Here is a 55,684-nt window from a genome sequence, read left to right as displayed (position 1 = left end):
CTTTAGAATAGAATTATATACTCTTCTCTACTCTACTGGTTTCCATTCGGTTTTCGCGCCCTGCCAGAAGGCGTTTCAGAGCTTTTAGTTTCGCAAATTAAGAGCTATTTTCCCCCTCTATTTTTCGCCTGTTTTTTTCATCGGATTCTACTCGGATTTATACTTCAAAACAAGGTTAGGATACACCACCCCATCCGCACAAGTGAACTGTGCAAAAAGAACGAAATTACGGAAAAAGTCGGAGTTGCGGAGAAAGAATTCCGGCACATAGCGAACCTGATATCCGGACTGGTCGAGCACATGGGCAAAGTCCGCCATCAACATGAAGTGGTACGAATCAGATAATCCGTCCGTGCCCGCCCGATAAGCCAATGCTCCATCGAGCACTTCACCGTTGTCCAACTGACGGATATATCTCAACAAACTATCCTCATCCGGAGCCAGCAGCAAACGCCCTCCATAGAATGTGGCATAAACATGCATAGACGGCTCTACGAAACTGGTTAGTTGCGTAAACAACGTTGTCTGAGGCAACCTATATACAGGATAGGCCTTAGCGGGAGTATAACAAAAAGTTATACGGGAATTCCGCCCCATTCCTTCCTCTGCCGGAGCCGTATTTACCAACGAGCGCAACATTCTTTCCGCTTCAGTCACATCCATCACAGAGATACTCAAAACAGCCGCAGGCCCCATCAGCGAATCTTCCCGCTGGAAAAGACACGCCACCAAGTCCTGCCCCGTATTTTCCGCCAGATAGCGCGACAGTTCCCGATCCCGGTTCAGGATCTCACCTGTCCTGCCCGCCGTCGCATATTCCTGCCGGTCACCATAGGAAAGCAAGGACGCCCAATCCGTAATTCCCTGTTTGCTGAAATAAAAAGCGGTAGAAGGCAGCGTTTCACCCGGAAATCCCTTGACGGATTCCTGTTGCCGGATTACATTTATAAAGGTGGAACAAGTATCTACATGGTGGCTGATGCCGGAGAAATAGATGAAATCATCTTTCAGTTTCATATCAAACTCCGTCCACCCCATCATTCCTGCCAGACGGGTATAAACAGTAGCGATAGCCGTACTTTTTTTCGGTGTACGCACTTCCTCAAAATCAGGGTCTCCGGACAATGACTTGCCTGTCTTACGAATATCGATCACCTCCTCTATCAGTTTCTTCTGGCAACTGAGCACCAAGAAATCTTCCGTCAGATAACAAGCGAGAAAATCGCCGTCAGCCATCGGATAAATGATAATATCCTCGCCCTTATAACCGAATGTTTTCGGAGGATAGCCCGACGAAACGTATTTCTGCACAAAACGGTCGATCAGCTCACGGTCACCATTCCCCAACCGGCAATAAAGCACCTGATTACGATCATTGTCCGGTTCGTGGAAACTAATCAGCATCTGATTCATCTGCCTGCTCAAACCGTGAGGCGCATCTTCCAGAAGAGAGTAAAGGTATTGTTTCAGATAAGAAAACAGTTTGGATACATAAAGATACTGATGGTCTCTGCTACAAGTCAGCTCATCTACTTCCATTACAAATTCCGCCACGTCTTCTGTCACAAACACTGCTGAAGCGGAGGAAGGAACCAAGGTGTAGAGATCGAAATCCTTCTGATCTTCGGCAGCCGATAACCTGAAAAAAGAGTACAACGCAAAACCTGAGCACAAAAGTACAACAGAAGAAGTGATCGCTATTTTCACTATCGTACGAAGTTTCATAATATTTGCTGTTTATCGGCTAGGGGCAAAAATAATAATTTCTACAAAGAAAACAAAACTTTTGCTAAAAAAAGTCACCGATAATCAGAAAATGATTTCCATTCCGTCGTATGTAAGGTGAACATTTTCAGGAAGTCCCTTCTCTACCTTCTCATGCAGCCCCATATCATGACTCATGTGGATGAAGTATGTCTCCTTTGCCCGAATACGTTCTGCCGCCTTCAATGCCTCCTCCAGACTCTGGTGGGTGGGATGAGGAGCGATGCGAAGCGCATTCATTATCAGAACATCTATCCCCTCCAATTGTTCATAAGATTCTTCGGGCATGGTGAGCATATCCGTGATATAGCCCAACCGACCGATACGATAGCCCAGAATCGGCAACCGCCCATGCATCACCCGCAAAGGAACCACCTCCGTACGATGAATGGAAAAGGCTTGCCCGGCAACCACTTCCTGCAAAGGAATATCAGGAACACCGGGATAACGATGATCGACAAAACAGTAGGGCATCCGCAGACGCAGTGCCTGTGCCACATATTCTTCAGCATAAATAGGAACCGCCCCGAAACGGCAGAACGGACGCAAATCATCCAGTCCACCCACATGATCATAATGCTCGTGCGTGATAAGTACCCCGTCTATCTTCTCAAAAGGAAGATGCAACACCTGCGCCCGAAAATCGGGTCCGCAATCGATCAGTATCCGGGCGTCTTCCGTTTCAACGATAGCAGACGCACGCAAACGGTTATCTTTGGGATCGGGAGAAGTGCAGACCGGACAACTACACCCTATCTGGGGAACTCCCGTCGATGTTCCGCTTCCAAGTATTCTTACTTTCATTTCTTTAATCAACAATTTCTCTAATGGATAACTCTTTAATGGATAATTGATCATTCTCCATTATCCATTAACCAAGTTTACTTCCGGATGGATGTCTATGCCGAATTTCTCACGAACAGAAGCCCGTACTGCATCCGAAAGTGCTATAATGTCACTCCCCTTTGCACCGCCCCGGTTCACCAGTACTAATGCCTGTTTGTCATGCACTGCTGCCGGTCCCAGGGATTTTCCTTTCCAGCCGCACTGGTCGATCATCCATCCTGCCGGAATTTTCACTCGTCCGTCATTCAGTTCGTAGAAAGGGATTCGGGGAAATTCCTGCTGCAAAGCTTCCAGCTTTTCGCGCGGAACGATAGGATTCATAAAAAAACTGCCGGCATTTCCCATCACTTTCGGGTCGGGCAGTTTACTTTCACGGATATCGATGATCACTTTCCGGAGCACCGGCAATGTCAGTGCAGGATACTTTTCGAGTTCCTGACGAATGGTGCCGTAATCCAACGTATAATGTTCTTCCTTACTGAGCCGGAAGCAAACATAGGTCACAAATACGGATTTATTCTCCGGACGTTTGAAAATGCTGTCGCGATAGGCATAGCCACATTCTTCTACAGCATAAACGCGCTCCTCACCGTGAATGTTCACCGTCTCTACGGAGATGATCAGGTCTTTCACCTCTACCCCGTAAGCACCGATATTCTGCACGGCACTTGCTCCCACTTCACCGGGAATCAGGGAAAGGTTTTCCGTTCCATACCAGCCGTGCTCTACACAATAACCTACGAAGTCATCCCAGACCACGCCTGCTCCTACCCGTACGGACACACTACGGTCGTCCTCCTCCATCACCTCGATTCCTTCGATACGGGAATGCAGAACCAGCCCGTCATAATCTTTGGCGAAAAGCAGATTGCTCCCACCGCCTATATGTAAAAAAGGTGTCGTAAGGGCACCTTGAGCTATCAATGTCTTCAGTTCTTCTACCGAAGCATATTCCTGAAACCGTTCGGCACTGACGTCAATGCCAAACGTATTGTGTGATAAAAGAGAATACATTTCTTCTGTTTTTTGGTTGCTAAATACTGGTATCTTCAAACTTATACAGCTGCCATTCGCCTGCCTTCCGTTTGAAATAGAGAATATTAGAGAAGCCGTTTCCAATTCCTTTCAATGCGAGAATCTTTGTCGGCGAGTTATCATCATTCCGCTGTCCGTAATTGATATTCGAGAGACGGTCTGCAGGCAATGCCGGTTTGAAGGCGAACCACTGGTTCAAATCCAGAGAGGTCTCCAGAATAGAGAAGTCATCATCCGGATCTGAGGTGACAAAAGCCAAAGGGTCCTGCACACGTTGGCTCTGAAAAAGGCTGTCGGCAGCAAAATGGCTGAAGAACTCCACAAAGTCCTCATTCTCATTCCGCTCAATAGGACGCAGATTGATAGCCTCTAAAATCCATGCCCCCTTGATACGCTCAAAATAATACTTTTTCACCATTCGGGTTTTCACGAATATCCATTCTACCTGAACGGAGGTCAGCGAGGTATCCCCCACCAGATCCATATCTTCTTCCTTATCAAACAGGAGCGTATAATAATGCTGTTTGGTAAATAAGTCATCATGCTTCCAGTTGCGCTCTTCGATATTGGTCTTCTCGTCTCCCTTGTAATAGGGCAACGGGAATTTCACACGCTGACGCTGCAAAGCATCATCGGAAGCAAAATTGTAGATGAAATCGTCGAAAGATTCGTCCGCTTCTGTCGGTTTAGGTTCTTCCGGCAACTCCTCCTGATGGATTGAATCGGCTTTATGCCGGATAGAATCCACCTCATGTGTGATAGATGCAAAGGGGTCGATGCTCGTTTTCTTGTTTCCACAGGAACCCAGAACACTGAGCACCAGTACCCCCGCAATAAGTTTTTTCATTTTTTCAGTTTCTCTCTTAGCTTTTCAAGCATATCCACCGTCATGCTCTCCAAATCGTAAGCCGGCTTCCATCCCCACTCCTCACGGGCGCAGGTATCGTCCAGACTATCGGGCCAGCTGTCGGCTATGCGCTGTTTCAAAGGATCTATGTCATAGACCATTTCGAACGCAGGCACATGCTTCTTGATGGCATGGTATATCGTCTCAGGGTCGAAACTCATAGAGGCGATATTGAAAGCGTTGCGGTGTATCAGCCTGGTCGGATCTGCTTCCATCAGCATGATTGCTGCGTTCAGCGCGTCCGGCATATACATCATATCCATTAAAGTGCCTTCTTTGATCGGGCACACAAATTTTTCTCCTTTCACTGCCGAATAATAAATATCTACGGCATAATCGGTAGTTCCTCCTCCCGGAGGGGTCACATTCGAAATGATGCCCGGGAAACGGACAGCACGGGTATCGACACCGTATTTGTTAAAATAGTAGTCACTCAGCAGCTCTGTCGTCACCTTGGTGACACCATACATGGTGCGAGGACGCTGAACGGTATCCTGTGGTGTCAGTGTATGAGGCGTGCTTGCACCGAACGATCCGATAGAACTGGGGGTAAATACCGCACATCCCTGCTCACGCGCCACTTCCAAAACATTCCACAATCCGTCAATACCAATCTTCCAGGCCAGCTTCGGCTTGGACTCGGCTACCACCGAAAGCAGTGCAGCCAAATTATATATTGTATCTATGTGGTGTTCTTTCACCACCGATTCAATCATTTCACCATTCGTTACATCGACAACAGCCGACGGTCCCGACTCCTTTAACTCGCCTTTGGGCTCTGCGCCCTGAATATAACCCGCTACTACGTTTGTGTTTCCATAACGCCTGCGCAACTCCATCGTCAACTCGGACCCTATTTGTCCGGTGGCTCCAATAATCAAAATGTGTTTCATTTTTCCTTTTAAATAAAAGTGTTAAGCTAAATAGTGCGCAAAGTAAGCACTTTTTTTTCAGATTTAAATCAAAAAGATATTGTTTATTCCAAGAAAAATCGTGTCCTTTGCAGTATAACTTAATCACTCAAACACTATGTACGGTAAAATGCAGGAATATCTCAGCCAGACACTGGCTGAAATTAAGGAAGCCGGACTTTACAAAGAAGAACGACTTATCGAAAGTGCGCAGCAAGCTGCCATCACTGTAAAAGGCAAAGAAGTGCTGAACTTCTGCGCCAACAACTATCTGGGACTGTCCAACCACCCCCGCCTGATCAAAGCTTCTCAGGAAATGATGGACCGCCGCGGATATGGTATGTCATCTGTCCGCTTCATCTGCGGAACGCAAGATATACATAAGGAACTGGAAGCTGCCATCTCGGATTATTTCCAGACAGAAGATACGATTCTGTACGCAGCTTGCTTCGATGCCAACGGGGGTGTATTCGAACCGCTTTTCAGCGAAGAGGATGCCATTATCTCCGATTCTCTGAACCACGCTTCTATCATCGACGGTGTACGTCTTTGCAAGGCGAAACGTTATCGTTATGCCAATGCGGATATGAAGGACCTGGAAAGATGCCTGCAAGAGGCTCAGGCGCAACGTTTCCGTATCGTTGTCACCGACGGTGTATTTTCTATGGACGGCAACGTAGCGCCGATGGATCAGATTTGTGATCTTGCCGAGAAGTACGATGCGCTGGTTATGGTAGACGAATCGCACTCTGCCGGTGTGGTTGGCGCTACAGGCCACGGCGTCAGCGAACTGTACAAAACTCACGGACGTGTGGACATCTATACAGGCACACTGGGCAAAGCTTTCGGAGGTGCATTGGGCGGATTCACTACCGGTCGCAAGGAGATTATCGACTTACTGCGTCAGCGCAGCCGTCCTTACCTGTTCTCCAACTCATTGGCTCCGGGTATCATCGGTGCAAGTCTCGAAGTATTCAAAATGCTGAAAGAAAGCAATGCGCTGCATGACAAGCTTGTAGAGAATGTAAACTACTTCCGCGACCAGATGACAGCCGCCGGATTCGACATCAAACCGACACAGAGTGCAATCTGCGCCGTTATGTTGTATGATGCCAAACTGTCGCAGATTTATGCTGCACGCATGCAGGAAGAAGGAATTTATGTGACTGGATTCTATTATCCGGTCGTTCCGAAAGAACAGGCTCGTATCCGCGTACAGATCTCCGCCGGACACGAGAAAGCACACCTCGACAAATGTATCGCTGCCTTCATCAAAGTCGGCAAAGAACTCGGAGTGCTTAAATAATAAGTATCAGGTATTAAGTATTAGGTATTACCGTAGCTGCCGATCGTTTATCTGCATAGCACAATACCTAATACTTGATACTTAATACTTTAATACCTAATACTTACTAATTTGTTTTCAAGATGGAAGAATTGACTCTCACTACTCCTGCCCTGCTTTTCTCGGCTGTTTCGCTGATTTTACTGGCTTATACCAACCGTTTTTTATCGTATGCACAATTGGTACGACAGTTGCGGGACCGTTACATGGAAAATCCTACGGATATCACGGTAGCACAAATCGAGAATTTAAGAAAACGCTTAAACCTGACACGAACGATGCAGGGGCTGGGCATTGCAAGTCTTTTTTTCTGTGTAGTCAGCATGTTCCTCATCTACATCGGACTGCAATTACTGTCGGCGTATGTGTTCGGGCTGGCTTTGATTCTGTTGATCGCTTCTTTAGGAGTATCTTTCCGTGAAATACAGATTTCTACCCGTTCACTGGAAATCTATCTGGGAACTATGGAGAAAGGGAAAAAGAAATAGCTCTGCCCATTTCCGGAGAGCTATGTTTTGAATATTACATATTTATTATACGTCGGTACGACTCATTTTACGCGATACGTCATGATATGACCCGGCAAGGTATAATGACCGTGAATCGGCTTCCTTTGCCCGCTTCCGATTGAAGGGTTATCTTGCCACCCAGCTTTTCCACAATCACTTTGCAAATAGACAGTCCCAGTCCGGCTCCCTGCGAAAATTCATTCTGCTTGTAGAAGCGGCTGAAAATCATCTGCTGTTCTTCACGGGGAATGCCTCTGCCGGTATCTTCCACATAAATATGCACTGCCTCTTCTTCCTCCATATAGTAGTAGCCGATTTTGATAAATCCACTTTCCGTAAACTTGGTCGCATTATTCAGAAAGTTCGTAAGGACCTGTATCAGTCGGTCTCTGTCAACATCAATTTCCAGACATATATCTTCTTCCTCTTTCTGAAAATCAAGACGGGGTGCAATCAACACTTGGTGGGTCATATAGACGTCATTAAGCAGTTCCTTCACTATACACTTCTTATAGCAGAAAGACATATATCCGGACTCGATGCGGGAAAGTTCCAGAATGTCATTAACCAGTTTGAGCAGCAAATCGCTATTCTTATTAATGGTGTCAATATACTCCTGCTTATCTTCCGGACTTAATTCTTCATCGCTAGCCAGAATATTGGAGAAACCTACGATTGAATTTAGCGGTGTACGTATCTCATGGCTCATATTCGCCAGAAAGGATTGTTTCAGTTCCGCCTTTTCTGCCAGCAAACGGGCAGCGTCCAGTTCTTCTTCCCGATCCTTCATCTCTTGTATGTTGAGCAAAAGTCCGGCGGTCTTGTATCCCCCTCCTTCCAGCAGATTAGTCGTATAGCGAAACTCCCACCACTGATATCCTCTTCCGCTAAAATCGCAGCGTAGCTGAACTATCTTTTTACTTGCTTCTTTCAGGTTTCTCCGGCTAAGCTTTACACTGTCCCAATGGCCGGGGTGTACAAACTTCCCCAAGTCCGTAAAAGGCAATTTGCGGGGAGACATACCTTGTGATCTCCAAAAGGCATCTTCAAAGACAAAGAACTCGTCTTCCAACTTCCATGCGTAAGTGGTTCCTCCCTCAATAGCCAATGCCAGAGTTTCCTTTTCGTCTGCCAATGCATAAAGTGCCTGCTTTTTCCTTTTCTGCTCACGAAGATAGAGCCACAACAAACAGGTAACAATGGCAAACAACAATCCAGCCAAAGACACGATGGAAGAAATATAAAAATATGGATATTCCTTACTAAAGGGAATATTGACAATCTTATAATTAGCAGGAATCTTCTCCTTCTTTATCCCCAACTGTTTCATCACATTCCAGTCAACCAGGTATTCCTTCTTGCTCTCAGTCACCGGCATATCCGATGATGAAGCTCCATTCAATATATGTACAGCAGCTCTTACCTCCTCTTCTACCTGAACCGGCAACGAAGTCAGATATCCTCCAAGCAGTTTCTCTCCACATTCAAAACCCTCATTGATCACAGTCAGACTGGGACTCACACAGATGGCCCCAATATTGATGGTCGTAAAATCCCGCTTCAACTGAATATAGCATTGCCCCCGATAGTTCTTATTCAACGCCCACATCAGATTGGCTTCAGACTTGTCCCGGTTGCTACGTATAGAAATGGAAAGAAAACGAATATATCCCTCTTCCCTTACCAGCCGATACTGTTCCACAGAAGGAATGTCGGGATAATCCATGAAGCCTGTTACTCTATGTCCTGCCAATTGCTTCCTCGCGTCCTTTCTTATCTGCACATCCAGAAAAGTAGAATCCAGAAGTGTAAACAGACGGACACTATCCCCAAAGAGTTTTCTGGCCATTTCAGCATTTTGAACAAAGCCGATCTTATCATGAAAGCCCGTCGCATTGGGATATTGCTTCAACAACTCCCAATTCGGATAATTGACTCCGGCAAAGACCACCGGCACCTCTTTCACTAACGGATCACCACACTTCAGAAGAGAGTAAGTCGCCTGATCTTCATTCACCAGAATCACTTCCGGTCGCCAGTCTCCGGATACAGAATCAAGCAAATATCTCATTCGCTTCAGTTCCGTCTCTTCCTTATAGGATTCACAATCCAGATAGAGCGTCCGAATATCAGCATTGACTCCTTCTTTCTTGAATTGTTTAGCTATCAGACGATTAAACTCGGGATAAGCAGTGTACGTTTCTTCATAAGAATGAACAACCAGTATACACCGCTCTTGGGAAGAGGTACAACCGACCAGTGCTGAAATTAAATAGATCAGTAAAGGAAACAGGAAGATTATTTTTCTATTTTCATTATTCATCTAAAGATTATCCTTTCAATTAAAGATGTAACGGATTCCAAATTGCAACTGCCAACAATTGACAGAGGAACGAACGGGAGCAAAACTACGGTAAGGCAATATTGTCTCTCCGTCTTCTGTCAATGTACCCATGGTATATATCGGTTCATTCTTTTCATTCAAGCCCTTATATTGCAGCGGTTTGTTGATAGTAGAACCTTTGGGTACTCCCCAGGCATCATTCAGCAAATTTCCGATATTCATTATATCCACACTCAGTTGAAGGGTATTTGTAGTCTTTCCCGCCTTCACCTTAAAGTCCTGTACCACACGCAAATCAAAACGGTGATACCAAGGTCGAAACGCTCCGTTTGTCTCCGCATATTTTCCCTTTCGTTTTCTCAGATACGGATCTTGCTCCACAAAAGCCCAGAAAGCCTCTCTCTGCTCAGCCGCCGGAAACAGCACGGTTCCGTCTGTTTTCTTCAAGTCGGTAAAATTCAGTTCATCACGGGTAGCCGGTATATACATCAGGTCATATTGAGAGCCGTCGTTATTCAGGTCTCCATCAATCAGATAGGTATAAGAACCATTATACTGCCCGGTATAAAACAGAGAAATGCCGGTGGCAAAGTTTCGGGCGTATTCGATGGTATAGGATGCAGATGCAATGACACGGTGGGGGGAGTCCAGATAAGAAGCATTGTGCATGGACAGATAGTTGGCTCCCTGCACGGAAGGTTCCTGTTGCCACGCATTTTCGATCTGGTTGCTCGCGTTATTCGACAACGTGCGGGAACGGGTATAAGTATAGGATGCCATCAGATTCAGATTTCGGACCGGCTCCATATTCATAGTGGCGTTCAGCGTATAGCTATGTCCTTTGCTTGTATTCGTCATCAGCATGGCACGGGTGATATCCGCATTGATGCGGTTGTCCTTATTTCCCGGATAAATATAGCGATCGTCAGCACCGGACAGGCGGGACATCTTGGAGTCATCCAGAGCAATCATGTTCACGTTCTGTTGCAGAATGGCATTGATATCCTTGATATACATAGCCTCCAACGTCAAATCGGACCGGAAAGGAAATGGCAAACGATAGTCCAGTGCCAGAGAAGTTGTCCATACCTGCGGAGTCTTAAAGTGGCGGTCAATCGTTATGATCTCATTTACTGCTCCCGGTTCTGTGGGGAAACAATCCGGATACTGAGGGGCAATCTCCGACAAGATCTGCTGAGGATTACGAATACCGCCTGCCAAAGCCGCCAACAGCTCTTTCTCACGAGGATCGTTTGTATTCTGAAGTACCGAGACGGTCGTCTTCAGCATACCGCTTCCTTCCTGCATCTTCGACAGGAAAATTAATGGGAAGCGTCCGGTAAAGATTCCCGTTCCTCCTCGAAGTTTCAGTGTCTGATCACCTGATAAATCGTAATTGAAGCCAATACGCGGCGAAAACAGCGGAGTCGCCTTCGGCCAGTAAGCGGTACTCAGCTTCGTACCATAAAATTCGTAAGAGGTGATGGAAGGATTCTCATATCGCTTGTTGACATAAAGCGGAATATCCATGCGGATACCATAAAGCAGTTTAAGCCGTTCATTCACGTTATATTGATCTTGCGCATACAGCGAAAACTGATCATAATGAACGGAAGCCGGAGCTTCTGCGTCTCCCGTTAAAGAATAACAGAGAGCAAAGGCTACAGGAGCCGCCTTATTCACGAAGTCCTCGTAACTGTTGTAACGGTAATACCCTGCTCCGTAGCGCATATAGCTATTTGAAACGTTCTGCGATTCAAAACTTGCCCCTAATGTCAGACTATGATTTCCCCAATGAACGGAAAAGTTATCTGTAATGCTCCAAACCTTTTCACGGATTCCGTTTTTCCACGCATGCTGCTCGTATCCTGCATTCATAAATGCACGGTTTGTCCCCGTTTCATCGGGTTTCATGATATCGACCGTAGGAAAATCGCCCTTACATTCTCTTTTGTTTCCATCATTAAAAGTCAGACTCACCAAAAGCTGATGGGTCAAAGCAGCACTCAAACGGCTATTCAACTCTGCAGTCAGCGAATTCACATTATCCAATTGCTGCCAGGTGGAATTACGGAAAGACATCGAATAGCGGCTGACCGGTCCGCCATTAATGCTCAACGCCGATCCTACCAGATTATTATCTTTTTTCTGTCCGGTATAGTTATAACGTAGCATGAAACGGTGTTTGTCAGTTATGTTCCAGTCCATACGTGCCATGACACGATACACATCCGTACGTCCGGCAAAATCTGTCCACGAACCGGTATCATATCCATACAAGTTCTTCAGATCCTGCGAAAAACGGCTCATGTCTTCCGCCGTCACACGTGAAATCATATTCTGGCTATCGTCCTTACCGTCATCGGACAGTTTCCATTTATGGATGGGCTGCGGACTATATTCATATTCTCCATTCACAAAAAAGAATAGCTTATTCTTTATAACCGGTCCGCCGAAAGTAAATCCATATACATTACGCCGCTCTTCCTCCCGGTCGCCGAGGTCATAACCGTCTACCTTGTTCCCACGCAGATATTCATTCTTTGTGTACATATAGGCGGAACCACGAAACCGATTTGTTCCGCTCTTTGTCACCGCGTTTACCGAACCTCCGACAAAATTGCTCTGACGTATATCAAAAGGAGCGATACTCACCTGTATCTCTTCCAGCGCATCAATTGAAATCGGATTTCCGCCTCCGGGCAAAACAGCACCATCCAGTCCCGCACTGTAATTGAAGTTCGCTCCGTCAATCGTGTAGTTGTTCATACGTTGGTCACGCCCCCCAAAGCCATTTTTAGTAGCGTAAGGAGACATCTTGGTGATGGCCGTCAGACCACGAGAAATATTAGGGAGACGAGAAATATCTTTTGATGTAATATGGGTAGATGCTCCGGTTTTTTCTCCGGCAAATTTAGAAGCCGTGCCTATAACGACTACTTCATCCAGTTCGGCAGATTCTTTCAATTTGGCATCACAGACATAGGTTTCGGCAAGTTTCAGAGATATGCCGGTAAAAATAGCTGTCCGATAGCCGACATACGAAAATTCAATCCGATATGGCCCGCCGGTGCGCATACCTTCCAAATGGTAAGTTCCCTGCAGGTTAGTCACTGTACCATAGCGTGTTCCGGACGGTTCGTGTATTGCAATTACAGTAGTACCCGGTAACGGTTCGTTTTGTTCGTCCTCAACTCTTCCGCTCATAGAGGAAGTAGTTGCTTGTCCAAAAGATGCGGCTGCCAAACAGCTAAACATCATCAGGAGCCATAAAAATCTGATCATATACTCCAAATTAGACTGTAGCAAATGAATGATCCTTTGTGTGCAGAATAACTCATTGCAGTGGGCAAAGATAACAGATTTTTAAATATGAGCAAAGTAAGTTAAAAAAAAGAAGCTGTCTGAATATAAATCCAAACAGCTTCTCCTATCTTATTTTCTATTTTTCAGATTGCCATCAACGTTGTCCCAGCTGTGAATCAACAAAGAAAATACCAGTATCACCGGCTTTCTTGATCTTATCCACAATTCCCTGTGCGGTAGCTTCTTCTTCTACTTGTTCGCGAACAAATCCCCACAAGAAATCCTGAGTAGCTTTATCTTTTTCAGCAGCAGCCACATCTACCAGCTTGTCTACCATTTCCGATACATGGCATTCATGTTTGTAAACATGCTCAAACACTTCCAGCGGAGTACCCCAGCCGTTAGGAACCACATCGATCTTGTCGACTTTGGCCATTCCACCACGTTTAATGATATAATCGGCCATTGCGTAAGCATGTTCCAGTTCTTCATGAGACTGCTTCTTCATCCAATGTGCAAATCCACTGAAACCTTCTTTCTCAAAATAGAAAGACATTGCTAAATACAGGTTAGAAGACCACATTTCCGCAGTGATCTGCTCATTGATTGCTTTCTGTAATTTTTCTGAAATCATAATCGTATATTTATTAAGTTGTTAATGTAGTTTTCTTTTGAACTCATTACAAAAATAACAAGATTTCAGTTAAAATTGTTCCATCCTCCCTGTATTTTTAAACTACATTCACATTTTATTTACACCAATTCGTCAGAAGTGTATCCTTTCGGCAGTTCACGGCAGTTATATCCGGATGCCATAATCTCGCCGTAAGCCCCTGCAGAACGAAGTGCAATCAAGTCTCCGCGCTTTACCTTATTCAAATCAATCGCTTTACCGAAAACGTCTGATGATTCACAGATGGGGCCTACTACATCATATGCCTCTACGGGGTCTTCCGAAGTAATGTTTTCCATCTTGTGGTAAGCCTGATACAAAGCCGGACGAATCAAGTCTGTCATACCTGCATCGAGGATGGCGAATTTCTTCTTGGTTCCCTGCTTTACATACAGTACTTTGGATATCAGAGAACCGCATTGTCCTACCACCGCACGTCCCAGTTCGAAGTGCAGTGTCTGATAAGGGCGCAGTTTCAGTTGTCCGGCATAGGTAGCAAAGTAGCTCTTGAAATCGGGAATGGACTGACGGTTCGGATGTCCGTAGTCAATACCCAAGCCACCGCCGACATTGATGTGTTCTACCAGAATATGACGCGCTTCCAGTTTATCCTGCAATTCATTCACACGGTTGCAGAGCGCGATAAAATCGCCCATATCCAATATCTGAGAACCGATATGGAAGTGCAGGCCGATGAATTTCACGTTCTTCATCTCCAAGGCGACATCGATCACCTTGTCCATATCCTGCATACTGATACCGAATTTGTTTTCAGCCAGACCGGTAGTGATATTAGCATGCGTATGTGCTCCTACATCCGGATTGATGCGGAAAGCGACATTAGCAATCTTATTCTGTGCCGCAGCCAGTTCATTGATGACTTCCAGTTCGGGAATAGACTCTACATTGAAACAGAAGATGCCATACTCCAGTCCGAGGTTGATCTCCCAGTCTGCTTTACCGACTCCGGCAAAAACAACCTTATTGGCCGGAAACCCGGCACGGATAGCGGCACGTATTTCTCCACCGCTCACGCAGTCGGCTCCCATTCCGCTTTCACGGATAATGGTCATTACTTTCGGATTGGCATTTGCCTTGACAGCATAGTGTACGGAATAGCTAGGATATTTGGCAACCTCTTGGTTAATAGCCGACAATGTATCACGCAGCACTTTCGTATCATAATAATAGAAAGGTGTCTGCAAAGTACGGAATTTATCGATTGGAAATATTCCTTTCATCATTCAAGAAACTTGTTTAGTTAGTTAAAAAGAGCGCTTTTATCAGTATCGGTAAAAGCGCTCAGTATTATTTGTGGAATTATTTGTTGTTGAAAAGCATGTCACTCAGCGACTGTAACGCTATCTTCTTATCACATTCCCGGATAAGGAAAGAGATGTTGTAGTTACTTCCTCCGAATGAAATCATTCGTACCGGTATATCACGCATCGCATCAAGTGCTTTTGCTTCAAAACCTACATTCTCCCATTCCAAGTCGCCTACTACACAGATAATACACATATCTTTGTCTACAGTGACCGTACCGTATTTTTTCAGGTCGTCCAGAATCTCATTCAGGTGCTTGGTGTTGTCTATCGTAACAGATACACCTACCTCAGAAGTACAGATCATGTCGATGGAAGTCTGGTAGCTTTCAAAAATTTCGAAGACTTTACGCAGGAAACCGTGAGCCAGCAACATACGGCTTGACTTGATCTTGATAGCCGTAATGTTATTCTTAGCAGCTACAGCTTTGATCTTGCCTTTCTCCGTGTCATTGGAAATCAACGTTCCGGGCGCATCCGGGTCCATTGTATTCAACAGACGTACAGGGATGTTGGCATATTTAGCAGGCTGGATGCAAGTCGGATGCAGGATTTTTGCACCGAAGTAAGCCAACTCGGCAGCTTCTTCAAAATGCAACTGGCGAACCGGAGCTGTCTTGTCAACAATGCGCGGGTCGTTGTTGTGCATACCGTCGATGTCTGTCCATATCTGGATTTCAGAAGCATTCACGGCAGCACCGATCAAAGAAGCGGTGTAATCGCTGCCACCACGCTGCAGGTTATCGATCTCACCGTAAGCATTGCGGCAGATAAAACCTTGTGTGATGTAAATCTCCATATCCGGATAAAGTTCCAGTTGTGTCTGCAGTTTCTCCTTAATATATACGGGGTCCGGCTCCGCGTTCTTGTCAGTACGCATGAATTCCAAAGCCGGGAGCAACACGGACTTCACACCACATTCCTGCAGGTAGAAGTTCACCATAGCCGTAGAAATAAGCTCTCCCTGTGCCAAAACCACTTTCTCTTCGAACAAAGTGAAAAGGTCTTTAGTATAGGAGCGGATGTAGTCAAAGTGAGACTTGATGACTTCCAGCCCTTTCTGTTTATATTCCTGAGTTGCATAAAGTTCATCAACGTGCTGTTTATATTTTGATTCCAGCTTATTGATAATCTCGTTGGCACCCTCCGGATTCTTCTTATACAGATAGTCCGAAATTTCCACCAATGTATTTGTTGTTCCTGACATAGCAGAAAGGACAACAATCTTTTGTTCACCATCGGTAATCAATTTGGCTACTTCCTTCATCCGCTGAGCAGAACCTACGGAAGTTCCTCCAAACTTTAAAACTTTCATTTTCGTTACTGTTTTAGTTATCTATATTTAAATCTATTTCTATTGTTCTCTGCCTGGGCATGTATTCGTCGGTCACATCCGTTATGCGATGCTCGGAGCAACGATATACGCTGCCGGGATATTCTTTCAGCAATTGCAGATTGTGCGTCGTCATCACCACGGAAGAACCCGATTCACAGATGTTGTGCAACAATTCAACAATGGACTTGCCTGTCTCCACATCCAGATTTCCGGTCGGTTCGTCCGCCAGAATAATAGCCGGAGAATTGAGTACGGCACGTGCTATTACGATGCGCTGCTGTTCGCCACCGGAAAGTTCATTGGGGAGTTTGTAGCCTTTGTTAGACATTCCCACCAAATCGAGCACTTCCTCTATCCTTTCCTGAATTTCCCGCTTGTTCTTCCAGCCGGTGGCACGAAGTACAAATTCCAGGTTGTTGTATACGGTACGATCCGTCAGCAGCTGAAAGTCCTGAAATACGATTCCCAGCTTTCTTCTCAGCTGAGGGATATGCTTGCGTTTGATTGAACGCATATTATAGCCCAATACTTCCGCTTCACCGTCGATCACGTCCAGTTCGCCATACAGTGTTTTGAGCAGGCTCGTTTTTCCCGAACCTACCTTCCCGATCAGATAGACGAACTCTCCTTTGCGCAATTCAAGATTTACATCGCTCAGCACACAGAGTTCCTGTTGATGGATTTCTACGTTCCTATATTGAATTAATGCTTCTTCCATGTACTGCTATGTCTTTCCTGCAATTCACGTGCAAGGTCTTCGATACGATAGCCTTTTGAAGTTAATAACACAATCATATGATAAATCAAGTCGGCTCCTTCATAGATCAAACGTTCGTTTGTTCCATTGGTCGCTTCGATCACTGTTTCCACAGCTTCTTCTCCCACCTTCTGTGCAATCTTGTTGATTCCGGATTCGAACAGGCTGGTGGTATAAGATCCTTCGGGCATTTCTTCGTGACGTTTGTCGATGAAATCCTGCAACGCTTTCAGGAACATGACAGGTTCTTCATTTTTCTCACCCCAGCAAGTATCTGTGCCCGTATGACAAACAGGACCTGCCGGATCTGCCTGAATCAACAGGGTATCGTTATCACAATCTGCTTTGATAGAAACAACGTGAAGGAAGTTACCGCTTTCTTCTCCTTTCGTCCACAGACGATTCTTGGTACGGCTGAAGAAAGTTACTTTTCCGGTTTCCACCGTTTTGTCATAGGCCTCTTTATTCATGAAACCCAGCATCAAGACTTTACGTGTCTCGTTGTCCTGTATGATAGCCGGAACAAGTCCGTTCATCTTATCGAAATCCAATTCCATCTTATTTTAAGTTCTAATTACTATTTCAAATTACTATGCCGTTTGTGTGACATCATACCGTTGTTCACAGTCCACGTCCTATTATGCTTCCTATCTGCATGGAAGCCTGCCCGGGGTACCTCACCCTCTGATGGTTATTCCTTCGCCGCAAAGATACGATTTTAATTCGGGAATTTTAATTTCTCCGAAATGAAAAACGCTGGCAGCCAATGCCGCATCTGCTTTTCCCACCAAAAAGGCATCACGGAAGTGTTCTTTCAGTCCCGCACCACCCGAAGCGATCACAGGAATCGAAAGTTGCTCCGCCAAAGAGGCAAGCGCTTCGTTTGCGTAGCCGGTCTTTACACCGTCATGGTTCATGCTCGTAAACAAGATTTCACCGGCTCCACGCTCCTGCGCTTCTTTGGTCCACGAAAGTAATTCTTTATCGGTTTCAATACGTCCGCCATTCAGATAACATTTCCATCCGTTTTCCGTTTGTCTGGCATCTACCGCCAGCACACAAACCTGAGACCCGAAATTCTTGGCAATATCATTAATCAGCTGAGGATTGCGAATAGCGGAAGAGTTAATTGAAATCTTATCTGCACCGGCATTCAGCAGGCGGTCGACATCATTCAATTCGTTGATCCCTCCCCCTACGGTAAACGGGATGTTGATATTGGCAGCAATCCGCTTTACCAGTTCCGTGAAAGTCTTACGCCCCTCATGACTCGCAGTGATATCCAGAAAAACAAGTTCATCAGCTCCTTGTTCACTGTAAGCCCGCCCCAGTTCCACCGGATCACCGGCCTGACGCAAATTGACAAAGTTCGTTCCTTTTACGGTCTGTCCGTCTTTTATATCCAGACAAGGTATAATTCTTTTTGCTAACACAATACTATCTTATTTACTATTTGACAATTTGTAATTTTCCTATCCGAAAGCCCGATTATAAAAAGATTCTCAGGTCTTTCAACGTGATATGTCCTTCGTACAATGCTTTACCAAAGATAACTCCGGGGACTCCGGCTTCGTTCAAGGCAATGATATCATCCACATTACTCACCCCGCCGCTAGCCATCAGGTAGAGGTCCGAAAATTTCTCCAGCATCTCTTTATATAAGTCAATAGATGGCCCTTTCAGCATCCCGTCGCAACTAATATCCGTACAAATAACTTTCCGGATACCTTTATTCATATAATCTTCGAGAAAGGGGAAAAGCTCACAGGCACTTTCGTCTTTCCAGCCGTTTACAGCAATCTTATGTTCTTTGACGTCTGCTCCGAGGATAATCTTCTCACTGCCATATACTTCCAGCCAATGACAGAACAGCTCCGGATCTTTCACGGCAATACTTCCACCCGTCACCATCTGAGCACCGCTTTCGAAAGCTATCTTCAAATCTTCATCACTCTTTACTCCACCACCGAAATCTACTATTAAAGAGGTACGCGTAGCAATCTGCTCCAATACCCGATGGTTGATTACATGGTGAGAAGCAGCTCCGTCCAGATCTACCACATGAAGCCTGCGAATTCCATTCGCTTCGAACTCCTTGGCAACTTCCACCGGACTCTCGTTATATACCTTCTTACTGTCGTAATCTCCCTGAGAAAGGCGTACACATTTCCCGTCAATAATATCAATGGCTGGAATAATTTCTATCATCTGTCTATTTACAATTTGATAATTTACGATTTACTATTTAGTTTATTATAAACGACAACCGAGTTTATTATAAACGATAGCGGAGTTTATTATAAACTGCTGCAACGTTTATTAGAGATCCAGAAAGTTCTTCAGAATCTTCTCTCCCGTCTTTCCACTTTTCTCCGGATGGAATTGGGTGGCATAAAAGTTATCCTTATGCAAAGCCGCACTAAACGGATGAATATAATCAGTTTCAGCAGCAGTAAAGTCACAAACCGGCACATAAAAGCTATGCACAAAATAGACAAATTCCGGTTCGGTGAATCCCTCGAACAGTTTGCTATTTGTTTTCCCGATTGTATTCCAACCCATGTGCGGAACTTTGTCTTCATGCTTCTGCGGAACAAAACGTTTCACGTCCACATCAAAGATATTCAGGCAATCTCCCCCTCCTTCTTCGGAATACCGGCACATCAACTGCATACCGAGACAAATTCCGAACACAGGCTGACGCAGATTCTTAATCAGTTCATCAAGTCCTGTTGCCTTTAAATGATTCATGGTAGTTTCCGCCTCTCCTACTCCAGGGAAAATCACCTTATCGGCAGATTGAAGAATTTCCTTATCAGCAGTAATCACTGCTTCTATTCCCAACCTCTTCAAGGCGTAATCCACAGAACGGATATTTCCAGCATTGTATTTTACGACTGCTACTTTCATCAACTAAATATTACTGTTTTATTTTTATAAGCCAGAATCTTACGTTCGATATGTTTTTGTACCGCACGCGAAAGAACGATTTTTTCCAGATCCTTTCCTTTATTTACAAGATCTTCTATAGAATCTTTGTGTGTAATACGCACTACATCCTGTTCGATAATCGGACCGGCATCCAGTTCCGTAGTCACATAATGACTGGTTGCACCGATAATCTTCACACCTCTCTGAAATGCGGCATGATAAGGCTTTGCTCCCACAAATGCCGGAAGGAAAGAGTGGTGGATATTAATAATCTTATTCGGATACGCATTAATCATTTGTTCGGAGATCACCTGCATATAACGTGCCAATACGATAAAGGTAATGTTATGTTTGGCAAGCAATTCCATTTCTTTACGTTCCTGTTCTTCTTTTGTCTCTTTGGTGATAGGAAACAAGTAGAAAGGAATACCGAAACGTTCAGCCACATGCTGCAAATCCGGATGGTTACTTATAATAAGAGGTATTTCTACATTCCATTCGCCTGCCGTATAACGAGCCAGCATATCAAAAAGACAGTGGGACATTTTAGAGACAAATATAGCCATACGCGGTTTCACATCCGAGAAATAAAGACGGAAATCCATTTCATATTTCTGCCCATAAAGCGTTCTGAAATAATCTTCAATCTTCTCCTGCGGCACCAGAAAGTCTTTTAACTCCCATTCTATACGCATGAAGAATATGTTTTCCACATGGTCTACATACTGATCCAAATAAATAATATTTCCTTTGTTTACCGTAATAAAATCTGTCACTTCCGCAAGGATTCCCGGTTTATCGGGACAGTGCAATAACAGTTTGGCTGTAGTCATCATTCTTTTTACTAATTTACTATTCCGGGCAGAAAATGTTCTACCTCTCCTATTTTAGGGTGCAAAAATAACGATTTATTGCAAAACTACGAATTATTCAAGCAGAAAGTTGATATAAAAACGGTGATTTCTTACAGATAGAAAGATATCCAAAGTTATTTCCTATGATGAGGATGACAAGTTTCAGGATGGTGACGCTATCACCTTCGGATAGTGACGGTATCCCATCAAGATAGCGTCACTATGACGACCGGATAGCGTCACCATCCTGACAGAAGGAAAAACAACTTTTTTTTCTTTATAAAAGTACTCAAAATGAGACACTAAGCATTTTTCTTGCTTTTTATTGAAAAAAAAATTTCATCAAAACATTTGCAGATTTACAAAAAACATCTACCTTTGCACCCGCAATCAAGAGAGATGCAGATTAACAAAATGACATTCTGGTTCGGTAGTTCAGTTGGTTAGAATACATGCCTGTCACGCATGGGGTCGCGGGTTCGAGTCCCGTCCGGACCGCTTCTTAAGTAATAGAGAAGCAGGAAGAATAAGATGAGTTAGTTTAATTAAAATTTGGTGCGTTAGTTCAGTTGGTTAGAATACATGCCTGTCACGCATGGGGTCACGGGTTCGAGTCCCGTACGCACCGCGAAAGGGAGTAACATTAGTTACTCCCTTTTTTGTTGTGTATCAAACAATTAAGGCATTGGAAGTAGATGGAGAACATGTAAAAATTGGGTGTATATTTACCGGAAACTTACCAGTATTTCCCGATTTTTACCGATATTTTCACCTATAATGATACCGCCTTTGATACCATTTTTTTATTGTAGCGATAATCAGTAGATACCAAAACTCAAAAGAATATGAAATATCCGACAATGAGATTCGTCTTTGATCGTAAAAAGGTTGCGACAAAGACACACAAGGGACTCGTTCAAATTGAAGTTTTGAGCGAAGGTAAGAGAAAATGGATCGGAACCGGCGTTAAAGTCTATTCCGACCAATGGAATGATCGAAAGAAGATAATCAATTCAGTTGAAATGATTCAATTGAACCAGTGTCTTGATGAACAACTCCGGATTATCCAAAATTGGATTAATGAGCTTATCAGCAAAAAGGAAGTTTTTGATTTTGATAAGCTGGATAGATTTTTGAGATATACCAATAAATCAGAAAGTTTTGTTGACTTTGTAGAAAGAAGAATTGAAGAGCGTGGAGATATAACGGAAAGTACCAAAGCTTCCCATCGGACATTTGCGGCCTCATTACGTGAATTTGACAGAATAATATATTTTTCTGATCTGACAAAAGCCAATATCACATTGTATGATGATTGGTTACATGCTAAGGGCTATTCACAGCCGACAATATATAACTATCATAAACGTAACAAACGTTATATTCACGAGGCCATAAAGTTTGATTTGCTAAAAAATGATCCGTATAAGGGTGAGCGTTTTTCCCGTGGCAAACATGCCATCAGGAAATATTTGACTGCCGAAGAATTGAAGAAAGTGAAAGATGCTCAAATAGACTCGGAAACGATCTGTAGAGTCCGTGACCTTTTTATTTTTCAGGCATATACTGGAATATCCTATGCTGATCTTGCTAAATTCAATTTCAAACGTGACGTACAAAAACGCGGCAATAAGTATGTTATATTGGATATTCGTTTAAAGACAGAAGAAAACTATTTTATCGTATTACTGTCTCCTGCAATGGAAATATTGAAAAAATATGATTATGTGCTTCCGATTATCAGTAATCAACAATACAATTTGCGGCTTAAAATAGTTGCTGATTATGCAGGGCTTGATAGAAATTTGACCGTTCACATGAGCAGGCACACATTTGCGACAATGTGCCTGAACAATGGGGTTAAAATGGAAAATGTGAGTAAAATGCTCGGTCATACAAATGTACGCACCACACAACAATATGCTAAAGTTCTGAATGCCGAAGTGGAAAAAGACTTTGAGATGCTGGAACGGATTTTGTCATAGCATAAGAGAGCCACGCTAAAATAGTTCTACTGATATTTAGCGTGGCTTGTTTCATTTGAAATACTCCATAACTTGTGCCGATTGTTCACGGAGACCACAGCAAAGATAATTTTGAGTCATTTCCACACTTGCATGTCCCATCATTTGGCTTATAGAGTATAAATCGGCACCCCGTAAATACAAATTGGTTGCAAAACTCCGGCGTGCCGTATGGCTTGAAACAAATTCCCATTTTTCACCTTCCACTTCCTTTCCGGCCTTGAATATTTTAACCGCTTCTGTGATTCCGGTTTTCCGGCAAATATTACGGATATTATTGTTGAATGTCGGATCGCTAACTTCTTCTTTAGGCAAGTTTGTTAGTAGCTCTTTCACAATTGGCTTCAATGGCACTGTGGCATGAGTCTTAGTCTTTAAGCTGACATAAGAGATCATTCCACCCACTATATTACGGTTGTTCAACCGTGTATAGTCACTATGACGGCAACCAGTAAAGGCTCCTATTAAAAATTGTGTGCGTACCAATTGTTCGTTGGCATTCTTGGGAACATAGGTGATAATTCGTTCAAGTTCTTCATCAGTAAGCCAAACATTAGTGCTTCTCACATTTTTTACTGAAAGGATTTTATTATAGTCTTTAGGTAGCTCAACCTCTTCATTATACAAGTTCAATACAGCTTTTAATTTGGCGGCATATTGGCGAACAGAGTTTGGTGCCAGCCGTTCTTCCATATAATCAACAAAAGCCTGCAATCGGACTTTTGAAAGATTCTCCCATGTTGCCGGGCAATCGTTCGCCTTACTATACATGTTGAGTATAATTTCATATTTGGGGTATTTTACCAAAAATGCTGTACGTAAATCTTTCATTTTTATTTCATTTCTTTATTCCAACTATCATAAATATCTTCCCAATTATCACCTAAGCCAACCCTTATACCGAAAGCGTTGTAACATTGTTGTACCGTTTCTTTCGGTGGTAAATATCTCCCGTCACTTAACATTATATAGCCTTCGTTTATTTCTTGTTGTAGCAAGTTTATATCTACTGGCATAATTTCATCAGGGAACAGCACCACGTTTCCTTTACTCGTTTGATAACTGACTCTTGGTAGTTCAAAATGCCCTCTCTGCCCAGTCAATAAAGAACAGATTCCGATTTCTCCGGTAATGAGATGAACTTCCGTGTTTGGCGCATTTATAACCATAAAATAGGCGTTATCGTCATTTTGGAAATGATTTACTACTCTGCCCACCCTTTCTGTATCACATCTTCTCATTCTCTCGTCCCAAAGATGTCCCAAATCATCATGGAACCGGATATAATCTCTTACCTTATCCCATGTTCTTACAGACAGAAATTTCATAGCAGGTAGAGTAAGAGTTTTTTCTACACCATTATCATATTTAAGTTCATGGGTAAAGTAATGTTTTCGTGAGCCGGTAATGTGTATATCCGTAACATCAAAGTTTTCATCATATCCGTTTTCGGTGGAATATTCTTCAAGAACAACAATATCACTCTGTACGATTTCATCAACTATCTTTTGAAACTCATTATAGGCGTTGGTTAGCAGGTTTTCGGTATTCATGTTGTCCTGCATGGGTATTTGTGCAACAAGTCTTATCGGGTATTCATTATGTTCTGTACCATAGCACATATTCTCCACAATACCACAATTAACCTTCCCACATCTTTCATGAAAGAAGTCCATTGTACGCAATACATCTTGGTTGCTTAATTTCGTGGGTTGGGTGACAAACAGCACATAACTTACTTTTACCCTACTAAGAAGTTCTATATGCACGTTTGTAACACTTGGAGGCGTGTCAATAAGAACATAATCCGGGTTGATAGAGTGTATTTTCTTTTTAGCCAGTTCAAGATATTGCCTTACCATTGATTTTTCCAAGTAAATAAACTTGGAAAACATATTTCCAGAAGAGTGTACCCAAATCATTTCATGCGGATGATCGCCTTCAAATTCGGTGTTCATTGACGGGGTATTTATATCTGCATCAATGATAAACACCTTATTCCCTTGTTTTGCAAGTAATCTTGCTATATTTGCGGTTGTTGTGGTTTTGCCTACGCCGCCTTTGCCTGAATATATTATAATAGCTTTCATATCAATTAAATATTTGGTTCAATAAATTCTATATTAGCCATCCGCATTTCATCTTCAAACGCCCATTTGTAATTGTGATTTTCCCAAAATGAAGCATATTCACAACCACGGCAAGTAACGGAGTATCGGCCTTCTCCTATTTTTCTTGCTTTACAAACATCGCGGAAAATCCGGTTATCTATCGGAAAGTCTGTAAAACATACGATCTCTTTTCCTTCATCCAGTAGCTTTTTAAGAAGCTGATAGTCACGACTGGTTCTATATGGCATATTCATGGTTGACCCCTTCTTTCATCAATTCAGGATTATCAAAAGCATTTCCTATGACTCGAATTTCCCGTTTGAAATCATTCCACCAATCAGGTGAAATTTGTTGCCATGGGTTCATCCATTCTTTATTTAAGTCGCTGATATTGGCAAGGCAAAAGCAGGCATATTCATCTATGTATTTAACCAATTTGGGATATTTACCATTAACACTAATAATGTCATGTTCGTAAATTTCTGTACCTTCTTTATCTGTTTTGCCTATAAATTGGCCGATTGTTTTGCAATCAACCTCATACTCTATGAATGTTCTTTTACCTCTATGGTTCAGATCACCATATACCCACATCTTTGTATTAAGGCTTTTGCCTCTGAATTTTATTATTCTCATAAATATTAAGAGTCAAGTTTTTTAATAAATTCATTTAATCTACTGGCTGAATAATCGGTACCGCCAATTATAAAATAACCATCAACGGCAAATTTGAATGCTTCAATGGCTTTTTGTCTCATTCCTTCTTCGGCTATCGCTATTGCTGCATAGGCTTTTGCTTCTGATATGGCATATTGCACATAGCCGGTAGAATCCATCCGGTTGTCACTTTCCAAATCCAAAGTGTTACGTCTGATATAATCTTTTGCTTTTTGATTCATACTTTTGGGTATTTTCCTTCTCCTTTCGGATCAGTTCATTAATAAATTTACTCATGTTCGGTTGCTCTCTGACAAAATCAACCAAATCAATATCCAGTCTAATAGCATAGACCTTACTTTTCGTAACCGGTTTGTTTCGGCGATAACTTCTTTTGGCTTGTTTATTCTCTTCCATAATAATTCATTGATATATGTAATAATTCGTTTGAAATGGCTGTAATTTAGGCTTGTTTGCCTCTTTTGTTCCGTCTCTGATTCGATGATTACCTTTGGTGTGAAAACGTCTGAAATCGCCCCAAAATAGTTCATCTGCATTTGCCTTTGGTCGGATTGTTCCCCAAACATATCGCCGTAATAGTTTGGGTAACATCATGGAAACAAACAGTAACGCTATACATTGGTGATTCAATAGTTTGGGCACAACGATTCGGCTGATAGTTCGTTCATGTTTATGTATGAAGATAGGCACCGGGAAAACCAAAGGCCGATCAATATACAATAGTTCGGGTGTGTATGCGCGTACTGGTTCATCCTCTGTTATTGGTTCGGGTACATTTGCGTTTGTTTCTTCGCTTACTGATTCGGTTAATAGTTCAGGCAAAGAAATGCCGGATAGTTCGGTTAACATTGTTAGCCTCTGTAATGCTTTGTTTATTTGATCCTGATAAAACCAACGGGAAATAAAATCTATCAGAGCTACCAAAGCAAAGACAAACGCCGGTGTTTTCGTTTGTGCATCCACATATAAGGCCGGTAAATGTTTTTCCGGTTCTCTTACCGGTTCTTTTTCCGGGATGATCGGAGCTTTGGCGCGATCTAAAGCCTTTATATTACATTTTAAGTTCGGGCAAATAGAATCATTTATAAATGCAGGCATAACCACACCTATACGCGCCGTCTTATCATCAAAGACCGCCGCCCGATCAGGTGCAACCAGCCACACGCCACCAGTCCAGCCGGAAAGCAAGGGGATAACGTTTGATGCAAAGAAACCTAGCTTTATATCAATTAAAGCGGCTTTTTCCAATGTTGCACAAAGTTCTTTGTGTCCGTTACTGTCTGCATCATTATAAGATAAATAAACTTTATTATCTCCGGCAATAGTACGAAGTGAAAAACCGCTTTTTTTGTTTCGTTTGGCTATTTCTTTTACAAAACCGGCGACCGCTTTTAATTCGCTTTTCTGAATCTTTATAAATCCGTCTTTTGAAAGATGGGGGTACACAAACCGGTAATTAGGGAAATATCCGGCAAAATCACAAACAAAGGTTTGTTTCTTGTCGTTGGTTATTTCTGTAATATTGCCGCCGTCCTGATTACAAACACAAACAGAACACCGGCCAACCATTTCTTTTAAATGTTTGGGATTGATAAATAATTTTAGACCGTCAGGTAAAAGCCCGGATGTTTCAATAATTACGGGGTATTCTTTTAATGTACGCCCGTCAGAAGCAACTAAAGCCGATTTGTAAGGATCAAGATAAATATAATTAAATGCCGGTCTTAAAGGATCTTTTGTTACTAATTTAGTGATATTTAGATGTTCCTTTATAATCCACATATCAAAGGAGCAAACAATATTTTCGCGCTCTTCTATTTTGGTAAACCTTGTTTTATTGGCTTGTTTGGTGCTTATCAGCTTTTCAAATTGCCAAACAAGATTAAAAACCTGATCCACTGGAAAGGAACATTTAAAGCTGTTTATTTGTACAGTCCTAAAATCCGTTATATTTAGTTTGGCATCAACGCAAAGATATTTTATATTTATCTCGTTCCCGTTGGCATCTTTCAGTTTTGCAAGCTCCGCGGCGGTATAGGTGCCGGGAGCTATTTCTATTTCATTTGTAAAAACGTCGTTTGCTATTTTAACCAATTCGGCCAAAATGAGGCCGTTAAATTCTTTTTCATTCATAACATTAAATAGTTAGATATTTTACACCAAAGTAAAAGCCTAAAGCAAGGCAAAAAAGCAAGTAAATAGGAAGCAGCCAAAGACCGCCAAACACGCTAAAGCAGATTAATAAAACTACTATTAGCCAAATAATTACGCCCACCATGTTAGAAAGTAGGGTTTTCAAGCTCTTGCAAAAAATCTTCCTCCGTTATACTCTCACATATATTTGAGCCATCAACATAAACACTAAATCCGGTTGCGGTACGGAATACTTCTAATTTGTGCGTTTCTCCGTTTGGGGATTCTATTATATAAGTAGTCATAATATAAAAGTTTAAAGGAATGCCGGAAAACCGTCCGGCGCGGTGGAATATTTGTATTATTCGTTTATGTTATGCAAATTACATTTCCAAACGTGTTTAGGAAATGAACCGTCTTTGTTAAGGCTAACAATAGATGTATTATCCCCGTTATCCTTTATTACATAAACTATAAGTTTTCTAAATCCGTATAATCCAATATGATATAATATCTTTTTCTCCATAAATTTAAAATTTGTCTGATTGATCATTTTTATTTATGAAGTCTTTTAATTTCTTGGGATCGGTGCCGGAGATGAACACCACGGCACCGAATAAAAGCAGCATTAAACAAAACATATTCTAACTATTTAGCATTATAATAAATGTTTGGTTCTGATGTTACGTTATATATATAGCTTCCACAACGCACCAGCAGCGCGGCAACGCCGTAATACTGTTTTTTCATTCCTCTAATACTGCCGGATTTATGAAAGTTCGGGAAACGGGATATATTCACCCGTTTTCCTTCTTCTTTTGTTATTCTACGTACTTTCATAAGGCTATTTCATTTTAAAAGTTATGCCAACAGGTAACAAAGAACGGTTAACACTGGAAACGAATTTATTAAAATCGTTCTCCGTTACTTTTGTTTCGTGGTCTCTCCAATTAAAAACAAGCTCGTTACTATGATCGTAATATATTACATTACTAACTGATAACCCGGCATCAAGAACGGCCAACATAACCCGCTTTTCATTTTCGGCCTTTTCTTGTTTCTTTTCACAGTTGTTAATTATTTCAGCGCGTTTTTTCTCGTATGCTTTGCGCTTTTCTTCGTCTTTTCGCGCTTGTACAGCTTCAGGACGATAATAACCATCGTTTATTCTGTTAGTTATAGTTGTACGTTCTTCGTCCGTCAATTTCAAAGTAAAACGTTCGTTTTCCGGCTTATATGGGTTTTCCCATGTTTGCCCGGTTAACTCTTCCAGCTTTTTTAAAGCCTCGTTAGATTCTCTTTTCCAGCGTTCAACGATACCAAGCGTATAAAGAAGGTATTTAAAGTATTGTTTATCTTCTGCCTGATAAAGCAAATTATATTCTGTTTCCGTGATACGCAAATAGTTAATTGCAGTTTCTTTGCTGCTGTTCGTAATATGGTAAAACCCGTTTTCAACTGGGTACATTGGCGCGCCGTAATGATTAGACAAATGAAGATCAACGAACATTTTAAACTGTGGGAAACGCTTTAGTATTTCTTCATGGCAGCAACCACCAGCACACCAAACGAAACACCCGTTTTTGCGTTGTTCGTAAATATCCGCCGTTATACTCCAATCGCATATATTATTTTTGCAATCATCAGCCAGTAATATTTTAACATCGATTTTAAAGGTTGTCCCGGCTTGAATATATCTTTTTGATACTGTGTAAAAAAGTCTATTTGTAGTAGTCATAATACAAAGTTTTAAAGGGTGAATAATGAAAAGTAAGAAGTAACCCGGAGCCATGACAGCCCCGGAAATAATTACTATTTATTGTTTGCAAGGTATTCCACGCATCCAATAATGTATATTGCATGTTCTTTGGCTGCTTGTTCTTTTTCTTGCTTGGTTGCGGTCTTATGATCCTGATCGGAAAGCATTTTAGCCGCCATCCGGACGATCTTTTTCATAGTGGAACAGTTTGCAAGATATTCAACGGAAGGAGTTAAACCGCGGTTTACTTTTTTCAAAAGTGCATTTTGCAGCCATTCAGTAAGCGCGTAAATATCGCGAGAATTGCGAATGTAGATAATTAGCAAATTTGTATTCATAACGCAAAATTTAAAGGGTGAAACTTGGTTTGTCTTTGTTTTTCCCTTAACTTTGCGTTGTCACTGTGGTAGGTGATCCGATAAACGCAAAGTTTAAAGGGAGGCCGGGAAGAGTCGCCAAACTCGACCCGGTTTTTTATTAGTATGAAATCTTTTGAATACGATCAAAAGGAATTAACAACGCTATATGTTTATCTTGATAGTGAATCAATTCAAAACTATTTGCCGTTGATAGTCTTATAATAGCGGCTTTTTTCGCTGTTTCTTGAAATACATCAAAATGAACCTTCAAACGGTTGCAACAGTTTGTGCCCTCTGGGGCTACATGTACAGCGTTTAGCGTTACATTTTTGTTTTGTAAGTTTAGTAATACTTCCATGATCTTATATTTTAAATTAAACATTCAACCAAGAAGGAAGTAAAAGCGGGATTTGTGGTAGGTGATCCGATCTTTTATCTCCTTTTCTGTATTACAAAGATACGAATAATATTTGTAATACAAAACAAAATGTACTTTTATTTTTAAGAAAATGTCCTGTTTTTGCATTTATTAATATTTATATAAATAACTAATAATCAATATATTACACAATGATGCAAATGTAAATATAAAGCATTTATGAAGTAATGAAATATTTGTAATGTGCAGGCTTTAAATATGCTTATTTGCTTTATTTGTAGCCTTTGTTTAACTTTGTAGCAAGTTACAGAGCGCGAGACGCCAATATAATGAACTCTTTTATATCGTTTTATATGGTGTACAGTAAGCGCGTAACAGATTTACAGCAAATTTATCAATTAACCCCGGATGATGTTTTCTTTTGTATGCTTGTTGCATCCGGCGCCAGTCGTGGCGAAGCATACGCAACTATATTTAGACCACGATCAACCAAAATAGAAACGGCGCAACGCGGAGCCGCCCAGCTTGCAAAGGATAAACCCGGCATTAATAAATTGATACGGTCTTTTGAAGATAACCGCGCCGCCTTCCTTCCTGACAATGATAGCCCCAAAAGCAAGAAGAAAAAGAAAAACACAGAAGCAGAAGAGGAAGAAAAAGCCGGGAATGTTGTACAATACCGGGATAAAGACGCGGTTTTATCAGGTCTCGAACAAACCTTGCCTTATTTGAGGGGGAAAGATCGTGCGGATGTATTAATGAAAATTGCCGATCTCCAGCAAATGAAGAAGGACGAAAATACAGAAGAAGAGGAAACAGTACATTATTATCTACCTTTGCAATGTTATAGATGTAGCCTTTTTATAGCTGATCGAGCAAAGCGGAAAGCAGAAGAAGCGGAAAAGCCGGATAATATTTAATATTATAGGTATAATATAAAGAGAATCAAGGCAAAGCGCGGCTTTTCTCCTTCTTTGCCGGTCAACTGGGGAATGAAAGCAGGGAGGGCACCCCCCCCCCGGCTACCCAAGACACCAAGCATGTTTCAATCCCGGTCAAGATTTTTATTTTTTTTCTTTTTTGGAGTCAATAATGGATGTTTTTAAGGCTTTTCCAATGATAAATTACAAAAGTGAATGTCTGATGTATAGTTTTACTTCTGAAAATGTATAGTATATGTATGGTTTACTTCATAACTATACATGTGTAAATCATTCATTATTAAGTCAATGGAAATTTAATGTATAGTATGTATAGTTTATATGTAAATTGCGTATGGAAAAAAATATATATAATATGGTTTGCATAAAAAACTATACATACTATGCACTATTTTTCCATTGATTTGTATTTCAATATGTTATATATGTATAGTTGCCTTTAAAACCCTACATAAACCATACATATCAGAGAGAATGCTCCATCTGTATTTCCTATTGAAATAGAGTCGTTATCCTTTGTTTGCCAATATTTTATGATTACTTATATTGAATGGTGCTATGAATACAAAATATGATAAAAAAGCCTTCAAAAGCACGTGTTTATTCTATATTTTAAGTAGAAAATAATAGTATTTATATGATAATTATGTAGAAAATAGACTATATTTGTGGCGTAAAACGGCCTGAAAATAGGCATAAAACTATCAAAAACACTTGTTTTTGAATATATAATGATATTTTATGAAAATACATGAGTTTGATCCGGTGATATATCCACGCAAGTTGTGGGTTGCAGTCAGTACAGATACATTTTCAGATAGATTTGAAGGTGTAAGTGAATGGGATGATACTGCTGATGCCATTGTGGACTGTGTTCGTGATAAACTGCGAAATTTGGGTGGTATTCTTGTCCGATTTGAAAGTAAGAATGCCATTACTATAGCAAATATCGCTCATGAAAGTTCACATATAGCGATGAACATATTTGATTATATAGGTGCAAAAGTGGATTTAGCTAATCAGGAAACATTCTCGTATCTTGTTGGATGGGTTGCTGACTGTATCAATCAGGTAAGGACTGGTAAATTTAAAGACTGAAATGGAGTCGGGAAAGTATAGGAAGTTGTTAAATGAGGTCTTTGGGCTTATGAAAGGCGAGAAACTGGATGCCGCCTTACAAGAGTCCAAAAGTGCAGCGCGTGTTGACGCTGTGCAGGACTTGATGCGTGCAGCCATTATACGATCTTCGATTTGTAAGTTCAATGGTACTCCTTACTATTTCAGTGGCCGGATATATGAAGAGATGGCATGGGATGATTTTGGTAACCTGATATATGACTTGATGCGTAAATGCAAAATGCCCAATGGTGATTATTCCCGTGTGGAGGGTGTACTGAAAGTCTGTAAGCGTGTGGTGGCAGGAAAAGCCTTGAAGCCTGATAATGCCATTGTGGTGTTCAATAACTGTGTGTTTGATATGAATGCTCGCCGTGCACATTCTTTCAACCGCCGTTGGGTACAGACTACATGCGTTCCCTATGACTACAAGCCGGAAGAGCATGTCTTTCTTTGGAGAATGTTCCTGGATGAAGTTTTGCCGGACAAAAACATGCAAAAAGTTTTGCAGGAGTTTCTTGGAAGTATTTTTGTTGACCGGCGTGTGGCGAAAATGGAAACTATGCTTGTTCTTCGTGGCTCCGGCTCCAATGGCAAAAGTGTAGTCTTTGAAACGATCATGGGCATACTTGGCCGGGAGAATGTCAGCAATTTCGGCATAGGTGCATTGATTACTGGAAATGAGAGAAAAAAAAATATCGCTTTCATTAATGGCAAGCGGTTGAACTACTGTTCTGAAATACAAGCGTTAGAGTTTGGTAAGGATAGTGACACGTTGAAGAGCCTTATCAGTGGTGAACCTACCGAAGCCCGGCCTATCTATGGCGATAACTTCACTGCTTACAATATTCCCCTGCTTATGGCAAATGCCAACCAAATGCCGTATTTGAAAGACTGGAGCTATGGAATGAGGCGGCGTATTTGCATTATTCCCTTTGAGGTGGAGATACCCAAAGCCCGGCAGAAAAAAGAACTGTCACGGGATTTGGAGGCCGAATACCCAGCTATATTCAATTGGATATTGGAAGGACGTGACCGTTTTATCGCCAATGGTTATAAGTTGACAGACAGTAAGGAGCTTGAAAATGTCATGGATGAATATCAGTCGGAAAGTAGTACCGTAATGAAGTTCATGTATCAAATGAACTATCTGTGCCGCTATGAGGAAATTGCCGATATTGAACCCAAATGGATGTCTTCGGCCATTCTGTACCGGAAATATTGCAAATGGTGTAGGGACAATAATGCCAAAGAAGAGAATGTGACAGTATTCGGACGTATTCTTTCGGAAGCCGGTTATCGTAAAAAAAGAACCCCGAATGGTCAGGTGTATGGTTTGTATGGAACAGCCTTGACGGAAAAACTCTATTATGAGAAACGGGAAGACCTACGGGGTAACTATAAGCAAAGGATCGCTAAACCGGTTTATCAAGATGGCAAACGATACGCTTATACCCATGAAGGGCTTGCGGCCTGCTTGTCATTGAGCATTTATCAAGTCCAGCGTTTGTTCCGGGAGAAGAAACTGGAGGGGACGTACCACATGGAGAAGAGAACAACTGTTTTTGACTTGGACGCTGTGGAGAAGATTATCAAACAATTAAAAATAAGAACCAAATAGTATGATCGCACCGGATGAATTTGCAGAGGTTATTGAAAAAATAGATAACCTACGGGGAGCATTGGAAATCCCTATGCCAGCTGGATTTCATGTAAATCAAATGAAGCGTGAGCTTGAAGAAGTATCAGACAAATTAAAACGGATTTACGTTGAGGAAGAAGACGAAAATCCATGGGAGGAATAAGCATGGCAGTAAAATTTAGACACAAGGAAACGGGATTGTTCTTTTGCAGGGCAAAGGGATTATCCCCTTCAAGAAGAGATTATGACAAACTTGGAGAAGAAGGTATTTTTAGGAAAAGGCATTTGTCTAAGCGAGGAAGAATCTACGAAAGCGCAACTGAAAATCAGAAACGGGATTGGATTGGTAAGAAACATGCAGATGAATTTGAAATAGTAAAAGTATGAAAAATATGAATCACATAGAGTTAAGTGTTGAGCTGATGTCTATTCTTCGGGCCTTGAACTATTCATGTGAATTGAAGACAATAGAAGGTAAGAGCATTGTAATGGATATAGCAGTGCAAGGAGAATTGTCTGTCAGACACCAAAAAATGATTGAAATGCTTCTTGGTGGATTTCTCTCTGAATTTTATTGGGTAAATGGGAAGCATCATATTTATATCAGAGAAGAGTGCAAAGGGCTTCTTCCTGATGATGATAGGTATAGTTGCTTGATTCATGAAATGAATAAAGTATCATCGGATGAAGAACGTATAAACTCTTACGGTAAGGAATACTTTTTTAATCTTGGAGATAGATTTGAACGTAAATTAAAAATAGGATTATGAGCAAAAAAACAAATGGTATTCAGGTAGGTAACTTTATTGTTACGAGGGATAATGGTAGTGAACATGACTGGATCAGTATTAAGGCAGTGTCAGGTTTTTGGAGTATGCGTTTTCGGGATGATAACGGAATGTTTTCCCGGATTCGGGAGTTAACCAACAATAAGGAACTTCGTGAATATTTGGAAACATGGATCAAAGTATGTTTCCTTATTAGTAATGCAACCCCTGACGTTAAGTTTATGGAAGAGTTTTTTAAAAGCTATTCTGATCTTACCGAACGGCTACGAGGCTTGCAGCAACCAGTATCACCGGAAGATGATGCCAAGATACTGGAAGAAGAGAGAAACATGAATAGTATCAAGGAAGGTATTAAGGAGGAACATAAAAATGAGGGTACCGACTGATAAGGAAATTGAAGAGGCCAAAGAATACCTCCGTCAACGTCTGGATGCGGAGCTATCCATGCGTACCAATCTTCAAATTGTAATGATCGAGGCGGCAAAGCAAATTATAGATATTTCATACCGGTACAAGATCAGCCCTGAACTATTCCGTTTTTCAGCAAACAGACAGTTGCAGGAGGAAGTGGATGCCATTATTTTATCCCTTCTTGAAATAATTGAAGACTATACTTATACTTTGGCAGTAGCGACACATGAGGATAATAAGGATGCAATCATAACATGTATAACGCGAGAATCATACGGCAAAACCTTCACACAACGTGCAAGAGAATATGTTGACCGGTTTTCAAAGGAGGTTGAAACGGCCATTGCCGCCGGATTACTACTGAACCTTTCCAAAGACAAATTACTTTCATCTATCAGGCAGTCGGTAAAAACGCCATTGCTTAATGAGCATGTACAGAGAGCTATTTCAAAGGGTTATCCGATTATTTCAAGACTCGGTGTTCAGGAGTCTTTTGGAGTAGGACGTACTGTAAGCTCTTGGACTGCACTGTCAGATTTGACGGAGTATGCTGTGGCAGAGGGTTGGATGAAGCATTGGGAATTGCAGGCTAAAGCCTGTGGAGCCGTAGGGTTCTTTGTCATGCGTGGCAGCTCCTATCCTTGTAACATTTGTGACGATGAAGTCGGATTTCATGTGGAATGGGACAAATTACCACCGTATCACGGTCATTGTAAATGCTTTGCCGTTCCCGTATCAGCAATATAATTATTTAACATACTAAATATCAGAATATTATGTTTGGATTATCATTAATCAGCACAAAGAAACTCAATCATCTTGCATCAGAATGCAGCAAACTGGCTATTGCCAATGTTGAGCTTTCAAAACAAAATGCGACACAATCTAAAACTATTATGGAACTTACTGGAGAAGTCCGGGTGCTAAATTCTAAAATCCTTCTGAATGAAAGTATCAATGATGATCTGCAAAAGAAGCTTAACCGGAAATATCCTCGAAAGCCTTATAATAAAAAATTGTATCGAAAGTAGTGTCATATTCAATTCATTCATTACATTTGCAATGTAGAAGCTGACTTGTTATAACACAAGCTTATCAACCAAATTGTTGAAAAAGTAAAGCCTCTGTCTATTTTATGTAGGCAGAGGCGGCTTTTCCTAATGTATAGTTACATTGGATTCAGAGCGCGGAGTACGGGATTGCTTTCGCGCTCCGCGTTGGTACAGATCATTTTGCATTACCCTCTTTATTTTCATTTTTCTTGATTTTCAGTTGATATAGCAAGTCAGCTTGTTGCTGTTCCTTATATTCACGCATGATACGATCCCATTCATTGTTTTTTCCATAGCCGGATTCTTCCGAGCCGGTTTCTTTTGATAAAATACCGGCACCGACTAATTGTACCAAGTTCGATACCAATTCGGCTGCATTTTGGTGGACGTATGGAACTGCCCACGAAAAAATTTTCAAATTGAGGAATTTGGTAAGTTGGCCTTTTTCTGTTCCATATCCGTGCAGGAACAGCCGTTTCATTTTGTCTATTGATTCGTCAAATTCCTTGCAGTCAATCATGGCTTTTTCCAAAGATGGTGAATAGATCAGCTTGATAGCAACACCCGGTAAATCTCCTGACTTTACTTCGGGAGGCATGACAACAAAACTCCCCATAAAAATCATTTTAAGTAATGTATTAATTTGAAGTTCAAATGATTGTGATGCTTCGGGACGATTCATAAAGCCTGCATCATCATCCTTCCCCATAGTGATAGCTTTTACCGCACCATACATATCTCCCTGAATCTCAACATCTTCACCTTTAAGTAACATGATTGGAAATGCGTATGCCATATTGTTTTGACACAAATGGGAAATAGCCAGTTCGTACTTGTCGATATTATCTTGTGAAAAGCTCCAGCAGGCACCGTGTTTGTCCCGATAATATACAACCGGACATTCGGTAAATCCATGATCGTGTTCTTCCACTAATGTATATCCTTCAATACCGAAATACTGTTTCACTTTGTTTATTGCTCCGGCTATTCCCCTTTTATCCTGCCGGTAACGGTACATTTTTTTATTATCCCACACTTCCACCCAAGAAATGAGTTCCTTTCCCTCTTCGTCATAGTCGCTGTATCGCCGGGCAAACAGTGTCATTTGACCGGTTATGGAATCGTAGTGAGGATAAAGAGTGTCACCATCAAAATAGGAGAGATTCTTGGTGAACACCTTGCCTTCATTCATATAGAATACGATTGCTGCATCTCCCGTTATTTTTACACTTTTGGCATATTCGTAAAATGCAATCTCCATATTTTTATCCAGCCATCCTTTTTGAAATTCGAGAAATATTTCCCGTGAACTTTCATCAACTTTGGTATCGGTCAGCTCATGATGAATGTCATTGCCACATAGATGTACAAGTTGTTGGATAGTGATTATCATCTGAAAGGGAAAAGAAGCACGGAATACTTTCTCCCGGAAGAACCGTTTCTTCTCTTCGTCATATTTCAGTCTGTCCGGGTAAAACAATTCCGAATTGATCTTGTGCCCTGAAGGATAAAACTCACGGATAAAATCAGCCTGCGAAATGAGCTGCCATGTCAGCCTATCACTGTTGTTTGTGAACGATGCGTTTCTTAAATCGCTCGTAATCCTGCCTTGCAAGTAACCTTCGGGAGTAACCCTTGCAAAAGGCTTTTTTGTAAGAATCTCTGCTATCATATTAATCCTAAACCTTTTATGTGTTTGCGTTTATGTTTAATTTCAAAAATCATTCGCATAAGCAATGCTTCTATGAAGTCGGGAGAATGACCTACTAATTTTTTCATTATAATCTTCTTGATAATAGTCCAGCCTTTCTCTTCACTGTCTTCATCCTTTCGTATCGCTTTCCTTTCCTTGTCGAGAATCTGTCTAAGGGGAACTTTCTCAAACCCTTTGCCGGAGAACTTGCGTTCAAGAAGAGTCGGTTCAATGGAAATCTCCCGGTTGATAATTTTTTGTGCGAACAGATATGCCGCTTGTGATTTTAAATTCGCATAGATGTATTTGAATTTCTCTTCCACGGCTTCTTTGTTGTTGAATGGGATTGCATTCGGGAAAAAGCCTTTGAATATTTGTCCGAGTCCGTTAAGGTCATAGGTGAAGCATTCTTCTCTTACATGCCATTCTTCCAGCATCGCTTTTACGGTATCGACTGTTTTCTTGCTGTCAAGTTTGCAAACAAATATGTCTCTTATATGCCATCCTTCCCACAGCCACATGACAAGACTGTCGCCACCCTCAAATGCCGCATCACATGATACCCGGCGTATTCCATCACCTATCTGCATGGAATTGCGGTATAAGGCTTCCATGTGAGTCAGCTTTATTATATCATCTCCGGCAGCTTTGTATTTCCAGTTACCGTCAAGATCGCGTGCGCGTTGTTCGTCTGACTGGTTGACAAGGTTAGCCAAATAGGTCGGATCAGAAGACATCAGTTTTACATTATCGGAAAGTTTTGCTTCAATAAAAGTAACCGACTTGATAAACAGTTCTTGTGGTGTGCCATATTGCTCATACTCCGGCTTCCAGTAGGCGTGTATAATATCCTTGCATTGCTCATATACTTCCTCACGGGTATCTCCCCAATATATACCTGAAACATTGTCCCCGTCCATAAAACAATACCGGACTCTGCCATCACGTTCCGGGATTGGAAGACCATCTTCTCCGATCCACCAGTCAATGAATTTTGCAACCCAGCTGTCAGGATCAGGGTTACATGTTCCGATAAAGCGGTTACGGATATGAAAGGCGTTACGGTTACAAGTGATAAGGTATTTGAATTTGAGATATTCCATGTGGGTTATTTCATCCACACCTATATATGCGAACTGTTTACCTTGAAAACGCTTTTTGAAATCGTCAAGTGTGTCAGCATGATAGCTGAATTTTAAAAATCCACCTTTATAGAAATTCCAGCGCATGTCGTTTTTGGACTTGTTGTATTCCCCAAAATCATCATATAAGGTGGATGATGTTTCTACCATATCAGAGAGATCGTCTATCTCATGCCGGAGAAGCACAGAACGGAAGTTTTTATTTTTTATATCTTTCAATGTTTCCATAAGAAGAGTAAAAGTTTTACTTCCTCCACGGCATCCCCCACAGATGGTAATATCAGCCGGGGTGGAGAGCATGTTTTCCTGCCCTCCACCTTGTGCGATTATCTTATTCGGATTAGGAATTTTCCTATCCGCGTCCCTTAACATTTGGATATATTCATAATCAAGCACCAAACTGGCATTAACCGTTTTTATTCCACTATATTTCTCCATAAAAAGAAAACCGATCCTCACATTACACATGTGGAGACCGGCCTATAAGCTCTGATTCTAATATTGCAGTACAAAAATACGCATAAAGAGTATTATTTTCTACATTTTAATAGAAAATAATATCAAAAATGTTTTGAGAAAAGAAATCCAGTACATATATTTGCAACGAAAACATGGAGTATGATAAAAATTAGTGCGGATAAAGATGCAGATCAAAGGGAAATATACAACAAGATAGTTTTATGTCCGATATGCGGTCAGAAACTAACTGATATAAGCTATGTCAATGGTGTTGTTATATTGAGAGTGAAGTGTCGTAGATGCAAGAACTACATAAATGTGGATATTGTGGGTACAAAGTAGTTTTCAGGATAATATCGCGGAGTGGAGCAGCTGGTAGCTCGTTGGGATCATAGCCCAAAGGTCATTCGTTCGAGTCGAATCTCCGCAACAATAGTTGGAGTTGCCGCATTGTTTCTCCCTTCGATGTGGCGTATGGGGATAAAGGGAGAATATGGAAAGATGGCAGACGTGGTGTATGCGCCGGACTGAAAATCCGGTTAAGGTGATTCGATTTCATCTCTTTCCACAAAACCTATACGGTGTGGTTCAATTCCCACAGGTACGCTGAAATGGGGTATCGCAGGTTAGGTGAGTATAGGTATATTGTCCGGTTAGCTCAATTGGTAGAGCAATACACTGTTAATGTAAAGGTCGGTAGTTCGATTCTATCACCGGGCGCAATGAAGCGGAGATAGTTCAGTTGGAAGAACGTCAGATTCCAAACCTGATTGTCGGGGGTTCGAGTCCTTCTCTTCGCGCATATTGAGATATGGTGTAATGGCAACACAGCAGATTTTGGTTCTGCTATTCAAGGTTCAAATCCTTGTATCTCAACAAATGGCGTATTCGACTAACGGTTAGGTCGTCACCTTTTCACGGTGGAAACCAGAGTTCGATTCTCTGATACGCTACACAGAATGAATAACGTCCGAAATACAAGGGAAATGCGGTGGTTTCACCGAGACATCTTGTAGGTCGCATATTGGAAGTATGGGTGAGTGAACGATACCACCTCTTTGCTAAAGAGGCAAGCTGAAAGGCTTCGGAGGTTTGAATCCTTCTGCTTCCGCAAAACGGGTAGTTACCGAAGTGGCAAACGGGATAGACTGTAAATCTATTGGCTTTCGTCTTCATTGGTTCGAGTCCAATACTGCCCACTATTAAATGGAAAATAAGACCAAAGAGTCAGATTGATGCAAAAAGCATTGTCTGACTCTTTTTTTATTCAACATAAACACAAAATAAACACGATGGAACAAGAAAAAATCTTATCCACATTAAGTGAGAAACTTGGAGAAACCAGTTTTTCACCGCAGACATTACAGACGTATGTAGAACTTAATCCCATAGCCGAAGGTTCGGAGCCTGACGAGGCTTATTGGAACAAGGCTGTGAATTTTCTGAAAGGGATGCAAGGACAGTACAACCATGATGTCGCAACCAGAGTTGAGGACTTTAAGAAAAACTATAAGCCCCAACCGACTCCCCCGACACCTCCAACTCCACCGGTACCACCGAAAAACGATGATGAACTGGAGAAGAAACTGAAAGAACTGGAAGCACGTTTAGACGCGGAAGACAGCAAAAAGGTTCAAGCTGATTTGTTGAAGAAGGTTACGGCTGCAATGAAGGCCAAACAAGCGAATGATGATTATGTGTTGAGCAAGACCTTACAAGGGGTAACTTTCGATACCAAGAAAACTGTGGATGAACTGGTTACTGAATTTCTGCCGAAATATGATGCAGAATATAAGGCGTGCAGGGGTTATGGCACCGCCCCAAGAACTTCTGACGGTTCAGGTGGAACACAACACAATGCAGCCAGCAGATACTTTGAACGTAAAGGCAAGAAGGAAGGCTGGAAGAAGAATTGAAATTATTAACTCTAAAACAATAAATGTATGGGAACAATGGGTAACACGTTTGATGTGAACACCGTGAAATACGGACATGCCCGTAAAGTGTGGCGTGAAATCCGTCACCGTTATCCGGGCGGTGGTATGGTGAGTAACATTTCCGATTGGGTTGCGGTTGGCAAGATTCCTGCCGGTACAGCAGTGAAGTTTGATCTTTCAGGCAAGACTTTTAAAGCCTATACGGACGAACAGATTAAGGCGGCTGAATCAGATATTACCACTCTTGGTATTAATGGCTATTTGCAAGAAGATGTTCTTGTAGCCAGTGAAAACACGAAGGCCAGTGGGACAGTAGTCTATGCCGGAGAGATTTATCAGTACATGTTTGACGAAAAAGTGGTTGCTATCCTGCAAAAGATTACTACACTTCCTCAAATTGTATGGGTGCAGTAGAAGAATTTGAAAATAACATTTAAAACACGACAATTGTATGAATACACTTCCTATTGATTTGTACAAGGTTATCGAATATGGGCTTGGTGGGGACACTTGGCAAGAATTTATTGACCGTTACAAGGAGAAGTATGACCTACTTCAAATTGATGGTTTTGAATTTGAAGCAACCAAGTTGGATTATACTTTCTCCCAGCTTATTACGAGCCTCGGCGTGAAAACGCTGCCAGCTTACGTTGATCCGGAAAGTCCGGGTTATGAAGCTGCATTGGGAGAACTCGAAGGAAGGACGGGTAATATCCCGACTCAAAAGAAGTTCTACCGTTTGAACCGTGTGACTGTGAGACAACAATTACAGCTGTTGCAACGGGTAGGCATGTCCGCATTGACGGAAGAGATGCAGAATGTGTTCTTGGGCTTGCTTGATGAAAGTGCTGACGGTCTTATCGGATCGTACTACAATGCGCTTACTCACCAGCGAATGAGAATTGTTTCCACGGGTAAGTTCACTATTGATACTGATAACAACCCACGTGGTTTGAAGGGTATCACTATTGACTTTAATATCCCTGAAAACCATTACCAGGTATTGGCCGGCACAAGCCGTTGGTGGACTAAGGATGAACATATTCCGGCAAATCAAGGCTCTGCCTCTGATCCGATTATGGATATAAAGAACAGAGTGAAAGAGATTCGCCGCAAATATCATTATTTGGGCAAGATCAGGATGGAGCTGGCGCAGGACTTGTGGGATGATTTAATGACTCATACTGCGGTTCTTAAACGTATCGGTCATTCTCTCTATCCGACTGTGACGGATGATAGTACGGTTATTGCCAATGCACAGAATGAAGATGAAGACCGCCTGAAAGCCATTTTCAAGAAACTGGTTAAAGTGGATGAAATCGTACCACGTGACAGCTATGCTTTTGTTGACAAGCCCGGTAAGGATGCAGACGGACAGCCTGATCTTATCACTGAACAAGTGGAAAACTTCAAGGCTACCAATATCGCCTTTATACCGGTAGGTCAGATTGGTACAATTCAAGGTGTGGAACCTTTGACTTTGGGATATGAGGCAAACAAGGTTGCTTCTTATGACGGTGGACGTTTGAAACTGACACAGAGAGCCAATCCTGAAACACATTCAATCTATATTGAAAGTGAAGCCGCCCAAATGTGTGTGCCGAGAATGCCGCAGTATATGTTCATTTCTACTGTGACTGTGTAACTCTTAACTTCATGCAAGAATGAGTGAGGAACTTTCTCATACGGAAGATATGACCATTGAAGACTTTTTGAGTGGCGCAACCGCTTATGAAATAGCGGATAACGCCCTCAAAAGGGTTCTTGTCAAGCGGAAAATCGCTTTTGGAACAATGGTAAGTGAACTGACCGAAAGGCAACTTGATCTTGCCACTGCCGATATTTATATGTGGTGTGCAAGCACTCCAAGCAGTAAGAATGATACCGAAGACAGTGACGGGGGATGGAAGCATAAGGAAGGTGGTTGGCAGACCAGCGCATACGACAAGCGGCAACTCCGTGAAATGGCGAAAGAACTGTATGAGAAATGGGATGAAGAAGTTGTAAAGGGCACTAAAATCAGAATAGTCAATTTTTGAGTATGAAAGTAAATAATCCACGGCATCCGCACAAATGTACTGTTTACCGAATTATAGGTGAGGATTCTTTCAGTGATGGTGAGAAGGTGATCTTGTATGAAGGTATATGCCGAAAGGAAGGTAGTACAAATTTGCGGACATTCAAAACCGATAATGTGATAAAGAGCGATTATCTGTTGAGCCTTCCCGGAATTGTTGAAGGAATATTGGCCGGTGATCTGATAGATGTCACGGACAGACAAGGCACTTTCACTCAATGTATGGTTACTGATAGCTATGCCGGAAATTTGGGAACAACTGTGTATTTCAATCTTGCAAAAAATTAACGCATGGATAACCGGAGCAATGAAGTATTGTTTGATGAAGGAATAAGGAAGGCAAAGGAGCTTGTTTCAGGATATATCTTTGATGTCTTGACTAAATGCTGTGAAGAACTTATCCAAGATGCACTTGATAACAAGTCAGGCTTTCGGAATCTTACGGGTAATACAATAACCAGTTATGCGTGCGGATTATTCATGGACGGTAGATTTTCCTATTTCGTTTGTAGTGGAGATTCAATGAAACAACCGGTGAGAGTAAAGCTGACTAAAGGTGAAACATTTGTAGGTGTCAGTTATGATAATCAGAACAGACGTTTTACTGGAACAATAGAAACTGATAAAGGTTATGGCGAAGCATTCTCCTTTGATTTCTTGAAAAGATATAAGTCGGAATCACGTAAAGGATTTGAGATAGTAATGTGCACGGGTACTGAATATTCAACCTATTTGGAGAATGTGTTGAATGCAGATGTTCTGACCGGAACATTTCAAAGGGCACAAAATACATTATTCAAGAACTTTAAACCAATGAAATGATGGGACGGACAGTTTATAGACGTATGGATATATTAAAACAAATCGCTGATGCAGTAACCGGCATTGGTGAAAAGGTTTTCATAACAGATCGTCCGGCTGCTGAACAAAAGGCGATGAAGGACTTTGTTGTTATCCGGTTGCCACAAACTATCCAAGATAAAGGAAGTACCTACCAAGACACTTACTGTCAGATAAACGTTTTTGCGCATGATCGCTCAAACGGTATTGAGAATACAGTCCGTTTGGATGAAATGCAAATGGAAGTGGTTTCAAAATTTCCAATAGTGACGGAATTGTTTTCAGCTGTAAGTCCACGATTGCTTCCCGGAGGAAATGACGGACTCGGTTTTCATTCCTTAATAATACAAGCGAAGCTAATAATAAACAAATGACACAAACTTAAAAAGATACGATTATGGCAGAGATTTCTATTACTACCAAACTGGAAGAGTTAAAGGTGCTCTTTAATCAGATGAAGGAGGTTTATTATGTGTCCAAAGTCAATAGTGACCTCGCAACTTTAGCGGCTTTTGATATGGAGCTGCCGGTACTCTCTGACGGAGTTACATTTGATACCGGAGCTGCCGATGTTTCCAAGATCAAGTTGACAACCGGAGCAACTTGGACTTCTATTGCTAATGCTGGAGATTCCGATATTCAGTTTCAAGTACCTTCCGTGGCAGGAAAGATCAATGACTTGTTACTGAACAAGAAAGCGGAAACGGTGACTATGACTGCTACCATTGATGGTGAGACTTATGAAGGTGAAGGTTACAATATCGAACCGAAGAAAGTAATCGGAGGACTCTTCATGCGTAGTGAAGACCGTCAAACAGCCTTGTTCTTACCGAATGTTGAGGGGTATAGCAACTTCGTCAGCGAGCAGGATAAGCCGGGGTACTTTAATGTATCTGTTTCTCCGTTGAATGATGCTAAGGGTGCCTCTATTTACATTTTACGTAAAAAAGTGTCCGAATAAAAAACTTAGGATATAACACTTTGCAAAATTCATATCAGCGAAAAGGTGGTGAGCTACTTGATACCGGCCACCACCTTTTTTCGTATAAAACACGATAAAATATGACAAAGAAGAATGACATAACACTTCCTACACCGGAGGATGAAAGGCTATTGAATGATGTGTTGGAAGACAGTGTGGACTATGTGGAAGTCCGAGGAAAGAAATATGGTATTTCATGGCTGAAAAGAGGGACTATACGCAAATTCACCAGTACCATGCAGAAATCGGGAAATGATGATAAGATCAGTTGCCAATGTGCAGCCGCTATCATTTTGAACGGATATTGGAAGATCAAGTTCTTCTATCCTTTCTTGTGGCGATGGTTCTTTTATATCAAACAATATGGAGATCATGAGCTGATGAAGGTTATAGCCGTCGGCAAAAAAAAAATTCCAGTGGAAGACTACTTGACTGCTACCATATATCTGACCGCGATGAAGGACACGATGATGACAATGACAAAAGAGGAAGCAGAGCATATCCTTCACGAACCAGCTACGGACAAACGTGGGAAATAGGCAAGTCCTATCCGTGGCTGACAGAGCCTTTGAGAGTATTTGGGATTCCAATAAGCAAGCCCTTGTTTGGTATTTATTGGGTACTTACAAATGCACAAATTGAACTATTGGCAATGGATGTGTCTATTGTGGTTACAGATTGTGACAAGGACAACAAGGAAAAGAAGCACGATACGAAGAACTTCAAATCCCCTTCCGTAAGCGAAATAGAGGATGCTGCCAAACGCTGGAAAGATAAGTATGGCAATGGAGAAACAGCAATTAACATTAATGATTATAAGTAACACAAACACAATAATATATGGCTGATCTCGGTAATTTATATTTTGATATACTGTTCCGTGATAAGACAGCGGAACAACGTAAAAAATTGAAAGCGGAAATCACCAAAGACTTGCAGGCAAAACTTGATGTGGGTTTTGACAAGAAGAAGTTGGTTGGCGATATGAAGACTTTGCTTCAAAGTGAGAAGTTTAAGATCAATGTGGTAGTGGATAAGGCCAGTACCACACAAGCTGTCCGTGCCGCCTTGCAAGCCGCCGGGTTGAATACAAACTTTACAGCAAGTGATTTACGCGCCGCCAAAGCCGCAGCCATTCAAACCAAAGCGGAGGCTTCTGCCGCAGCTGCACGTGAGCTTGCGCGACAAAGAGCCGCCCGTGCCGCCAAAGCGGAACTGGATTTGGCTAATGCCCGTGAGAGATCAGCCAATGCAGCAAGGCGGCACATGACAGCCACTCTCAATATGAATGGAGCAATGAACAGCCAGTTGAGTATTGTCGGACAATTAAGAAATGAATTTTTGGGGCTATACTCCATTTATGCGGCACAAAATTTCTTACGTGCAGTGGTTGATATTGGTGGTGAGTTGGAGAATCAGAAAATTGCAATGGCCTCTATCTTGCAAGATGAAGGCAAAGCTACAACCATATTCAATCAGATTAAGAAACTGGCTGTTGCTTCTCCGTTCGGGGTTATGGACTTGAATCAGTATGCCAAACAACTTTCCGCGTATTCTATACCATACAATGAATTGTATGATACCATGAAAAGGCTGGCTGATATATCAGCCGGTGTAGGTGTTGATATGGGACGTATCATATTGGCCTACGGTCAGATAAAGGCTGCTAAATTCTTGAAAGGAACGGAATTACGACAATTGACGGAAGCGAACATTCCTATGGTGGATAAACTGGCCGAGCGATTCAGCAAGTTGGAAGGCCGCATTGTCAGTGCCGGTGAAGTGCTTGATATGATCTCGAAAAAGAAGGTTACGTTTGAGGATGTAAAAGATGTTCTTTGGGAACTTACGGATGATGGTGGCATGTTTAATAATATGCAGGAAGTTCTTTCAGAATCAGTTAAGTCCAAATGGAAGAACTTGGCTGATGCGATTGACATTATGCTTGGTGATATTGCGGAGTCAATGGGTAGTACATTGAAATGGACTGCCGAAAGCCTTACCACCCTTGCTCAAAATTGGAAAGAAATTGTACCTTTTATAACAGCGGCCACAGCTGCGTTTGGAACATATCGGGTTGCGGTTTATGCAGGATCACGTGCCATGGGAGTGGCAAATGCTACATTAATAAAAGGAACACTCGCAGCTAAACAGAAAACAGCAGCGGATTTAGTGATGGCTTCCAATTACCGCACTTTAACTGCCGCTGAAAAAGGATTGATTGCTTCAAGAAATGCTATGACTACCGCAGAATGGAGGGCATTGGCTGTTAGTGGCGCATTGAACAAAGAACAAGCGTTGAGGTTGATAACACTTGGGAAAATTAAATCAGGTCAGGCAGGACATATTACCCAATTACTTAATATATCAAAAGCTGAACTTCAAGTGGCTATGTCAGCTGGAAAAGCTCGTGTGGCAATGACAATGCTTAGTTATGGAGCCAAACAAGTTTGGACTGCTTTTAAGGGTTTGTTCAATCCATACATGTATTTGTTCGCTGGACTTTTTGCCATTACTGAATTATGGTATAAGTCCGGGCAAAAGGCTGACGAAATGAACGAGCGTATTTCCGAGCTGACAACAAGAGCACAAGACGGTTTCAAGAATTTAACGAAAGAAGCTCAAAAATTTGCTGATGTTGATCCTTTTAAGGCGAATGATGCCTCACTGATTTCTTCTATTGAAGAAATGAAAACAGCATTAAAGGATTATTCTCCAGTTTGGGCAGACACTTTTAATGAAACGTTTAAGACTGATGATGAAGGAAATACGGTTAAAAGCCTTGCAGAACAATATATATTGCTTCGGAATGCTTTGAATGATACAAAAGAGGCTTATAGATTGTTGAATGCCATAAAAGGTACGTCTGAACATGCCAATGAAGCGACTGACGGTTATTTTGATGACAGTTTTCTTGAAAATATCAATGACTACATTGATGCGGAGGAACGGGTAAACAAGATTATTGGCCGCATGTCAGGCAGCTATATCGAGTATTCCACCGCCATGCAGAAAGTTATAGCCAAACATGGTGATTTTGCCAAAGCCGCTTCGGGTAAACCGCTGAAAGAACAGCTATCCATTCTCAAAGAATACCCCAAAGCATTGGCCAGCCTGAATAATGAGTTGCCTTTCACTGGAGGATATAGAGATGATATTTTTCAATTGCGGAAAGCGTGGAAAAACTCTAAGCGTATTTATATGGAAGATGTATTGCCGGATATGAAAGACTTCCTATCTGGGTACAAGTCGAGGCTGAAAGCTGCCGGCTGGGATTTGGAGAATTTGAGTGATGCGCAGAAAATAGCTATCGGTTTGGATATAAGTTCTTTCTTTGATACGTTCGAGAAGATGCCGAAATATATGCGAGACTTCTTTAACGAGAAGACTCTTGAAGAAGAGTTCAATATCAAGATTAATGCTGAATATACAGAAGCCAGTCAAAGTTTTTCTGATTTGCAGAAAAAGTTCAATGAAGCCACAGATGGGCAATTTGAAGCCCAAATAAAGGTTTCCACAGATTCAGAGAAAATCATTGAAGGAATACAAAAAGGATACAAGGAAGCTAAAGAGACAACAAATCAATTGAAGCCGGTATTGATTAAAGCCGGAATAGATTTGTCAGGTATTGGAGCTATTGACTTGTCAAAACTTCCCGACTGGCAGAAGCAAATTGTATCAGATTATAAAAAGGCTTTCGACACAATGCAAGCCGGTGAGAAAGGAGCTAAAGAAATCGGTTTTTCTCTCACTGATCCAAATAAGGATAAGAGCAAAAAGGATGCCTTTGCCGAAAGATTGAAAGAACGGGTAAACTTACTAAAGGAGGCATATTCTGAATATAAGAAGTGGACTGACATTGTTGGAAAGGGAGAAGCTGCCAGCAAGGTTAAAGAATCGGGTATTTTTGATTCCTTATTTAAAGGTAAAGAACCGGTGAATATTGTAAATTATCGGGATGAATTGAATAAGATTCTTAACCAGCTTGACGATAAGACCAAAGAGCGTAGGGAATTGAAAGTTTCTATACGGAAAGTGCTTTTGGATATTGATGCCAACGCTATGAAAGAAGCTTCGGATAAGGCCACAAAGGAACTTGAAAGGTACGTGTCTGATGTTTCAAAGAAATGGGATATATACAAGCAGCTTATCAATGCCGGTGCAAGTAAGAAGGATGCTTCAACTTATGCTTTTGGTTTTTTGACTGATTATGAGAATGAAGCGCAATATTTAATAGATACAGTACAAAAGAAACTCAAAGAAAAGGCTGTTGATCTTCCATTCACTTTGAGTGACGATGAAGCAGAAAGTATATTAGGAGGTAAAGACAGCCCATTATATAAGCAATTTTTTAAGGTGTGGAAGGATGCTAAAGAGGCATTTGAGAAAGATAAGGTAAGTATTGCACTTGATGATACAAAGGTTATTGCCAATGCAAGATCAACGATAGAAAAGATACGAATATTAAGTGAACAGTACGCATCAAAGACTGGATTAAGTGTCGGAAAAAATGGGGAGTTGGTTGGTGATACGTCAGGTCTAAACAATGTTCAGAAGGCTTATCTTGATGAATATAATAAGAAGCTGATTGAATTAAAATCGACCTTATTACAATTGTTACCTGAATGGGAGAAAATATTTGGAGATAAAGAGCAACGTTCATTCTCTGATTTGAAAGAGGCTGAACGTATCGCAAGGGAAATCAAGAATAATGCAAAGGTTTCCTATGATAGCGATGGAAAGCCCAATGGATTTACTTCTTTTTTTACGAAAGATGATGGTAGTATTGAAAATGTTAAGGGTGCTTATTCTTTGTTGGATAAATTGATAAAAGCCATCCCCCAGTTGCAAGATGCACAGTTGGCTGTAAATCCATTCAAAACCTTAGCGAAGAATGTAAAAGAACTTTTTACTTCTGAAAAAGACAGCGACAAACTGGAAAAGAAAATCGGACGGTTGGGAGAAAGTGCCGCTGAAAGTGCTGATCTTGTCGGCAATTTTGCAGGACAGATGTCTTCCATGTTCGATGCTTTGGGCAATGAGGGTATGGCCGACACGATGGGTAATGTGCAGGATGCCATGTCTTCTATAAGCAATATCGGGCAGGGATTCGCCAAAGGTGGAATCGTTGGTGGTATTGCTGCCGCTGCTGGTGAAGCTGTAAATTGGATTGGGAAGATAGCACAAGCGCATGATAAGAAACTCGATAAGGCTATTGAAAAGAGTAAACTTCGTGCTCAACAGTTGCAATATATATACGAACAAATTGACGGTATTCTTGAACGTTTTTTGGGCAGTGGCACGGAACTAAAACTTGTAGATGCAGAAAATGACCGTACCCGGTTGAATCAATTAAATAATCAGATTGGTGCAATACGCAATAAGGGAAAGATCAACATCTTCGATTTGATGTCTTTGCAGAAATATAAGCAGGAAGCGGAAAAACTTCAAAAACGTGTTTCGGCATACGATGAAGGTGGTGCATACGGGTATCAACGTGCCTTGATGCAAGAACAACTTTCAGAATTGGAGAAACAACGGCAAGCCGAAATTGACAAGAAGAAGACGGATGATAGCAAGGTGGCTGATTATGAGAATCAGATTGCGGAGATGAAACAGCAAATAAAGGATTTTGCCGAAGAAACGGCTGAATCTCTTTATGGCATTAATTTGAAAGACTGGGCTTCACAGCTGGGAGATGCCTTGTATGAGGCATGGCAGAAAGGCGAGGATGGTGCCGAAGCTTTCAAAAATAAGGTTGCCGACATTATGGGTGATGTTATGAACTCCATTCTCAAAATAAGTATTTTGGAACCGGCCATGCAACAGCTTCAAAAGATGCTTTTTGGTGAGGATGGAATGAGTGGTTATTTCGGCAAGGATTTCTCTCTTGACGAAAAGGAGTTGGAAAGTATTGCGGACTATCTAATGGGGGTAAGTGAGAAAACCGATGATTACTATTCCATGCTTGACAAACTGAATAACTATATGGAAAAGAAATATGGTATCAGTATGAAGGAAGAGGAAGAAGACAGTGGAAGTGGTTTATCTAAAGGCATACAGAATGTTACTGAAAATACCGCTAACCTTTTGGCTTCTTATATAAATGCAATCCGGGCTGACGTGAGTGTTAAACGGGAGTATGTGCGCAGATTGGTTGAAGAATTGTTCCCGGCCTATAATGTAATAGCACAAGCACAATTACAACAACTGACAATGATACAGATAAATACAGCAAAGAATGTGGAATTTGTGGAAGAAATCAGGGATATACTACATAGGAATATAAACGGTGTAAACAAGTTTAATATATGATTATGAACAGATTGAATAGTGAATTGAGAGGTCATGCCGTATCGTATGGCCTCTGCACACAATGGCAAGGTGACTGGCAAAACAATAAAAGCCAGCAAGAATTGATCGGAATGTATATACGGGGCATTGATTTTTGTATTGAACACGATTATCCGACGGTGGAATATATAAAAGGTAATTTTGACCGGAGCCTGCTTCATCAAAACCTTATTTTTGTTGATGAACCAGTGACCGGAGGCAACAATGGTGTATATGTACTGAACGGTAAATGTTCAGGCAAGCTTTCTTTCGGTAAATTTACAGCCGCTACTCTCCATTTGCGCCATGATAGTGAATTGACTCTTGAAGTGGAAGATTGCGCCAAAGTTTTTGTGAGTGTATATGATCGGGCTAAACTACATGTAAGGCAAAGCGATGTGGCTAAAGTTTATGTATATGTTCATGGTGGAAACTGTAAAATAGAATCCGAAGGCAATGTTATGGTAAGATATAAAAAGAATGGGGACTAACACGTTTTCTGCAATATATTTATTTACAGTCTTTTATATTTCTAAATTATTTGAACGGTATCATAAATTGTAACCAATATCTCGTCACAATACGGTAGATACGTGCATTATTTATATTATGTCTAAATTTTAGAGTAAATATAACTGTTTTTATTTACCGATTCTTACCGTTTGTTACTGATGTTTACCGAATTTATTTTATTGATTTTTAGGTTGTTGTATGGTGAAAATATCGTTTCTATATTTGTGTCGGAAACAATGCTGTTAGGTTCATTTCGTGGTTGTCATGAACTGGAATAAAATATTATAGGGCATTCTCTTTGAGGCAGGCAACCACATTAGGCTTCATCGGGATTTGCCCTTTCTCTTTATTATTATGTCAAGCGTGACTATTATATTAAGGAGGGTTCAGTAGGTACGAGTAATGGCGTATTGGGGTTCGATTCCCTGCCTACTACAAGATCGGACAAAATAATTCCCCAAAAGCGGAGATGTCCGAGCCGCTGATGGGGAAAACATTAACTTTATAGTGCAAAGATATGGAAAATTTTAATCAGTTAATACCTATTGATGAGGGAAAAGGTAAAAAAAGAACAATGACCTCCTTACAGATTGCAGAAATTACGGGCAAAACTCATTCAAATGTAATGCGAGATATTCGCAATATCCTTGAACAACTGGAAGATAGACGACAATTCAGTTTTGAATTATCATCAAGACCTCAACCTATGCCAAACGGTGGAAGCAAAGAAGTGTCTTGTTACATTCTCACCAAAAAGGATTGTCTTCTTCTCGCAAGTGGTTATGATGCAAACTTACGAGCCAAAATTATTAATCGTTGGGAAGAACTTGAAGAAAACAAGCGTGAACTTTCCCGTAAAAGGGAGAAATCTTTGTTAAGTAAAATCTAAATTTATAATATGAAAACAAATCAAGAAATGGTGCGATACATTGATAGTTTTTCTGTGGTTCAGCGCACGAGTGATGGTTATTTTGACGGAACTGAATTGCTTCGGCAGTGGAATAATGTAGAAGGGAATCCGAGAAGGCAAATGAGTAAATTCTTAGAATCTGATAATACATCAGAGTTTTTGAAAGCTCTTGCAGAGGATGAAAGCCATAGAGCAAAAATGCTCATTGGTGAAAATCAACTACTTATAAAAGTTAAGGGTAGAAATACGAAAGAAGGCAAAACACCCGATAAAGTTTGGATGAATCCGCTTCTGTTTATCAAATTTGCTATGTGGATAAATCCGGCTTTTGAAGTCAAAGTATTACGGTTTGTGTACGATGAAATGATTCGCTATCGAAACGATGCCGGGGATGCTTACAAAGAACTTGGCTCTGCCGTTCAGAAGATAGTTCCTAAAGAGTTTATGCCGAAAGCAATGCAAAAGGTTGGGGAAGCATTGAATTGGGTTGTGTTTAACTCACATGAGAAAATGCTTCGCAACAAGCAGGGTGATGAAAGCAAACAACGCGAACTGTGGCAGCTTGAAAAGAAGGTGGCTGATTTAATCAACGAGGGATTCATTACCAACTTCGATAATTTAATATCATACCTTAGAAAACAATATTCAAAAAGGAACTATCCTGCCGTGTTCCAATTACAGCAAGAAAATACAAATTTTATCCACTATAAATAATAAATCAATATGGAATTAGTAGAATTTATGAGCAACAAAGAATGCGTTGTAGAAACATTCAAAGTAAATGGTCTTATTGCAAAAGACAATACGGTAACAGAGAAAGGTTTAATGGCTATACAGTTCTATTTAGATATGATAGAGCAAAAGAAGCCAGAATTAGAAAATTGTCAAACGGCTTATATGTCATGTAGTGAGGTGGAGGAATGGGAAAAGAAAAACGCTGCGGCTTCGGTAAGTTTTGACAGCGGAGGGGTAGTCGAGTTTCTCCCGATAGAAATGTTCTCAAAAGATGCTAAAATAGAAAAGGGAGGTGGCATAAAAGGTATGCTTATTTCAATGTGCGATTGCGCATGTGAAGATGAAATATCCGAAATAGTATCTTCAAATGATGAAATTCGTAAATTGAGAGATGCGCTTAACAAATATCTCGAAAGCTGAATACTTTTGGCTAAGAGTGGCAAAATGCACAAAATAAAATTGGGCTGACTTTGGAGCCAGCCTAATTATAATTTATACGCGAAAACATTAGCCAGATTATGTTAGCTCAATATTTAATGGTAGTCAGCGTTAAAAGACGTACTAATATCTTTATATTTAGAATATAATTTGATTTTATAAATATTATATGTTCCACGACCATTAAGTATAGACTTATCTACGCTTTTATTTGCGGATTTAAATATAAAATAATAATTACCATAAGGGATTGTAGTTTTATATTTTCCCGTATTGTCAATCGTACAACTATATTTTACTTTATTTGATTTGAGAATATCAACCAAACATATAGCTAATTCACCTTCTCTCCTAATTTGTTCTTCAGCGGAAATGTAAAAGTCATATTCTTTTAATTTGGCTATTGCTTGTTCTTGCCCAACAAGTTCTTTCCATTTGATGTATTGTAACAAAGATTCATACCCCATTTGTATAGAGTCATTTTTTAATTCAATATCTTGTTTGAAATATTTACATGGTATAATATATAATTTTGCACCAATATCGGCTTTCGTACCTGAACCATTGTCGTAAGTTACAAGCCCATTTACAGATGAATAACTAATCTGTTTGTTCTGCGAATAGGAAGTAAAACACATAATAGTATAAAGCAAAAAGAATAATATATTTTTTTTCATTTCTTATGTAATTTATTTAATAAATATTTTATGTCATTCTTGAATCTTTTTATATTAAAACGATTTTCGGGAAAATCGACATAGAAGAAAAATAGCCATGTTGAAAATGGTAGTATGACTACATAAAATATAATCCAATGCCACCCAGTAACACTAAAGCAGATCAGAAGAATCACTACTATCCAAACTAAAACTCCTAACATATAATAACCTCTTTTATAATTAAATACAAAAGTATTAATAAATAAAATTATGACAAATGATATTTTTTATGTTTTTCAACATACACGTGGAAGCAAGTTAGGGGTTGAGTATAATAATCTACTAAAAAATGCTTTTATGGCATTATTTTCTATGATTATATAGAAAATACAATTATATTTGCGTTGAAATAAGATTAAAGTATAAGGCCATAGAGCTTGTTGTGGAGACTAAATATCTCTGCGGCAAGCTCTTTTTTAATATATGTATATGAACGAACCGTATTCTATTTTGATGCAGAAAACTACCGAGAATGCTCCAGTCAAAGACAGCTTGGCGCATTTTGGAATTGTGTGCACAGAATTTCCGTTCAAGCCGGGTGGGGAAACGAAAGATTTACCCAAACGGGATTGGCCGGATGAAGACGGTGAAGATACTTACATACCCGATAAGCTGCTATTAAAGGCATACGACTTGGAAGCCGAGATGTGCTATAAGGGAGATTTGGGTA

The 55,684-nt window shown here is 41.1% G+C and carries 57 protein-coding genes, 10 tRNA genes and 1 pseudogene; 38 read left to right on the top strand and 30 right to left on the bottom strand.

The window, feature by feature from the left end; all coding sequences use genetic code 11:
• Positions 1-147: 147 nt before the first annotated feature.
• The 5 genes from HMPREF2794_RS09850 to HMPREF2794_RS09830 form a co-directional block, all read right to left on the bottom strand.
• Complete coding sequence (locus HMPREF2794_RS09850; RefSeq protein WP_022302365.1) at positions 148-1,725, bottom strand: DUF3352 domain-containing protein; 1,578 nt, start codon at positions 1,723-1,725, stop codon at positions 148-150.
• Positions 1,726-1,809: 84 nt separating this feature from the next.
• Entirely contained in the window at positions 1,810-2,568 is a 759-nt protein-coding gene (locus tag HMPREF2794_RS09845; RefSeq protein WP_055269035.1) for an MBL fold metallo-hydrolase, read from the bottom strand.
• Between the two features lie 60 nt (positions 2,569-2,628).
• Positions 2,629-3,624, bottom strand: a complete 996-nt coding sequence (gene murB / locus HMPREF2794_RS09840; protein WP_010538606.1) for a UDP-N-acetylmuramate dehydrogenase — start codon at positions 3,622-3,624, stop codon at positions 2,629-2,631.
• Positions 3,625-3,643: 19 nt separating this feature from the next.
• Complete coding sequence (locus HMPREF2794_RS09835; RefSeq protein WP_010538607.1) at positions 3,644-4,492, bottom strand: DUF4348 domain-containing protein; 849 nt, start codon at positions 4,490-4,492, stop codon at positions 3,644-3,646.
• Positions 4,489-5,445, bottom strand: coding sequence for an NAD-dependent epimerase/dehydratase family protein (locus tag HMPREF2794_RS09830; RefSeq protein WP_010538608.1), 957 nt, complete (start codon positions 5,443-5,445; stop codon positions 4,489-4,491). The genes HMPREF2794_RS09835 and HMPREF2794_RS09830 overlap by 4 nt, the downstream gene beginning before the upstream one ends.
• A gap of 136 nt (positions 5,446-5,581) precedes the next feature.
• On the opposite strand from HMPREF2794_RS09830, the gene kbl reads away from it, so the two are divergent.
• Together kbl and HMPREF2794_RS09820 are read left to right on the top strand one after the other, a co-directional pair.
• The gene (kbl, locus tag HMPREF2794_RS09825) at positions 5,582-6,769 is read left to right on the top strand and encodes a glycine C-acetyltransferase (protein WP_010538609.1); all 1,188 of its coding nucleotides are present in this window, start codon (positions 5,582-5,584) and stop codon (positions 6,767-6,769) included.
• 122 nt (positions 6,770-6,891) lie between these two features.
• Complete coding sequence (locus HMPREF2794_RS09820; protein ID WP_010538610.1) at positions 6,892-7,296, top strand: DUF2721 domain-containing protein; 405 nt, start codon at positions 6,892-6,894, stop codon at positions 7,294-7,296.
• A 79-nt stretch (positions 7,297-7,375) separates the two neighbouring features.
• Here the strand turns inward: HMPREF2794_RS09820 and HMPREF2794_RS09815 are convergent, their stop codons facing one another.
• The 11 genes from HMPREF2794_RS09815 to purU form a co-directional block, all read right to left on the bottom strand.
• Positions 7,376-9,640 (bottom strand): sensor histidine kinase, encoded by a 2,265-nt coding sequence (locus tag HMPREF2794_RS09815; protein WP_070751424.1) that lies wholly within the window; start codon positions 9,638-9,640, stop codon positions 7,376-7,378.
• Positions 9,641-9,655: 15 nt separating this feature from the next.
• Positions 9,656-12,868: a TonB-dependent receptor gene (locus tag HMPREF2794_RS09810; RefSeq protein WP_168166596.1), complete on the bottom strand. Its 3,213-nt coding sequence runs from the start codon at positions 12,866-12,868 to the stop codon at positions 9,656-9,658.
• A gap of 253 nt (positions 12,869-13,121) precedes the next feature.
• On the bottom strand, positions 13,122-13,601 hold the full coding sequence (locus HMPREF2794_RS09805) for a ferritin (RefSeq protein WP_010538613.1): 480 nt from the start codon (positions 13,599-13,601) through the stop codon (positions 13,122-13,124).
• 119 nt (positions 13,602-13,720) lie between these two features.
• Positions 13,721-14,881, bottom strand: a complete 1,161-nt coding sequence (lysA, locus tag HMPREF2794_RS09800) for a diaminopimelate decarboxylase (RefSeq protein ID WP_055269036.1) — start codon at positions 14,879-14,881, stop codon at positions 13,721-13,723.
• A 79-nt stretch (positions 14,882-14,960) separates the two neighbouring features.
• On the bottom strand, positions 14,961-16,280 hold the full coding sequence (locus tag HMPREF2794_RS09795) for an aspartate kinase (RefSeq protein ID WP_010538616.1): 1,320 nt from the start codon (positions 16,278-16,280) through the stop codon (positions 14,961-14,963).
• A 13-nt stretch (positions 16,281-16,293) separates the two neighbouring features.
• Complete coding sequence (locus HMPREF2794_RS09790) at positions 16,294-17,019, bottom strand: cell division ATP-binding protein FtsE (RefSeq protein ID WP_010538617.1); 726 nt, start codon at positions 17,017-17,019, stop codon at positions 16,294-16,296.
• Positions 17,004-17,615 (bottom strand): bifunctional phosphoribosyl-AMP cyclohydrolase/phosphoribosyl-ATP diphosphatase HisIE, encoded by a 612-nt coding sequence (gene hisIE, locus HMPREF2794_RS09785; protein ID WP_010538618.1) that lies wholly within the window; start codon positions 17,613-17,615, stop codon positions 17,004-17,006. Before hisIE ends, HMPREF2794_RS09790 begins: the two co-directional genes overlap by 16 nt.
• A 120-nt stretch (positions 17,616-17,735) precedes the next feature.
• On the bottom strand, positions 17,736-18,491 hold the full coding sequence (gene hisF / locus HMPREF2794_RS09780; protein ID WP_010538619.1) for an imidazole glycerol phosphate synthase subunit HisF: 756 nt from the start codon (positions 18,489-18,491) through the stop codon (positions 17,736-17,738).
• A 55-nt stretch (positions 18,492-18,546) separates the two neighbouring features.
• A complete protein-coding gene (gene hisA / locus HMPREF2794_RS09775; RefSeq protein ID WP_010538620.1) occupies positions 18,547-19,266 on the bottom strand; it encodes a 1-(5-phosphoribosyl)-5-[(5-phosphoribosylamino)methylideneamino]imidazole-4-carboxamide isomerase in 720 nt (239 codons plus the stop codon).
• Between the two features lie 111 nt (positions 19,267-19,377).
• Entirely contained in the window at positions 19,378-19,968 is a 591-nt protein-coding gene (gene hisH, locus HMPREF2794_RS09770; RefSeq protein WP_055268963.1) for an imidazole glycerol phosphate synthase subunit HisH, read from the bottom strand.
• Entirely contained in the window at positions 19,968-20,825 is an 858-nt protein-coding gene (gene purU, locus HMPREF2794_RS09765; RefSeq protein WP_055268964.1) for a formyltetrahydrofolate deformylase, read from the bottom strand. Before purU ends, hisH begins: the two co-directional genes overlap by 1 nt.
• Before the next feature lie 442 nt (positions 20,826-21,267).
• Between purU and HMPREF2794_RS09760 the strand changes: the two genes are divergently transcribed.
• From HMPREF2794_RS09760 to HMPREF2794_RS09750, 3 genes are all read left to right on the top strand, one after another.
• Positions 21,268-21,341, top strand: a tRNA-Asp gene (locus HMPREF2794_RS09760).
• Positions 21,342-21,397: 56 nt separating this feature from the next.
• A tRNA-Asp gene (locus HMPREF2794_RS09755) sits at positions 21,398-21,471 on the top strand.
• A 217-nt stretch (positions 21,472-21,688) separates the two neighbouring features.
• Positions 21,689-22,828, top strand: a complete 1,140-nt coding sequence (locus tag HMPREF2794_RS09750; protein ID WP_005794463.1) for a site-specific integrase — start codon at positions 21,689-21,691, stop codon at positions 22,826-22,828.
• Between the two features lie 51 nt (positions 22,829-22,879).
• Here the strand turns inward: HMPREF2794_RS09750 and HMPREF2794_RS09745 are convergent, their stop codons facing one another.
• The 11 genes from HMPREF2794_RS09745 to HMPREF2794_RS09690 all read right to left on the bottom strand — a co-directional run bounded on the left by HMPREF2794_RS09745 (position 22,880) and on the right by HMPREF2794_RS09690 (position 30,265).
• A complete protein-coding gene (locus HMPREF2794_RS09745; RefSeq protein WP_005794462.1) occupies positions 22,880-23,698 on the bottom strand; it encodes a site-specific integrase in 819 nt (272 codons plus the stop codon).
• Between the two features lie 2 nt (positions 23,699-23,700).
• Complete coding sequence (locus HMPREF2794_RS09740) at positions 23,701-24,957, bottom strand: P-loop NTPase (RefSeq protein WP_005794459.1); 1,257 nt, start codon at positions 24,955-24,957, stop codon at positions 23,701-23,703.
• A gap of 5 nt (positions 24,958-24,962) precedes the next feature.
• Entirely contained in the window at positions 24,963-25,232 is a 270-nt protein-coding gene (locus tag HMPREF2794_RS09735) for a hypothetical protein (protein ID WP_005794458.1), read from the bottom strand.
• Positions 25,216-25,614, bottom strand: a complete 399-nt coding sequence (locus tag HMPREF2794_RS09730; RefSeq protein WP_005794456.1) for a YopX family protein — start codon at positions 25,612-25,614, stop codon at positions 25,216-25,218. The genes HMPREF2794_RS09735 and HMPREF2794_RS09730 overlap by 17 nt, the downstream gene beginning before the upstream one ends.
• Before the next feature lie 5 nt (positions 25,615-25,619).
• Positions 25,620-25,877 (bottom strand): hypothetical protein, encoded by a 258-nt coding sequence (locus tag HMPREF2794_RS09725; RefSeq protein ID WP_004326977.1) that lies wholly within the window; start codon positions 25,875-25,877, stop codon positions 25,620-25,622.
• Entirely contained in the window at positions 25,843-26,052 is a 210-nt protein-coding gene (locus tag HMPREF2794_RS09720) for a hypothetical protein (RefSeq protein ID WP_005794455.1), read from the bottom strand. Before HMPREF2794_RS09720 ends, HMPREF2794_RS09725 begins: the two co-directional genes overlap by 35 nt.
• A 6-nt stretch (positions 26,053-26,058) precedes the next feature.
• A complete protein-coding gene (locus HMPREF2794_RS09715; RefSeq protein WP_070751422.1) occupies positions 26,059-27,789 on the bottom strand; it encodes a hypothetical protein in 1,731 nt (576 codons plus the stop codon).
• Between the two features lie 648 nt (positions 27,790-28,437).
• Positions 28,438-28,629, bottom strand: coding sequence for a hypothetical protein (locus tag HMPREF2794_RS09705; protein ID WP_007846565.1), 192 nt, complete (start codon positions 28,627-28,629; stop codon positions 28,438-28,440).
• A 4-nt stretch (positions 28,630-28,633) separates the two neighbouring features.
• Positions 28,634-29,527 carry a hypothetical protein gene (locus tag HMPREF2794_RS09700; RefSeq protein ID WP_070751451.1) on the bottom strand — a complete coding sequence of 298 codons (894 nt, stop codon included), beginning with the start codon at positions 29,525-29,527 and terminating at the stop codon, positions 28,634-28,636.
• A 74-nt stretch (positions 29,528-29,601) separates the two neighbouring features.
• Complete coding sequence (locus tag HMPREF2794_RS09695; protein WP_007846567.1) at positions 29,602-29,886, bottom strand: hypothetical protein; 285 nt, start codon at positions 29,884-29,886, stop codon at positions 29,602-29,604.
• Positions 29,887-30,025: 139 nt separating this feature from the next.
• Complete coding sequence (locus HMPREF2794_RS09690) at positions 30,026-30,265, bottom strand: hypothetical protein (protein WP_004327398.1); 240 nt, start codon at positions 30,263-30,265, stop codon at positions 30,026-30,028.
• Between the two features lie 374 nt (positions 30,266-30,639).
• On the opposite strand from HMPREF2794_RS09690, the gene HMPREF2794_RS09685 reads away from it, so the two are divergent.
• From HMPREF2794_RS09685 to HMPREF2794_RS09645, 9 genes are all read left to right on the top strand, one after another.
• A complete protein-coding gene (locus tag HMPREF2794_RS09685) occupies positions 30,640-31,206 on the top strand; it encodes a hypothetical protein (RefSeq protein ID WP_070751450.1) in 567 nt (188 codons plus the stop codon).
• 762 nt (positions 31,207-31,968) lie between these two features.
• Positions 31,969-32,325, top strand: coding sequence for a hypothetical protein (locus tag HMPREF2794_RS09680; protein WP_008775846.1), 357 nt, complete (start codon positions 31,969-31,971; stop codon positions 32,323-32,325).
• Between the two features lies 1 nt (position 32,326).
• A complete protein-coding gene (locus HMPREF2794_RS09675; RefSeq protein ID WP_007846574.1) occupies positions 32,327-33,964 on the top strand; it encodes a DNA primase family protein in 1,638 nt (545 codons plus the stop codon).
• A 1-nt stretch (position 33,965) separates the two neighbouring features.
• On the top strand, positions 33,966-34,148 hold the full coding sequence (locus tag HMPREF2794_RS09670; RefSeq protein WP_005794436.1) for a hypothetical protein: 183 nt from the start codon (positions 33,966-33,968) through the stop codon (positions 34,146-34,148).
• A 2-nt stretch (positions 34,149-34,150) separates the two neighbouring features.
• The gene (locus HMPREF2794_RS09665; protein ID WP_008673439.1) at positions 34,151-34,372 is read left to right on the top strand and encodes a hypothetical protein; all 222 of its coding nucleotides are present in this window, start codon (positions 34,151-34,153) and stop codon (positions 34,370-34,372) included.
• Between the two features lie 5 nt (positions 34,373-34,377).
• On the top strand, positions 34,378-34,755 hold the full coding sequence (locus tag HMPREF2794_RS09660; protein ID WP_007846579.1) for a hypothetical protein: 378 nt from the start codon (positions 34,378-34,380) through the stop codon (positions 34,753-34,755).
• Positions 34,752-35,159, top strand: coding sequence for a hypothetical protein (locus HMPREF2794_RS09655; RefSeq protein ID WP_005794432.1), 408 nt, complete (start codon positions 34,752-34,754; stop codon positions 35,157-35,159). Before HMPREF2794_RS09660 ends, HMPREF2794_RS09655 begins: the two co-directional genes overlap by 4 nt.
• Positions 35,143-35,931 carry a hypothetical protein gene (locus HMPREF2794_RS09650; RefSeq protein ID WP_005794430.1) on the top strand — a complete coding sequence of 263 codons (789 nt, stop codon included), beginning with the start codon at positions 35,143-35,145 and terminating at the stop codon, positions 35,929-35,931. The genes HMPREF2794_RS09655 and HMPREF2794_RS09650 overlap by 17 nt, the downstream gene beginning before the upstream one ends.
• Positions 35,932-35,960: 29 nt before the next feature.
• Positions 35,961-36,215 (top strand): hypothetical protein, encoded by a 255-nt coding sequence (locus HMPREF2794_RS09645; RefSeq protein WP_005794429.1) that lies wholly within the window; start codon positions 35,961-35,963, stop codon positions 36,213-36,215.
• Between the two features lie 196 nt (positions 36,216-36,411).
• On the opposite strand, the gene HMPREF2794_RS09640 is transcribed toward HMPREF2794_RS09645, so the two are convergent.
• Positions 36,412-37,908, bottom strand: coding sequence for a phage portal protein (locus tag HMPREF2794_RS09640; RefSeq protein ID WP_005794425.1), 1,497 nt, complete (start codon positions 37,906-37,908; stop codon positions 36,412-36,414).
• Positions 37,905-39,539: a terminase large subunit domain-containing protein gene (locus HMPREF2794_RS09635; RefSeq protein WP_005794423.1), complete on the bottom strand. Its 1,635-nt coding sequence runs from the start codon at positions 39,537-39,539 to the stop codon at positions 37,905-37,907. Before HMPREF2794_RS09635 ends, HMPREF2794_RS09640 begins: the two co-directional genes overlap by 4 nt.
• Positions 39,540-39,887: 348 nt before the next feature.
• On the opposite strand from HMPREF2794_RS09635, the gene HMPREF2794_RS09625 reads away from it, so the two are divergent.
• The 23 genes from HMPREF2794_RS09625 to HMPREF2794_RS09530 all read left to right on the top strand — a co-directional run bounded on the left by HMPREF2794_RS09625 (position 39,888) and on the right by HMPREF2794_RS09530 (position 54,277).
• Positions 39,888-39,960: transfer RNA gene (locus HMPREF2794_RS09625), tRNA-Met, on the top strand.
• 65 nt (positions 39,961-40,025) lie between these two features.
• Positions 40,026-40,098 (top strand) — tRNA-Phe (locus HMPREF2794_RS28925).
• Between the two features lie 79 nt (positions 40,099-40,177).
• Positions 40,178-40,250: transfer RNA gene (locus tag HMPREF2794_RS09620), tRNA-Asn, on the top strand.
• A gap of 7 nt (positions 40,251-40,257) precedes the next feature.
• Positions 40,258-40,330 (top strand) — tRNA-Trp (locus HMPREF2794_RS09615).
• Positions 40,331-40,335: 5 nt separating this feature from the next.
• A tRNA-Gln gene (locus HMPREF2794_RS09610) sits at positions 40,336-40,406 on the top strand.
• Positions 40,407-40,411: 5 nt separating this feature from the next.
• Positions 40,412-40,483, top strand: a tRNA-Glu gene (locus HMPREF2794_RS09605).
• 73 nt (positions 40,484-40,556) lie between these two features.
• Positions 40,557-40,641: transfer RNA gene (locus HMPREF2794_RS28920), tRNA-Ser, on the top strand.
• A gap of 6 nt (positions 40,642-40,647) precedes the next feature.
• Positions 40,648-40,729, top strand: a tRNA-Tyr gene (locus tag HMPREF2794_RS09600).
• 93 nt (positions 40,730-40,822) lie between these two features.
• Positions 40,823-41,446, top strand: coding sequence for a hypothetical protein (locus tag HMPREF2794_RS09595; protein WP_005794419.1), 624 nt, complete (start codon positions 40,823-40,825; stop codon positions 41,444-41,446).
• 27 nt (positions 41,447-41,473) lie between these two features.
• Positions 41,474-41,881 (top strand): hypothetical protein, encoded by a 408-nt coding sequence (locus HMPREF2794_RS09590; protein ID WP_008673431.1) that lies wholly within the window; start codon positions 41,474-41,476, stop codon positions 41,879-41,881.
• 37 nt (positions 41,882-41,918) lie between these two features.
• Positions 41,919-43,112 (top strand): major capsid protein, encoded by a 1,194-nt coding sequence (locus HMPREF2794_RS09585; protein WP_007846586.1) that lies wholly within the window; start codon positions 41,919-41,921, stop codon positions 43,110-43,112.
• Between the two features lie 19 nt (positions 43,113-43,131).
• The gene (locus tag HMPREF2794_RS09580) at positions 43,132-43,506 is read left to right on the top strand and encodes a hypothetical protein (protein ID WP_007846587.1); all 375 of its coding nucleotides are present in this window, start codon (positions 43,132-43,134) and stop codon (positions 43,504-43,506) included.
• 2 nt (positions 43,507-43,508) lie between these two features.
• Positions 43,509-43,832, top strand: a complete 324-nt coding sequence (locus tag HMPREF2794_RS09575; RefSeq protein WP_004326777.1) for a hypothetical protein — start codon at positions 43,509-43,511, stop codon at positions 43,830-43,832.
• A 3-nt stretch (positions 43,833-43,835) separates the two neighbouring features.
• Positions 43,836-44,366 carry a hypothetical protein gene (locus HMPREF2794_RS09570; RefSeq protein WP_004326776.1) on the top strand — a complete coding sequence of 177 codons (531 nt, stop codon included), beginning with the start codon at positions 43,836-43,838 and terminating at the stop codon, positions 44,364-44,366.
• A gap of 23 nt (positions 44,367-44,389) precedes the next feature.
• Positions 44,390-44,758 (top strand): hypothetical protein, encoded by a 369-nt coding sequence (locus HMPREF2794_RS09565; RefSeq protein ID WP_224205391.1) that lies wholly within the window; start codon positions 44,390-44,392, stop codon positions 44,756-44,758.
• Positions 44,759-44,781: 23 nt separating this feature from the next.
• Positions 44,782-45,345, top strand: a complete 564-nt coding sequence (locus tag HMPREF2794_RS09560; RefSeq protein WP_004326773.1) for a hypothetical protein — start codon at positions 44,782-44,784, stop codon at positions 45,343-45,345.
• A 101-nt stretch (positions 45,346-45,446) separates the two neighbouring features.
• A complete protein-coding gene (locus HMPREF2794_RS09555; RefSeq protein WP_004326772.1) occupies positions 45,447-45,905 on the top strand; it encodes a hypothetical protein in 459 nt (152 codons plus the stop codon).
• A 62-nt stretch (positions 45,906-45,967) separates the two neighbouring features.
• Positions 45,968-46,189 (top strand): hypothetical protein, encoded by a 222-nt coding sequence (locus tag HMPREF2794_RS28915; RefSeq protein ID WP_008775833.1) that lies wholly within the window; start codon positions 45,968-45,970, stop codon positions 46,187-46,189.
• A gap of 17 nt (positions 46,190-46,206) precedes the next feature.
• Positions 46,207-51,681 carry a tape measure protein gene (locus HMPREF2794_RS09550; protein WP_007846593.1) on the top strand — a complete coding sequence of 1,825 codons (5,475 nt, stop codon included), beginning with the start codon at positions 46,207-46,209 and terminating at the stop codon, positions 51,679-51,681.
• Entirely contained in the window at positions 51,678-52,190 is a 513-nt protein-coding gene (locus tag HMPREF2794_RS09545; protein ID WP_007846594.1) for a hypothetical protein, read from the top strand. Before HMPREF2794_RS09550 ends, HMPREF2794_RS09545 begins: the two co-directional genes overlap by 4 nt.
• A gap of 596 nt (positions 52,191-52,786) precedes the next feature.
• Complete coding sequence (locus HMPREF2794_RS09540; RefSeq protein ID WP_005794398.1) at positions 52,787-53,101, top strand: Rha family transcriptional regulator; 315 nt, start codon at positions 52,787-52,789, stop codon at positions 53,099-53,101.
• A 9-nt stretch (positions 53,102-53,110) separates the two neighbouring features.
• Positions 53,111-53,836, top strand: a complete 726-nt coding sequence (locus HMPREF2794_RS09535; protein ID WP_004326766.1) for a KilA-N domain-containing protein — start codon at positions 53,111-53,113, stop codon at positions 53,834-53,836.
• Positions 53,837-53,845: 9 nt separating this feature from the next.
• Complete coding sequence (locus HMPREF2794_RS09530) at positions 53,846-54,277, top strand: hypothetical protein (RefSeq protein WP_004326765.1); 432 nt, start codon at positions 53,846-53,848, stop codon at positions 54,275-54,277.
• Between the two features lie 113 nt (positions 54,278-54,390).
• Here the strand turns inward: HMPREF2794_RS09530 and HMPREF2794_RS09525 are convergent, their stop codons facing one another.
• Positions 54,391-54,972: a hypothetical protein gene (locus tag HMPREF2794_RS09525; RefSeq protein ID WP_005794395.1), complete on the bottom strand. Its 582-nt coding sequence runs from the start codon at positions 54,970-54,972 to the stop codon at positions 54,391-54,393.
• Between the two features lie 471 nt (positions 54,973-55,443).
• Between HMPREF2794_RS09525 and HMPREF2794_RS09515 the strand changes: the two are divergent.
• Positions 55,444-55,684, top strand: a pseudogene (locus tag HMPREF2794_RS09515) (hypothetical protein); the annotation flags it as partial.

Origin of the sequence: Bacteroides sp. HMSC067B03 (assembly GCF_001811315.1) — a bacterium.
Taxonomy (GTDB): domain Bacteria; phylum Bacteroidota; class Bacteroidia; order Bacteroidales; family Bacteroidaceae; genus Bacteroides; species Bacteroides faecis.
This window is presented reverse-complemented; position numbering and strand designations above follow the sequence as displayed.

Excerpts from the sequence above, each read along its gene's own strand:
- HMPREF2794_RS09835 (WP_010538607.1), bottom strand. The coding sequence starts at position 4,492 with ATGAAAAAACTTATTGCGGGGGTACTGGTGCTCAGTGTTCTGGGTTCC.
- hisIE (WP_010538618.1), bottom strand. The coding sequence starts at position 17,615 with ATGGAATTGGATTTCGATAAGATGAACGGACTTGTTCCGGCTATCATA.
- HMPREF2794_RS09535 (WP_004326766.1), top strand. The coding sequence starts at position 53,111 with ATGAAAACAAATCAAGAAATGGTGCGATACATTGATAGTTTTTCTGTG.
- HMPREF2794_RS09560 (WP_004326773.1), top strand. The coding sequence starts at position 44,782 with ATGGCAGAGATTTCTATTACTACCAAACTGGAAGAGTTAAAGGTGCTC.
- HMPREF2794_RS09640 (WP_005794425.1), bottom strand. The coding sequence starts at position 37,908 with ATGATAGCAGAGATTCTTACAAAAAAGCCTTTTGCAAGGGTTACTCCC.
- HMPREF2794_RS09585 (WP_007846586.1), top strand. The coding sequence starts at position 41,919 with ATGAATACACTTCCTATTGATTTGTACAAGGTTATCGAATATGGGCTT.
- HMPREF2794_RS09590 (WP_008673431.1), top strand. The coding sequence starts at position 41,474 with ATGGGAACAATGGGTAACACGTTTGATGTGAACACCGTGAAATACGGA.
- HMPREF2794_RS09820 (WP_010538610.1), top strand. The coding sequence starts at position 6,892 with ATGGAAGAATTGACTCTCACTACTCCTGCCCTGCTTTTCTCGGCTGTT.
- HMPREF2794_RS09725 (WP_004326977.1), bottom strand. The coding sequence starts at position 25,877 with ATGAATCAAAAAGCAAAAGATTATATCAGACGTAACACTTTGGATTTG.
- HMPREF2794_RS09545 (WP_007846594.1), top strand. The coding sequence starts at position 51,678 with ATGATTATGAACAGATTGAATAGTGAATTGAGAGGTCATGCCGTATCG.
- HMPREF2794_RS09715 (WP_070751422.1), bottom strand. The coding sequence starts at position 27,789 with ATGAATGAAAAAGAATTTAACGGCCTCATTTTGGCCGAATTGGTTAAA.
- HMPREF2794_RS09645 (WP_005794429.1), top strand. The coding sequence starts at position 35,961 with ATGTTTGGATTATCATTAATCAGCACAAAGAAACTCAATCATCTTGCA.
- HMPREF2794_RS09690 (WP_004327398.1), bottom strand. The coding sequence starts at position 30,265 with ATGGAAGTATTACTAAACTTACAAAACAAAAATGTAACGCTAAACGCT.
- hisA (WP_010538620.1), bottom strand. The coding sequence starts at position 19,266 with ATGATAGAAATTATTCCAGCCATTGATATTATTGACGGGAAATGTGTA.
- HMPREF2794_RS09805 (WP_010538613.1), bottom strand. The coding sequence starts at position 13,601 with ATGATTTCAGAAAAATTACAGAAAGCAATCAATGAGCAGATCACTGCG.
- HMPREF2794_RS09730 (WP_005794456.1), bottom strand. The coding sequence starts at position 25,614 with ATGAGAATAATAAAATTCAGAGGCAAAAGCCTTAATACAAAGATGTGG.
- HMPREF2794_RS09790 (WP_010538617.1), bottom strand. The coding sequence starts at position 17,019 with ATGGAAGAAGCATTAATTCAATATAGGAACGTAGAAATCCATCAACAG.
- lysA (WP_055269036.1), bottom strand. The coding sequence starts at position 14,881 with ATGAAAGGAATATTTCCAATCGATAAATTCCGTACTTTGCAGACACCT.
- HMPREF2794_RS09680 (WP_008775846.1), top strand. The coding sequence starts at position 31,969 with ATGAAAATACATGAGTTTGATCCGGTGATATATCCACGCAAGTTGTGG.
- HMPREF2794_RS09655 (WP_005794432.1), top strand. The coding sequence starts at position 34,752 with ATGAGCAAAAAAACAAATGGTATTCAGGTAGGTAACTTTATTGTTACG.
- HMPREF2794_RS09845 (WP_055269035.1), bottom strand. The coding sequence starts at position 2,568 with ATGAAAGTAAGAATACTTGGAAGCGGAACATCGACGGGAGTTCCCCAG.
- HMPREF2794_RS09555 (WP_004326772.1), top strand. The coding sequence starts at position 45,447 with ATGACAAAGAAGAATGACATAACACTTCCTACACCGGAGGATGAAAGG.
- HMPREF2794_RS09525 (WP_005794395.1), bottom strand. The coding sequence starts at position 54,972 with ATGAAAAAAAATATATTATTCTTTTTGCTTTATACTATTATGTGTTTT.
- HMPREF2794_RS09665 (WP_008673439.1), top strand. The coding sequence starts at position 34,151 with ATGGCAGTAAAATTTAGACACAAGGAAACGGGATTGTTCTTTTGCAGG.
- HMPREF2794_RS09660 (WP_007846579.1), top strand. The coding sequence starts at position 34,378 with ATGAATCACATAGAGTTAAGTGTTGAGCTGATGTCTATTCTTCGGGCC.
- HMPREF2794_RS09580 (WP_007846587.1), top strand. The coding sequence starts at position 43,132 with ATGAGTGAGGAACTTTCTCATACGGAAGATATGACCATTGAAGACTTT.
- HMPREF2794_RS09635 (WP_005794423.1), bottom strand. The coding sequence starts at position 39,539 with ATGTGTAATGTGAGGATCGGTTTTCTTTTTATGGAGAAATATAGTGGA.
- HMPREF2794_RS09695 (WP_007846567.1), bottom strand. The coding sequence starts at position 29,886 with ATGAATACAAATTTGCTAATTATCTACATTCGCAATTCTCGCGATATT.
- HMPREF2794_RS09675 (WP_007846574.1), top strand. The coding sequence starts at position 32,327 with ATGGAGTCGGGAAAGTATAGGAAGTTGTTAAATGAGGTCTTTGGGCTT.
- HMPREF2794_RS09530 (WP_004326765.1), top strand. The coding sequence starts at position 53,846 with ATGGAATTAGTAGAATTTATGAGCAACAAAGAATGCGTTGTAGAAACA.
- HMPREF2794_RS09795 (WP_010538616.1), bottom strand. The coding sequence starts at position 16,280 with ATGAAAGTTTTAAAGTTTGGAGGAACTTCCGTAGGTTCTGCTCAGCGG.
- HMPREF2794_RS09575 (WP_004326777.1), top strand. The coding sequence starts at position 43,509 with ATGAAAGTAAATAATCCACGGCATCCGCACAAATGTACTGTTTACCGA.
- HMPREF2794_RS09550 (WP_007846593.1), top strand. The coding sequence starts at position 46,207 with ATGGCTGATCTCGGTAATTTATATTTTGATATACTGTTCCGTGATAAG.
- purU (WP_055268964.1), bottom strand. The coding sequence starts at position 20,825 with ATGATGACTACAGCCAAACTGTTATTGCACTGTCCCGATAAACCGGGA.
- HMPREF2794_RS09685 (WP_070751450.1), top strand. The coding sequence starts at position 30,640 with ATGGTGTACAGTAAGCGCGTAACAGATTTACAGCAAATTTATCAATTA.
- murB (WP_010538606.1), bottom strand. The coding sequence starts at position 3,624 with ATGTATTCTCTTTTATCACACAATACGTTTGGCATTGACGTCAGTGCC.
- HMPREF2794_RS09670 (WP_005794436.1), top strand. The coding sequence starts at position 33,966 with ATGATCGCACCGGATGAATTTGCAGAGGTTATTGAAAAAATAGATAAC.
- HMPREF2794_RS09815 (WP_070751424.1), bottom strand. The coding sequence starts at position 9,640 with ATGAATAATGAAAATAGAAAAATAATCTTCCTGTTTCCTTTACTGATC.
- HMPREF2794_RS09810 (WP_168166596.1), bottom strand. The coding sequence starts at position 12,868 with ATGAGCGGAAGAGTTGAGGACGAACAAAACGAACCGTTACCGGGTACT.
- HMPREF2794_RS09705 (WP_007846565.1), bottom strand. The coding sequence starts at position 28,629 with ATGAAAGTACGTAGAATAACAAAAGAAGAAGGAAAACGGGTGAATATA.
- HMPREF2794_RS09700 (WP_070751451.1), bottom strand. The coding sequence starts at position 29,527 with ATGACTACTACAAATAGACTTTTTTACACAGTATCAAAAAGATATATT.
- HMPREF2794_RS09720 (WP_005794455.1), bottom strand. The coding sequence starts at position 26,052 with ATGGAAGAGAATAAACAAGCCAAAAGAAGTTATCGCCGAAACAAACCG.
- HMPREF2794_RS09595 (WP_005794419.1), top strand. The coding sequence starts at position 40,823 with ATGGAACAAGAAAAAATCTTATCCACATTAAGTGAGAAACTTGGAGAA.
- HMPREF2794_RS09565 (WP_224205391.1), top strand. The coding sequence starts at position 44,390 with ATGGATATATTAAAACAAATCGCTGATGCAGTAACCGGCATTGGTGAA.
- kbl (WP_010538609.1), top strand. The coding sequence starts at position 5,582 with ATGTACGGTAAAATGCAGGAATATCTCAGCCAGACACTGGCTGAAATT.
- HMPREF2794_RS09740 (WP_005794459.1), bottom strand. The coding sequence starts at position 24,957 with ATGAAAGCTATTATAATATATTCAGGCAAAGGCGGCGTAGGCAAAACC.
- HMPREF2794_RS09540 (WP_005794398.1), top strand. The coding sequence starts at position 52,787 with ATGACCTCCTTACAGATTGCAGAAATTACGGGCAAAACTCATTCAAAT.
- HMPREF2794_RS09750 (WP_005794463.1), top strand. The coding sequence starts at position 21,689 with ATGAAATATCCGACAATGAGATTCGTCTTTGATCGTAAAAAGGTTGCG.
- hisH (WP_055268963.1), bottom strand. The coding sequence starts at position 19,968 with ATGAAAGTAGCAGTCGTAAAATACAATGCTGGAAATATCCGTTCTGTG.
- HMPREF2794_RS09830 (WP_010538608.1), bottom strand. The coding sequence starts at position 5,445 with ATGAAACACATTTTGATTATTGGAGCCACCGGACAAATAGGGTCCGAG.
- HMPREF2794_RS09570 (WP_004326776.1), top strand. The coding sequence starts at position 43,836 with ATGGATAACCGGAGCAATGAAGTATTGTTTGATGAAGGAATAAGGAAG.
- HMPREF2794_RS09850 (WP_022302365.1), bottom strand. The coding sequence starts at position 1,725 with ATGAAACTTCGTACGATAGTGAAAATAGCGATCACTTCTTCTGTTGTA.
- HMPREF2794_RS09735 (WP_005794458.1), bottom strand. The coding sequence starts at position 25,232 with ATGAATATGCCATATAGAACCAGTCGTGACTATCAGCTTCTTAAAAAG.
- HMPREF2794_RS09650 (WP_005794430.1), top strand. The coding sequence starts at position 35,143 with ATGAGGGTACCGACTGATAAGGAAATTGAAGAGGCCAAAGAATACCTC.
- HMPREF2794_RS09745 (WP_005794462.1), bottom strand. The coding sequence starts at position 23,698 with ATGAAAGATTTACGTACAGCATTTTTGGTAAAATACCCCAAATATGAA.